This is a genomic window from Paenibacillus luteus (assembly GCF_006542765.1).
GTDB lineage: Bacteria > Bacillota > Bacilli > Paenibacillales > Paenibacillaceae > Pristimantibacillus > Pristimantibacillus luteus.
The window spans coordinates 57,672-115,342 of record NZ_SKCD01000001.1; the positions used below are offsets into that span (position 1 = coordinate 57,672).

Here is a 57,671-nt window from a genome sequence, read left to right on the forward strand (position 1 = left end):
CTTCGACATCGAGACCGTAACAAATACGTTTCTGGGCAGCTACCATACACGCAGCCAGTTCAGCGGTTTAAAACCCGATTCGATTCAAGCCTACAAGGCCAAAAATAAGCTGGCAACGGAGATGTATGTCGCGGATACTGATCAAACTTACGAAAGCATGTACGATGAGAGCTACTTAGCCAAAAAAGACAAATACTCGTACTTTCTCGGCGGCGTTCATGCCCTAATGACGCTTCACAGCGAGCTGCCCGCAGAGAAAACCGATCTGGATAAGCTGCTGGTCATCAAGGATTCCTACGCGCACAGCTTTTTGCCTTTCCTTACGCAGCACGTAAAGGATATCCACGTCATCGATATTCGCTACTACAACGGCAGCATCAGCGAATACATGGAGCAAAACGGGATCAAAGACGTACTACTGCTCTTTAACACCACAACCTTCATGACCGAGCGGAATCTATTGAAGCTGAAGTATTAATCTTGGTCTTTGGTCTTCACCTGTAATTTAGTTTTTTTATATCATCGGTTTTCTTAATTTGTTTTAAATGGAATTTCGGCTCATCACCAAAATCAGCGCTTGAAATGAAATGGAGTTTAAAAATGGAAGGAGGCTTTCACCTCATGTTATAACTGTTCGCCAAGCTATGCAGTTGCCTTATTGTGGTTTGACCGCTGGTGCGAGCAAGGAGACACCATTAGCCATCGCAACATTCAAATCACACTGCGAACCATGCGTAGTAGAAGAGAAATCATTACGAATGACTCAATACATTATTTCTTCATCTACCCGTTTACTATTCCTGTTAACTCCTGCCTGCTGTTTGCCAATTCTTACTGTCGCCTACTGTCGGCTTAGCGATTCTGTTTCTTTTTCGCCTCGTAACGCTCTATAGCCTCTTTGGCCAAATCGCGTCCCGGCAGCTTGGAGTTAATACGAAGCAGCAGCACAATAATGAACACTAATAAAATGATAATTAAAATCCCCAGCTTATTCACCCCTTAATGGATCATTTCCTGAAGCTTTTACATGATCAAGAAAACGAGCTATAACCGGTTTATCAGGCGGGCTGAGCTCGCTTGGCAGATCGTCAAAGTCAAAGAAACGCAATTCCTGAACCTCTACGCCATCCTCGGCTAGCGTCCCTTCAAATTCCACACAGCCCATTATTTGACCTCCGCTGCAAGAGCAAAGATCTTCCGTCGCACAGCAAAATACAGGCTCCTGCCATAATAAGCGGCCTTGAACCAACGAGTTTTCTAAGCTCTTGGATATATCCCATAGTTGAGCCATCCTCTCAATGATTTCTAACCATCCTGATGATAGGTAACACCCGCGTATCTACGCTGTACTTTTGGTTATTGATAGCCGCCCTCCGCTTCAGGAAGCTTGATATATTCCGGCTTTTCCTCTACGATATCTTGGATAAATTTCCGCAGCTCCAGTACCTGCTCAGCCTCATCCGTCAAATTGCAATATTTGTCCGTCCACGTAAAGGTATTCGTTTCTCCATTAACGTTAATTTCCCACATGTCTTCGCTAAAAGGTACACGTTCGCATCCGCTCACAGCTGGCGAAAACTCCTGTATGGCCATGATGTTGATGTCTCTCATTTTCATGTATATGCTGCTTAACTCTTCTTTCGTAAACTTAATTTTAGCTGATGCTGTCCCATTCTCAATCAAATCCTTTGTAACCGTTCCTTGAAACGTGTTAATCTCGTTTTTGTTGACCGTCCCGATGCCAAAGCGAACCATGAAATTAAATGTGCTGGGCATGTCCTTCGGCATTTTGTTTGGGGCCTTAGTTGTTTCTATATGTTGATCCGTAACGGATTGTATGTTTAAGTTTGAATTGGTTTCGCAGCCGGCAGTGACAAGCAGCATCGCGAATAAAATGGCGTATAATCGTTTCAAAAGAATGCCCTCCTCTTATTTCCGCCTAGCATTTAGACGGCGATAATAGGAAATAGTTGCGCGTTTCAGATCGAAATTGCCATTTTGGGGCAATATAGCAGTAATAAATACCATAATTTCAAAAAACGGATACCCTATGGGGGAAAATGACCCTCCTGCTATGTATTAAACACACTTAATCAATTGATGCCTTAGAATGACTGACAAAACGATATGGTTTACAATATGAGGAAGTCTAAATGCATAAATTCGCTCAAGAGATTAAGAAACGATTTACTTATCGTAAAAAAAACCGGACTTTGCATCTGGAATATTAGCATATTAACTGGATATTAAAAGGAGGAAAACCTAGAATGCTTTACGATTTGCAAGGTGAAGAAAATATGGAGCCTATTGTAGGAATATTGTATTCCACTGTTAAAGAAAATAGCCAACGACTACAATTTATTACTGAAGGCATGTCGCAAGAAGAAGTAGACTACAAGGGTCCAAATAACAGCTTTAATAGTACTGCTCAGTTAATAAAGCATATTATGTATGTTGATCTTAATTGGCTTTATAGAATGAAGGGAGAGCCGCTTCCTCATTATTTAGAAGAGCAATTCGGACCCATGATAGATCCAAATAATAGGCTTCCGATGGTCCAAGGGAAGTCTTGGTACACACTGATGTCTCCTTATATTGATGTAATAGAAATGTTGAAGGATACCTGTACACGGTTAACGGATGCTGGCCTAGATAAAATTGTCACTTTTGGACATGAAAATGAAAAGCAAGCAACCATACGCTGGGGACTATGGCATATGGCTGACCATAGCCGCTATCATCAGGCTCAAATTAATCAGCTTAGAAAGTGGTATAAGGAGAGCTAAAGAAACATAGAGAACGCGAAATGTGTACATACGAATCAGAATATTATGGTTCAATAAAACAGCGGCAGCTAGGATTTTTCGTCCATGGCTGCCGCTGTTTCTTTGTATTAGGGTTAGTCGATTCCTTTATTTCCTTTATTCAGCTACAACCTGCAATGCGGTCAGTTTGTATTCAGTCTCCCCAACGCGGATCAAGCTATCAGCCGGAATATCAACCTTCTTGCCCAGGCTGACCTCCACTCGGCTAGCATACGCTTGCTCATCAACAGATCCCTCAGGAGCTGAAGCCGTAGGGTCTGATTCTGAACCAGCAGCATCAGTTGGTCTTTCCGTCTCTCCAACGTTTGTATCATCGGTCTGCGAACCTATGACAGGCGTAACAGTTGGCTGATCCTCAGGCGGCGGTGATGCAGACGGCTTCCCTGCCTGCTCTTCTGAATCCATCGGTACGATGGTTCCCGCTGGCTCAACCGTCCCCGTTGCTGTGGTTGAAACGGTAGGCAATACGGTACCGTCGGCAGCCGTTCCATCTCCAGCGGGAGCAGTTGGGCTCGCCGTATCGGTGCTGCAATTAGCCACCAGACCAAACTCTTTGTATTCAACCGCCTCTGCCCCCGGGGCCGCGATGCTTAAAACAGTAGGCTTAAAGTCAGCGCATGCTGCCGCGTTCTTAAATAAGAATACCAGGGAGGTTGTTGCTTCCGCTCCTTCAACAGCCGGATTTTGTTCCGCGAATACAACCACATCCGCACCCGGAATTTCCGTTTCATCCGAAGGCTGGATCTCAGGCAGCCCCGCTCCTTCGTTTCCGCTGCCGCCTTTGTCCGAATTGGACCACAAGAGGCCGGCCACGACCATAATAATCCCCAGCAACGCAATGGAGCTGATTACCGCCGCTTTGCCATTCCGAAAGGGAAATCGGGCTTTCGAAGAAAGCTCCCGCCCCGCCTGCTTGTATACCGCTTGAAGCGCAGGGCCTCCCTTATCAAAATGCTGCTTCCAATTCGCGCGCTTCTTAAACGCATCACGGTCATATTTGGTGAAATAGGCGACGATTGCGGTAATATACGCTGGCACAAAGCCCCTCGGGCGCATGAATTCCGGCTGCTTCTCAGACCATTGGAAGAAGCGGTACACGGTTTCCTTATTCGCAGCATTTCGATGCAAATAATCGAGCAGCGCGGTATAGTCCACAACTTCCGTATCGGAGCTGCTCAAAAACGCCAACACTAGGCGCGGCCATGCTCCTTCCTCCAATTGTTCCTCGAGCAGCCGTCTCCCTGCCTGTTGAACATCATCGATTTCCGCCGGTGACAGCCGATTAAATAATCGTTCCGACGGCTCCGGCTGCGCAAACCATTCATATAAAGCCAATAGCTTCAGCGCGGCCGTCCTTTCACGAGGGTCCTGCAGCTTGCCGTTCCAGCGCTGCAGCTGCTCCTTATGGGTGAAGAAACGGGCTGACAAGAGATGCTCTTTAGTCAATTGATCGAGATTCATCTCAGCAAGCATCTTCCGATAAAGCGCTAGCTCCAGCTCCTGATAGAACTCCGCTGCTCCTTCCAATGAGTGCTGCTTCGCTGCTCCGGCTCGTGACTCTCCTTCAATTCTGCGCAGCTGTTCGAGTACCGTATTAACCGCTGGCAGCGAATACCGCTCACGCTCCAGTTTTGACGCAAGCTGTTGGCGAGCTAGTGCTTGAAACGATTCATAGTCAAACAGCTTCGGATACGCACTTCCCCAATGCTCAATCAATTGAAGTACGCTGCCTGCTCCTGACAAGATTTGAAGTTTTCTCTCCAAATAGGAGATAAACAAGCTCCCCATCAACCTCGAATCCGCAATCAACATCCGGAAGAACGCATAGCTGAAGTCAGCATTGCTTTCTACCCCGTCATATAATGCCTCTACTGCTGCTTGGTCACTGAGCCTGCTTGCGTTGTTAAGGGCTGAGAGAAAGAAAGAGACCAGCTTGCCCTCAAAATATTTACCGTCAATCCGGTAATATTCCTTAAACACATCGACGATGAACGCATCCGGCACCTGACCTTGCCGCACGCGGTCAAACTCATAATCGAAGCGGGAAAGAAGCACATCCGACAGACGAATCTTGGCATTCAGCGCGCCGGAAGGCTGCAAGTAGTCGAGCAAGCCGCGCAGCACCACGCTTTTATGCGCTTCATACAGTGACTCGTTGCCTTCCTCGATCTGATAGATGACGCAAAGCTCATGATAGCTTGCAGCAGCGACTTTCCTCTCCACTCCCATGTCTGCTAACATCAGCTCAGCGAATGGGTAAAAGCCGTCCGCTCGCGATGGACGCTCTAAATTGTCCCATGCAAAATCCAAATACGGCTGATCCGCCCCATCCAGATCCACATTCGTAATCCTGCCGCTCGCAAAATCAAACGTATAATCCTTCTCGATGCTCCGGTCGCTAGCGCGAAGGCTCCCTTGTTCAACAAAGGTGAGATGCACGCCTTTCCTGCTTTGCGGCTCCTTCGCATACGTAATGAAGCCAAGCTGTTTCCGGTAAGCGTAAGGCAGACTCGCATAAATCACATTCAGCAATTGCATCGCTTTCTCCGGCAGCTGTACAATTGGAACATCAAGCGAGACGTAGATCTTCTTCTTGCCTCCGCCAACGGCTGTCATCACCGCATACAGCAGCTGCTTAAATGGAATCTCTCCAATATTCAGGAGCGCTAATGTCGAGCGGTAGGTTGGTTTGATCGCAGACGCCCTATGAGTCGGCAAGCTCGCCAGTTCGGCAAGCTCCGTCCCGTTCTCAATATCATATTGATCGTCGAAGGAGGCTCGCAGCCAGCTTTCATACCGGTCGGCAGATTCGTCCTCATGCCCCGCAGGTATCAAGTAGTTATGCGTAAAGAACGCGCTGCGCAGTCCTGTGAAATCCACCGCCTTGTACACGCTGCGCCCAAGGAGAATATCGCCATTGTCGAGATGAAGCAAGTGCATCGTCTCTGGGTAGGCGCTGCCGTCTTTCTCGCCGCGCGTCGCAAGCTCCGTTGGAGCATCGTAAACGCAGAACGGATGAAGCACTTTTTTGATATATGCCGGCTCCAGCCCGCTCGACTTCGCAACTGTGTCATAACCTTCCGTGGATCTGAAAATACCGCGTCTCTCCCGTGCGTACATCTGCTGCTGAATCATACTACGGGGCATGGAATCGCGCACTATTCTCTTCTCCCCTCAATATAGTTCAGCTTGTAGAGCAGCCACACGAACGGCTCGTCCACACGAATCGGGCTCACGACGGTTTGCAGCTTCTGATCCACGGGGTTACTGCCAAGGGCTGATACCGCATAATAAGCCGTATCCTTGAAATAAACGTCCATCGTCCCCTTGAACGGGCGATCGACCTTTTCGATAAATCGGCGAATTTCGCCATCAATATTTTCAAACTCGGTCAGGTTGAAATAATTGCGGTGCACCATATTGTTAAAAATATTGCTATTCGATTTGATGTATTCTCCATCTTCGTCTTTAAGGGAATGAAGCATATCGCTCTTCGTCAGCACGACGGCCGTCGGGATATCCGTTTTGTTATTTTCCTGATAGGCGATGAAATCGCCGAACATCGTCAGCACGACATCGCGCGGCTCATCATATTGGGAAACCCACTCGCCAGGCTTATCGCCGAGGTTCATTCTGATCTTCTCGCGAATCGAGCGGATCTGCAGCGGATCAACCATTAGCAGAATGCCTGCCGAGTTTTTGATATGCTGTCCGTGCAGGCCAAGGTAATCCTGTTCTACCATGCCCTCGCCCGCCACATCGAAGAATACGAGCGTAAGCGGCGGCTTGGTCTCATCCTTAAAGACAAATTGGAAAATAAACGGCTCCTGCATTTTCTCCTTCTGAGTAGAAGCAAGCAGGTCGCCACGCTCGAATAAGGGCTCCTCATAATAGGTGCGGAACTTGCGGCTGATCTCCGCGTTCAGCGGCATGCAGGCCGCATCGAAATGATCCGCCGTCGTGTTCTGAAGCGTATGGATCAAGGCAGTCATGTACACTGATTTGCCAACCTGAGATGCGCCAATAATTGAAATGATATTGCTTGGCGCCTTGCCTGCCGTTACCGGAAGCTCATTGTGGCATTTCGGGCAAAGCCTTCTGCGCGTCAGCTCGCCATACCGGTCATGCAGCCCAATCAGCACGTGATCCGAGTACACGCGGTATTCCTCCGGCACGTCAACCGGATAGAGCACCGCTTCCATGTCATGCACAGAGTCTAGGCCAAAGCGCTCACGGTACTTGTTCAGCGCCTCGTCTTCCCCGAGCGCGTAGTCCTCATCGTCCTCGCGGGAATGGGTGGCGCGAAACACAGCCTCGTCTGGCGTAAATTTGCTGAAGCAATAGGGACAGACGATGTCATAAAACAACGGCCGCTGCTTGGCTTCCGGCTTTTTCTTAAAAAGATCGAAAATGCCCATGCGATCTTCCTCCTTTATTCTGAAATTAAATCATACATTTGCCCTTGTGACCGTCCGTCGATAAAGAATAAGCGGATATAATCCTGCTTGCCTACTTCGATGGCCGGCAGCACGTTTCTTCCTGCCGCAAAAGGGGCAACGAACGGATACAGCATCCCATCCTCTTTATTCGAAGGATACCCGCCCTGCTTCTTCACGTAGCACAGCACATCCTTCGCTACCGGAACCTCCGTCGTTACCTGAATTTGAACCGTTTTGAACTTTCTGAAGAAACCGCTCTTCTCCGTTACGGAATAATATATTTTAGCCTTTCCGGCACTGATTTCGATCCGATTATTGTCTTCCTGCTGAAGAACGAGCTGCGGGCCCCCGCTGCCCTCCAGACAGGCATAGACCGTAAATACATAACGGCCAATGCCTTCAATCCGGCTGTGGTAACCATTGTTTGCCTTATATTCCGCCCGCGTATACAGCTTCGCGTTTCCGATGTCCCCGGCAAAGGAGTCCGCCTGCTCAGCAGGCGCTTTCCCGATATAAACCGCCTCGATCTCCCGCGGCCAGGTCCAGCGCAGCGTGCAGCGGTCCTCCTCCATCATCCGGGTCAGCCCGCTGATCACCGGAGTATCCTTCCCCGCTTCGATAAAACGCATGTCTATCCGCCTCCTGAATCAGTTAAAAACCATGGCTGCGGCTATCCTTCGACCGTCCGCCCATGCCCGCGGAGGGAAGCGCCGAGCCGCTGCCTTTTCTTCCGCCTCCGCGTGATTTCGTGCCGCTGTTCTCCCTAATCGGAACAATCAGCGTAAACAGCCCTATAACGGCCGCCAGCACAAGGGCAGCGATAAAGCGCCAGAACCCGTCGGTAAAGTCATGCCCCGACAAGCCATAATCCAAAATATAACCGGCAGCTATGCCGCCTACAATTCCGCCTGCGCCAAAGCTAAGCGCCAGAAAACGGTTATCAAACACCAGCCCGAGCGATACCCCGATTGCTAAGCCAATGAGAGCAAAGGCCAGAATACGCAGCAGCATGTAGAGCGTACTGTCTTCCAGCGTGCCTTTACGCTCCGTTAAGAGTGTCCGGTTATCAAGCTTTTTGTAAATGTTTTGGAAAACGAGTGACACGCCGTTTGCTTCGGTCACGTCGTAATAGCTGCCTCCCGTAGCGTCCGCGATTTGCTGCAGCAAGGCTGAGCCTCTCGTATCGACCACGCTAAGCCCTACGGTGTTAATGACAATTTGCTGCTCTTTATAATCCTCGATTTGTTGGTTAATGCTCGATTCGCTAAAGCCGTCCGAGAGCAGAATAACCATTGTACCTCGTGCGAAGCCCGTTTCACCCTGTATCGTCTTCATCGCCTCCGACAGCGCAAGTCTGAAGTCTGTGCCTCCGTCCGTCGGCTCTATGGCATCGATAGCTGCATGGATCTCGTTCTTCTTCTCCTGCGAGCTTACATTGACAAAAGGCTGGAGCAATTCCGCCGTGTTGCTGAACATGACAATCGCTACACGCTTGTCGCCGTCCATATTGTCTATCAACTGCTTAGCGGCCGTGTAGCGCTCGTTATCAGGATCAGTCTCGAGCATGCTTCCCGAATTATCGATTACGAGTACAATGTCCTTCACTTGCTTGGCTCCGCCTAAATGCAGCCCGTACAGCAGCTGAAGCAATCCGCCTACAATAAACAGCAGCACAAGCGTCGACGGCACAAGCAGTTTCCACGATAAATCCGTGTAGCGCTGTCTCCATGAATTTCCGTTCAGACGAGGCGCTATTAGCTCAGCAATTAGGCAAAATACGCCTATGCACAAAGCAAGAACACCGAAGTAGAGGCCTACCACGGCAAAACGCGGCCAAGTCTCGAGCAGCGAGCCTAGAATAACCTCGCCGATCGCAAATCCGATTGCGCCGCCGATCAGGCTGAACAATAGGAGGAGCAGGTTTATTTTTCGTTGCATGATGTAAGCATCCTTTCCGCACTTGCTAGTAGACCGCACTGATGATTCACGTAAATCGGTCAGCGAAGCTCAGGCAGAAGGGACGAATCAAGCGCATGGAATTCATACCCGTTCTGCAAATAGGTTTCGTAATAGACCTTGCCGTTCCGGTAATACATGAGGTCTTCCAAATGAAAGCCGCCCATCAGGTTCAGCTTCTCGACCCCGCTTCTGCGCTTCTCGTGCACGCAGCCCAGCTTGTAGATGCGCGAGGTATCATCAACGCCAAGCGCATAACGGATAAACTCGCTGCCACGGTCACCGAACAAATATTTTTCCTCATAACGATGCTCATGAGTGTAATCAAGCAGCCGGATATGAATCGCCGCGTGGTCCTCCAGCATCCGGTAGAGCTTCTCAAACAGCTCATCCCGCGACAAAGCCTTCCGGTTGGTGTAAGCAACCGATACGTTTGCCCGCTGCAGCAGCTCCTCCTCGAAGGTCTGGGCGAAAGGCTCCGCCGTCAAAATATGCTTGCGGCATACGTCCGCCAAACGCTCAGCGAATGCCTGACCTCCTAGCGCCAGAAGCTCTTCTATGCTGCCTATCAACCGTTCCTCAAAGAATGCGCCTTTGCCTCGCTTCTCTTCGAAATCCTTCATGGCATTTTCCGTTATTCGATCGTAATAATCGAAAATGTTCTGCCCGATATAGTCATCCGCCATCCGAATGCTCTGCAGCGCCGTTTCTTTGAGCTCCGCTTCAAGCCCGGCCATTTGAGCGACGCGAACTTGATACTCGCCGTGCAGCTGCTCCAGCTCGCCGATGAATTTCCTGTACAAGGCAAGCTCGGTTTCAAGTCGCAGCAGCTGCCACTTCATCCGATATACCGTATCGAACAAAGCTCTTGTTAGCGCGCGTAAATTTTGTTTGTCCATAAATGGCAGCCGCTTGATCTTCAAGTCATCGACCCGCAGTTCGCGGGTCCGCTCCAACTCTTCCTGGGCCAGATCGATTTCTCTCACCAAGTCGCGCATACGGGCGCGTAAAGCTGCCGGTATGCTGCCGGTCTCGTTCTTCTCGTCGCTCCACTCCGCAACCTGATAGAAGCTGATACCTGCTTGCTCCCTTAAGTTCCGGCTTACGGTTCTCCGAAGCTCCAGCGCAGCTTTTACTTCATGCAGCCGCTCTTCGGCCGCGCCCGTAAAATGCTTATGAAAGAACGCCGCGCTGCTGTCGCCGTACAAAGCGTCTTCAGCCTCGCGCAGCGTAAGGCGTCGCAATTCCTCATACCGGATGCCGCTTGTCAGGAGCCCAGCCATATCAGCTAGCAGCTCCTCGCCAGGAACCATGTCCGTCGTACGAGTCTCTATGGCTCCCGCATCCAGCCCGAAAAAGGCAAGCTTTTCCTTGCTGCCTAGCTCGGGTTCATGCTTCAGCCGCTCTGACAATTGCTTGAAGAAGTGATACAACACGGTCAAGGCAATGGAATAGCTGGGACGCTTCACCTTGGCAAGCCCCGCTGAGACGAAGCCCTGCCGGCCGGACTCGGACATCAGGCTGTTCTTGAAGGAAGAATTGTTGTAGCTGGCTTCACTTGACTGAACCTGCGCTTCCTTCCTTCTTCTGTTTTTGAGCAGGAGTACATGGCAAATGATTTCATAGTTATCCAGCATCCCATTGAGCGTCGTCATGCCGCGCTCGTCGCGATCAGACAGCAGATAAACAAGATCGAATAACGAAGACGAATGGTGATTCACAGGAATCGACAAGCCGTCTCCCGTCACCTGAAGCCGCGCGGAATACGAATAATCGGGCCGCTGCATGCCTTCCAGCTCGCGGAGAAAGCTGATGCCCGCCGCACTCGCATAACCAAATGTCTCCGATTGCTCCCGTTCATGGATCAAGCCATACAAATCCATTTGTACCGACTTGAACAGCTGCTGGAAGATCGATTGCGCAAGCAGCGATATTTCCGGGACCAATACGGTTAGCGGATCATCCACCCTCGTAATGACCGCAAGGTGCAGCCGGTCAAAGGAGGCGTAAAGCCTCCCGTAATCCGCAATGGTATCACTGACCTGCCGCAGCGCGCGGTTAAGCTCAGCCAAATGCCGCCCTTCCTTGTGGAAGGCCTCCCCAATCGCTCTGCGCTTTGTACGGTTGTCTTCCGGCCCGTCCGCAACTCCGTTAAGCGCCACTCGAATGACTTTGGCCGCCGATTGGCCCATATGCCCATCACCGGAAGTGGCTGCCGACTGCCTGCCGCTCCCAGAAAACACATGAAAATAGATGACTCCGGCGTTGTTGTCCCATTTCTGTTGGTTTGACCGGATCATCGGCTCGATGGCGTCTCCCGTCTCATCGCCGATAAACAAGAACACCGTAGGATAATGAATGCTGCTCTGATCATCCTCTAGACCGCTTAGCTTCTGTTCAGCGGCCGAATAATCGCTGGCGAATCGATCCAACAAGGCTCTCATCGCTATTTCAGCTTTCTGCGAATGTCATTAAGCTTGGTTGTCATTTCCTTATAGAAGCGGTACATCTCCTCGCCATTGGCAAGCTCTACCTTCTCGTACTCCAGACGCTCGCGCGCATCCAGGAAGCTGCCGAACAACTCCTCCAGCTTGGCCAGCAGCAGAGAGGTATCCTCCGAGGCCGTTACCTCCGTTACCCGGCGCGCGGCTTTGCGCATCAGCAGGCTGCGGTTCTTCTCATCAAGCTGGCGGAAGCTTTCGAATACTTCGAATTCGACGTAGCTGCTGCTTTTCATCAGATTGGCGAAGGGTGCCCACGCCTCCTCTTCAGGGTCACGGTCATACACATAAAGAGCACCCTTCTTGCAAATCGTCTCTGTATAAAGAGCCTCGATAAATTGATCAAGCCATTTCTCCTCGCCCTGGTGCAGAAGCAGCAATTGCTCCAGCTCACTCGCCTTCGCCGCAATAGCCTCATACTTCGCCAATTCCTCGCGAACAAGCCTTAGCTGCTCCGGAGAGCGAATAAGATTCTCCTGTGCCAGCTCCTCCGTGAAGCTTCCGAAAATATCCTTCGTCGTATCCAGCTCAAGCCCCTCGGACAACAGCCGCTTAAGCTCCGTTACCGCCCGCTTAACCTCGCCCAAATTTGGCTTTGCCGCATCAAGCTGCATATTGAACGGCTTTAACGCCTCCGACAGCTGAAACGCCTTAGTAAAGCGTACCGAATAACGGCTGCTCGTATTGTTATCGATGCCCTTCTCTACGATAATTCGGAAGCTTTCCGCTTGGACAAATTCGGCGCGTACTCTGGCGTTGTAGCTTTTTACGCGCGGATTGACGTACGTATCGCCCCATGACTTTTCCGGAATCGGGGAAGGCAGGAACGTCCAGTTGACCCGGTCAGTCTGTACCAGATGGCGCCCGATACCTTCTTTGTCCATAATTGTCCGCTCGTAGCTTTCCTCATATACCTTCAGCGGCGTATAGACGAATAAAGGCACGCCGTTTCTCGTATTCAACCAGAAAATACGGTTTTTGACCTCGCTCTCCTTAATCGTGAAGTGCGATTTGCCAATGGAATTGTTTTGATAGTTTTTGATGCCTCGCAAGATGCTAGGTGCCTGCACCGGCACCGAGACGAAGCCCCATGACGGCACATGCAAATTGCCGGAGCTGTTGCTGAGATGGAACACCGGTATGGCTTCTTCATCCAGCTTGCTGGCAATATGGCGCTCGACGAACTTCTCGATCGACTCGTCGTTGCCGTATTTCATCACGAGGAATTCTTCCATCGATTTGGTGATCAGATCACCGAATTTATCGGTCAAAAACTCCGAGATCGAGCTGACGATATCGACCTCCTGCTCCTTCACCCACAGGTTGGAATGATCGAGCAGCTCCTGCGTAAAGTCGCGGATCAGATCATCCCCGTCCTTCTTATCCATCAGGCGGCTGATTACATCGGAAATGTCCGGCACGCCGACGATATTCCAATAGTACGTTTTGTTTCCTTTGTGGTCGGCCTGCTCTTCCCCGTTCGTCAGAAGCTCGCCGTTTTTGGCGAAAATCGCATTCAGCACATTTAAAATTTCCGTAAACACGTTATAAATCCGGTTATTCTCGTTATTGAGCAGTTGATGCAGATCCTCATAAAACTCAATAAGCTGCTCCATGCGCTCTACATCGGCATGCAGCCAATATTCATTAATTTTTGCTTCTATATAATTGTTTTTCTTCTTATCCTTGGATACGAACGCGCTTTTGGCATCGCCCATGCGCTCTTCCGCCTGCTCCCGCGCCGCTTCGATTTCCCGCGGAAGCCGCGTCAAGCCCTCGCGAAGCGTCTCAATATAGGAGAGCAGCATTTTCAGCAAGCAAAAGCCTTTCTCGGTGTATAAGAGGCGTGAAACATAAAATGGCCCTTGCTCCGGATGAAGGAACGTCCTGCGAATCTGATCGGTAAACTGGCCCACGATCTCGCCTGGGAGCTGCTTCTTCGCCTTGATATATTCCTCCCGGGCACGCGCCAAAAAGTTTTGCTCCAGCTCGGTGTCCATGTTCACCGCCTGCATCTTGATCACGTTGCTGTAGCTGAGCCGCTCGCTGTTCTCGAAACCCGGCAACGGCTCCGGCACGCGCGAATCAAACGTCTTCATCATCGTTTCCAGATCGATGCCCAGCTTGCGGGCGAACTTCTCCACATCGTCCTGGCTCGGCGCCTTCTCGAACATCTTGTCCATTTTGTTAAAAAGGCGGTAAGCCAAATAGGTGGTCATTTCCTCAATCGGGAGCACCGCCGAGGAGGCGCCGATAATGTTGTAGTCGTAATTTGCCGGATACATCTTGTTCATCTGCGCAATGTTTGTCCGAATGTTGCTGATATAGTCATGAATGGCGAATTCCTCGCCGGATTGCTTCTCTTCGCTGGATATAAAGTTCGTTATATTTTCGGCCGTTACGTTCATACAGTAATCATAGGCATTCTCAAGCAGCTTGCCCTCCGCATTCGTAGCTGAGATTAAATGACAAAGGTTAAAGGGAGGCAGCGGCGAGTTCACGGACAAAATATTGCCGTACTGCTGCTTGAAGCGCTCGCCCCTGCCGTCCACGTTCATCCAGTAATCCAGTTCCTTAAGCGCAGCGTACCCGTTCTTCTTAATATACTCGCGCGTATGGTCGCTCAGGCTTTTGTTCGCGAGGTTAATATCTGGCGTGAACAAATAACCAAGCGTATTCACGCGGTCAATGCCCGCCGAGCCGTGGTCGCGTTCGATAATGCCGCGGACGATATACGAAATATCAAGGAAACAGCCGCTGCCCGTACCGCCGGACAACCCTGTAAGCAGGAACACCATCAGCTTCTTGTTCGTGCCGACGGATAACGTTTTAATTTTTTTGTCGATGCTCTGCACGACCTGATTAATCTTCGTGAACAGCAGCAGGCGACCAGCCTGGCGCACCCCCGCCGCTCCGTTCATGCCATCGGTAATGCTGAGCTCCGGGGATAGCCAGTCGGTAATATACGGCTCCAAAATGCTGCGGTTTTGCAGCAGGCCGCCTACCTCGGCGTTCGACAGCAGCACGAATTCATTGATCGGATCAAGGCCGATGCCCTTATATTTTTTGTTGCGGTCCTGCTCATTCGTTTCAAAGGCAAGAAACTCCACATTGTCGGGCTTTTCGCGTTTTCTCTTGGAGACCGGGTCAGCCGGCAGCTTAAAACGGCGGTTAATTTGGTATTTCAAGCGCAGCAGCGCATCGATGCCGGTACCGCCAAGCCCGATAATGAGAATCGGATTGTCTATCGTGTCTACCCTGATTTTCTCGCTGACAATGCCTCCGCCAAGCGAAACGTCAAGCTGCTGAATATGTTCTCTTACGATTGGTTTCATGCGTTACAACCTCCTGGGCTCTATTTAAACGAGATATTCGATAAATATCGTTTTGTCTACTTGCTTCAGCGATACCGTAATACGGTCCCCGCTCTTTAATTCGAGTTCACGGGAGGCATCTACAGCCCGGCCGGATTTCTCGATCGTGCTAGGCGATCCATTTTGCAGCACGATGCGGTCATTGCTTCCCGGCTTGAACACAATCTTCTCCGTTTCCTTCAGCTCAGGAGCGAGCTGCAGCAGCTGATGGAGCAGGAGCTTGCCCTTGAAGGCGGATAGCTTCTTGTATTGCGGCGATGTTTTGTCTCCCGTATTCTCGTCGCGGATCTCAATGACAAGCTGGCCGACAAAGCCGCGGTTCGCCTGCTTCAGAAGCCGTAATACAAAGTAGGCTGCCGCAAGCAAGATGGCAAGGCCCACAACGCCCAATATAACAGGAACTAGCGGAAACGCCTTCTTAGGCTCAGCGGCCGGTTCTGACGGCGTCGTCGCCGGACCACTGCCCTTCGCCGTTATCGTAACCGCGTCCGTCTCCCGGAAGAAGCTGGCTTCCTCGGCCTTTACTTTGATCTCGTAGTCATGCTTCTCGGCAATTTTGTACGTCCCTGCAAAATGGTCGCCCGCATTGTCCATCGGAATTTCCTCGGTCTTGCCTGTATCCAAATCTTTAACGAGCAAAACGGCGCTCATGTTGCTGTATTGCGTCTGATCCTCCAGCTTTTTCCCGCCGCTCACAAGATAAGAGCTGAACTTCACCTCATCGCCCTTCGAATAAGACGTTGAGGCAAGCGGATCAAGCGCCAAGCTCAAATCGTAATTGAATACGAGATTGATATCGATTTTGTCACGGTTCACGCCCTTCACCTGCAGCGTCCAATCGCCTTCCGTCGGCGAGAGCAGCTTAAGCAGCGAGTAGCTCTTCGACTTCGACAGCAAAACCTCATCGGACGGGATCGGGACTTCTTTGCCCGAAGGGTCAAGCAATTTGGCCTCTACCGGCTTCGTTGACATGATGGAGATGTTGGCCTCCAGCACATTCGCGTTAGGCACCGATATTTTCACGTTCTGATAGCTGCCGTCCGCCGTGAAGGAATCGACCGGCACAACGTTTAGCTCCAGATGGCTCGCGAATATTTCACTGAGTATCTTAGGCAGGTCATCTGCCGAATCCGTTGCGAACGACTTGCCGCCGGTATCATCCGACAGCTTCGCTAGCGCCGCTTCATTCAGCTTGCCATCGGCATTGAGCCCGATGGTATAAATTGGGACGCCGCTGTCCTTCGCTTCCTTCAACGCCTTCTCCATGTCTGCATCGGATTCTGACTGCGTCCGGCCGGAGCGTTTGTCGAAATCGTTATTGCCATCCGCCAGCAAAATAATCATCGGCTCATGCGCCGGATCGGCACCATCGGCCAATATTTGCACGGCTTCCTTAACCCCAACCGATATATCCGTATAGGCGCCGCGGTTCAACTGATCAATAAATCCTTTTAGATTTTCCTTGTCCTTGGCTGACTGGATTTCAAGCAGAGCCTTCTCTCGCTGGATTTGGTCCGTATAAGCAACGATCCCGACCTGATCGCCCTGTTTGGGCAGCATATCGATAAACATCTTCATCGCTTCATTGCCGATTTTGCTTGGGTCGCTTGTGCTCATCGAATTGCTGACGTCAAGCACCAGCACCGCATCGATTTGTGAAGCACCCTGTGCCGCGTGAGCGGTGGTAAGGCTGGCAAGGGGCAGCAGCAGCACCGCTGCGGCCAATATGAGATGACGTGTCATACGTTTGAGTGAATTCATGGTTTCTTACTCCTTTACTTGGGGACAAGCTCGTCTACCGTGCTAGTCCAATAGTCACTGTTAGTCACTGCTCCCCCTATGGTGATATACTATGGAATGAGTATACCTGATAGATTCCCAGAAATCACTATTACTGTAAGAGAGGAACAGCCTATGGTTACATACGTCTGTCTTGGACTATTGTTTCTTTTTGTCTTGGTCAAAGCCCTTGGCTACCGTGCGCAGGGGAAGCGTGCCCTGTCTCACGAGCAGCTCGATAAGCTTGTCTTCTCCATTCTGAAAAGCAGCGGGCAGCGTGACCGCGAATGATGAAGAAGCTGCCGGTACTACTTAACCCTTATATTAAAACACGCCACCCTTATAATAAGCTTAAAATTTGCAGGCGCTGCAATTACTTCACGGTTCTTGGCGATACGGAGTGCCCGGCATGCGGCAAATCCGCCTTGCAAGACGTGGAGCAGCGAGCTTCTGCCTCCCTAACCAAATCGGCATGGATGACACGTCTTATTGTCGTTCTTATCGCAAGCGTAGGCATTGTTCTTAGCCCTTCCACGCTGCATACTATTCTCATCAGTGCAGGAGGCATGGTGCTACTCGCTCTATTATGGACGATGCAAAGACGCCTAACCCCTGCACTTTTACGGCGGAAACTCGAAAAATTATTTCTCAAGGAGGCTTACTCCCTCGCCGCAGGCCTCGCCAATGACCGGGAAACGGCTATCAAAGTGTTCCATGACGGCGATAAACCGCTTGCTTTCGAAATGCTGCGCGAGATCGGCGCGCTCGTCCATACCGACCAGCTGCGCGTGGAACAAATTTTGCTGCTGCAATCCTTTATTTTGCGCAAGGACATGGACCTGATGCTCGACCCGCTCCTGATGGACCATTTTAACCCTGACCTTGTCGAATACATCGGCGAGCTTGCCAAGATCAGGCGGGACCTGATCAAAGAAAATGCATTCCGGTACATACTGCTGCATGAAGCCCATATCCTGAAAATGGAGCATGGAGAGAGCATTCTTATCGGAGTGGCCGGCGCGGCTGTGCGAATGAAGCGGTACCTCTTGCTGTATCCGTACCTGATCATGCGCTATGCGGACAGGCTTCCGAAAGACCGGTTCCTGAGGCTTTACCGTATGGTTCAGGCGAGCCCTGGGGCGTTCACTATGCCGCTATATGAAGAAGTCATGAGCGTTTACAACGAAAAATACAAATGGGACGAAGACTTCCAAGCAACCGGTAAACCGCGTGGATAATTGTTCAAACGAGCACGAAACAAAAAAACGGCGAGCACGCATGAAAATCCATGTCTGCTCGTCGTTTTTTTCAAAATTTCATTTATAAAATGTCCCTTTTCTCTACGTTTCGAATGGCTAAATACGCGACATACGCTCCGATGAGAGCCAAAGTGATCGGTATAATTATGAACGAATATAAAGTAATGTCTCCAAAATATTGGCATACAATCACTACAATAAGGAATGAAGACAGGATGGTCGCAGGTCCTGAATAGCTTCGCATGCCGAAGTACAAAGGAATCAGGCTCATGATACTAGCTGCAACCGTGTTCATTACGATGCCTGCGGCATGCTGTTTAATGACGGGCCAAAAGGAAGCATCGGGAACTATAGGTGAAATGGAATGAGCGATTGCAAAACCGAGCGTTACGAAAACAAGCGAGACGATCATTGCGCTAAAGGTAAAAAGAACAATTACAAGCAGCTTGGCTATCATGATTTTTTTTCGATTGATCGGGTACAAGAACATAACCGTCATCGATTTGCTTTTAAATTCCCCTATAACCATCGTCCAGATCAGCACCGACGCAAACACAACAAACGTCGCCCGCACAAACGTTTCAATCAGGGACAGCACCCGCTCAAAATCAGTAAAGGAAAGCTCTTTTTCAATTTCGGAAGTATAGCCAATTAAAAGCAAAAGCCCCAGAATGATCACATTCGCAATGAGAGCGCCCCGGATATAGCCGCTTAATTTAAATTTGCGCAGCTCCAATTTCATCAGCTTAAGCACGGTATTCGCCTCCATGCAGCAAAGTCAGGAAATAATCCTCAAGCGAGCTGTTTTTCTTCGTGATGGATTCAATATTCATATTTCTTAAGATTAAAGCTTTCGTGATTTCGCTTTGTGGAATAGAAGCTCCATACACCCGAATCACGCGCTCGTCGATCACCCGCAGGTTAGAGATGCCAAGATCATTGGAGAGCACATAGGCAGCTTGTTTACAGTCATTCGTTGTGAGCTCAATATATTCCGTATTTTGCGCCCTCACCTGCTCCATAGAAACCTCTTGGATCAGCCTGCCATGATTAACAACGCCGATCGCATCCGCCACCTGCTCAATTTCGCTTAACAAATGGCTGGATATTAGAAGCGTGATGCCATACTGCTTGCTTAGCATTTGGAACAAATCTCGTAGCTCCTTAATGCCCATCGGATCAAGGCCATTAATCGGCTCGTCAAGAATCAACAGCTCCGGCTTCGTAATCATGGCTCTAGCTATGCCAAGCCGCTGCTTCATGCCAAGCGAGAAGTGCTTCACCGCTTTATTGTCAATATTGCTCAGCTTAACGAGCTCCAGCACCTCGTCAATCGCTTTTTTATTCGGATAACCCATATATTCGCAATGCAAATCCAGATTTTCTTTGGCTGAGAGCTTGCCGTAAAAGATCGGATATTCAATAATCGATCCCATTCTCCCCAACATGCTATAGGAAGCATCCGTTATTTTCTCTCCGAATAATACAACCTCGCCGCTCGTCGGCTTAACCAGATTCGTCAGCATTTTCATAATCGTCGTCTTGCCTGCGCCGTTTGGGCCAAGCAAACCGTAAATGTCGCCCTTCTGGATGTTCATGCTGACGCCCGATACAGCTTCCTGCCCGTTAAACGTTTTTGTTAATTGATGCGTTTGTACAATATAAGTCATATCTGTTATCCCTCCACCCTCTCAATACCTTCATATTAAAGGCTGAAGTCCACTTTTTTCTTACCCCATTCTTACTTGTTTCTTAAGCACTAATATTGAATTCGCTTTAACCGGATAGAAAACACGGTTTGCTCATGAGGCTTGCTAAAGAGCGTAACCGTTCCCCCTATCGCTCTTGCCAGCCGCTTCGTAATCGCAAGACCGAGGCCGCTGCTCGGAGAAGTCGGATTTCGCGAGTCCTCAAGCGTATATAATCGTTCGAATACACGGTCCTGATGCTGCTCCGAAATGCCCTTTCCATGATCCAAAATTTCGATTAGCGCGAATTCCTTTTCTGTTCTCAAGGTCAGCCCGATGACTTTCCCGTCTCCGCCGTGCTGGATCGCATTGGAGAGCAAATTGTTCAGCATCCGGTTCAGCGCGGCTTCATTTCCGAGCACAAATATAGCTTCATCCGGAATGGCGACACGAACGTCAAAGCCTTTGTTCGTCAGAATCTCATAAAACGCCAAAATATTTTGCCGGCATACCTCATTGATATGAACACGCTCGATCGGCATTTGCTCATCACCCGACTCCAGCTTGGACAGATCAAAAAACTTATGGATCAGCTCCAGCAGCTCGAGCGTCTTCTTGTATACCTTTGCCAGCAATTCTTCTCTTTCTTGAGAGGACATCAGCGGATCGAGATGAATGGTTTCGATATAACCGAGAATAACGGTTAGCGGCGTTCGCAGATCGTGCGAGACATTGGAAATCATTTTTTTCGTCGCCATTTCCGTTTTTTCATAAGCTGCTGCCCTTTTTCGGGCATAGTCCAGCAATTGGTTGATTTCTACCAGCAGCGATTGCAGCTCCCGATCATTGGTAAACAGCAGCAGGCTTTCTCCGGTTTGATCCTCCATCACTTGCTTTAGCTTTCCTTGCAGTTGCTGAATATTACCGCTTCTTGTTCGGCTCGCCAGGTACTGGAATACGATAATGGCCAATAAGATGCCAATCACAACAAGCAATAAAATAACCATATCAGGTTCCTTCCCATTTATAGCCGATTCCCCACAGCGTCTTGAGAAACTGAGGGCTCGAAGGCTGATCCTCAATCTTCTCCCGAAGTCTGCGGATATGCACATTGATGACATTCTCGTCTCCATAATAGCTGTCATGCCAGACGAACCCGTAAATTTGTGCTTTAGTAAAAACACGTCCGGGATTGGTCACGAACAGCTTTAGGATCTCAAACTCCTTGGCGGTCAGCCTCAGGTCCTCGCCATCTTTCATAACCGAGAAGTTGTTCAGGTCAATACGCAGCGATTGCCAAGAAATGATATTGGAAGCAGCTGCTTGCGGCATTGGCGCTTGGCTCGAATATTTGGTTGCTCGCCTAATGGCAGCCTTCACTCTTGCTGAAAATTCAATAAGCGAGAAAGGTTTGGCGATATAGTCATCCGCTCCAAAGCCAAGTCCCAGCGCTTTATCCACGTCGCTGTCCTTGGCCGACATCATAAGCACCGGCACGAGGCTTTTTTCCCGAATCAGCTTCACGACTTCCAAGCCATCCAGCTTCGGCATCATAATGTCCAGGATAATGAGAGCATAATGGCCATTTCTAAATTTGGACACGCCTTCTTCCCCATTAAAAGCTGTGATGACGTCATAGCCTTCTTTTATCAAATGGTTTTGGACCATTTCGACGATCGAGAGGTCATCTTCAACCAATAAAATTTTTTGATGCATGCTGCTCATACCCTTCATGTAAAAAAGTGGATATAATTAACTATTCTGAATTGCAATTTATCTTTTTAGACACTCTGCCGTCTCTCAAAATAAATCCAACTGCTCGACCACCGGAGGAGGAGGCTCGTTCGGGTCCCCGCCATCGGGGCGAGCAAGCCCGAGCAGTTCCATCAGGCGCTTTGCATTCTCTGCCGCGTCTCCGCCGGAGTTATTGTTGAAGATGACGTGGACATGCTCGCTCTGCTGCTCCAGCAGCCTGAGCTTGTTTGCCCAGTCCATCATTTCCTCGTCGCTGTAGCGATATAAATAACGAACCTCCCGCCAGTTCGGGGTGCTGGCCTGATTCCAGCCGGACACGTTCCGGCCATGGAACCGAACAATCGTCGCCTGCGCATCCGTTGCCCGCAGCACCGTTGGCACCGATCCGATCCCTGCCTGCGGCTCATCGCAGACGCTGTGCTGCCACTGCTCCCGCTCCATAAAGGCAAGTGTCTTCTCCCTGTACTCATCGGTGAACCAGCTTTGGTGCCGAAATTCGAGCGCGCACGGAATGCCGCTCATTCGCGCTTTGGTTTCCCTCAGCACCCTTACATTCTCTTGCGTACAATCAAACCAGGGCGGGTATTGAAACAATGCTGCCGTCAAACGGCCAGCCTCTATAACTGGCTCCAGCATCCGGCGAAAGGCCGTATACATCTCATTAATCTCCCGAGCGGGAATGGTAGGCCCTCGCTGATGGCCCGTCATTCCCTGATAAGCCTTCACTATAAAATGAAGCGTTGCGGGCGTATCCTCCAGCCATTTGACGAACCGCTCCTGTGATTGGATCGCATAGAAGGTGCTGTCCACCTCCACCACCGGAAAATGCTTTGCGTATTGCCGCAGCTTGCTTCCTGCCTTTGCGCCTGGGACATACAGCCGATCATGGTCGCCCCAGCCTGCCAGTCCGATATGTATCGGCATAGTCCCCCTCCATTTCTTCCGCTGCTTCTTCCTTATTATACCTAACCTTCGCATACCAAGCCAAAACGCCTTCGGCGTCCTTTAGACGCTGAAGTAGCTTGGACGGTGAAATATAAGCCCTTTATAAGCTAACAAACTTATACATTCTTATATTTGAAAAAAAAGCAGTCCTGCCGTAAGCCCCATGAGCCTACCGTAGAACTGCTTTCCTTGTCTTCTCTTGCCTCATTCAACTATAAATACCGATACTCCGAAAAAGAAGCAGCTTGGCCGCAATAAATGCCTAGCTCGTCCACCACATTCCAAACCGTCGCGTTTACAATATAAAACCGCCGCCCCGTGCTTGAAATGCGAATGCCCGTGTAGTTGTCGACGTAGCCGTTCGCGGTCACCGCCTCAAAGAAACGATCCCGCTCCTGCCTCTCCATGGGTTCGGCCGTAAGCCTTGAAGGTGTCTGAGTGAACGTATCCCATTCCATTTCCCATAATTCAAGCCCAGCTGCATTTCCGTAATTGAGAACGGGATCCGGCTCGGTTCCATGCGAGAGAATGACCGTCGGCACCTGGAAGAGCTGCTCCCGCAAATCGGCTTCCGCTCTCAGCACAAGCAGCTCTTTGCCGGTCCATTTGCGATAGCTGCCGAGCAGCAGGCTTGCATGTGCCTCCGTAGCGCCAGCACCTGTCAGCGGTAGTTGCACATTCTATTCCTCCCCTGTGTTTCGCTTCCTTTTATATATCACGGGGGGAGGCCCATTGTCTAGCGATCGCTTTCATGCCCGCCGCAGCCGCCTCTATGCGCGGTTAAGCTTACGCAAGCGCAGCAGCGCCGTCAAAATAATTAAAAACGCTACAAGAGCCAGCATTGGAATCGTAATAAAACCAAACCAATTCAAATAATCGCCCTGGCAAGAGACTGGGCCGCAGGCCGCCAAAGGCGAGTCATGCGGCAGCTTCTGCAGTATTGAATGATAGAGTGAGAAGCCTCCCCCTATAACAACTAGAGGCAGCGTGTAGGAGACGATGCCCGTATCTCCTTTGGCATAGGCAATGCCGAGCAGCAGCGCCAGCGGATACATGAAAATACGCTGAAACCAGCAAAGGCTGCACGGGGCAAAGTGCATGACCTCGCTTAAATACAAGCTTCCCGCAGTTGCTAGTACGGCAGTCGCCCAAGCCAAAAACAGCCAAAACGATTTTTTCTTGTCTACTTGTTCTTCCAGATCGTTCGCCTCGCCTTCCTAAATGAGCTCTATCTCTCATTTTCGCTCAAAGAAAGCAGGCTTGGCATGACTCGAAAGGGCTATCCCCTATGAAAATCCGGTAAACTTTCTTCTAAAATGACACTGCTGTGCTGCTCGCCCCATTAAGAGGATAACTTCCAGCTGCCCGCCTGCTGCTGAATCGTCCACAGCCGTATATCTCTATAATCATACTTTACCTTTCCACGTGCCTTCCCTCTTGTTACAATAACAGCAGCAAGTATCTCCTCCATGAAAGTTGGCCAGCATGATGAACATTGAACGAGCCGCAGCAGAGCATATCACTTCTATTTGTGAAATAGACAGCCTCGTTATCGGCTCAAGAAGCCGAGAACAGCTGCTTATGGAAGCTGTCGCCAAGCAACAATGCATCGTAGCTATAGAAAAGGAAACAGTCATCGGCTTTGCTGTCTTTGATGCCTCTTTTTTCGACTACGACTACATTTCGCTGTTGATTGTAAATCCCTCGTTTAGAAGAAGAGGCGCAGCGAAGGCGCTCATCCAATATATCGAGAGCCACTGCACAACCGCCAAGCTGTTCACCTCGACCAATGAGTCCAATGCAACGATGCAGCGCGTTTGCGAATCCGTTGGTTTCGAGCGAAGCGGCATCATCGAAAACCTCGATGACGGCGACCCGGAATGGATTTACTTCAAGCCCATTCCCACGCGATCCTACGACTAAACGTTGCTTAGCAATACTTAAGAATAGAACTGTTATTCCTGTTCTTTTGGCGTATGCAGCAGCTAGCTTTATATCCTGCGTTACGGAACGCAAAAAAAATCTGCTCCGCTGCGAATCCATCCACAGCGGAGCAGACCTTCTACTATTTCAGCATTCCTGCCACTCTCTTATTTGCCGCTAATCAGCGCCAAGTTTTCTTGCCATCTTGCCGTACGGAATTCATTGACTTTATCGAAGCCAAGGCCCGTCGTCGTTTTCTTCGCTTCCTCGATCAGGCTAAGCACTTCGGCGTCGCTCTTTGCGAACAGGATTTTGCCGAAATACTCATCAGCCGTTTCTTTCACTTGCTGGTTAATAATCCCTTCGTCCGTCTCGGGAGCCGGATCGATATTGTTGTACTGCGTCATGTTTTGCGAAGTTTTCCAAGCGATGTTGAGCTGTGCCAAGGCACCCCAGTTGCGCTGGTCCTCTGGCAGCGTTTGCTCGATCTTCTGCTTGCTCTTATCGACGAACGTAGCATTGCCAGACCAAACATATGCCTCCAGCTTGTCCTTGTCCTTCTCTTCTTGCGATGTGCTGAACCATTTGTCATTCGGGATTGGCGCGCCATCTGCGTCGAAATCATCCCAGTACAAGCCCTGCGGCCCAAAGAACATGACCCGTGTGCCTTCTTCTCCTGTCATCCAATCCAAATAAGCGAAGATCGCTTCCGGATTTTTGGCACTGGTCGTAATGACGTTCACGTTCCAGCCCAGCGCATTGTAGCCGTTCGGATACACCTTGTTTTTGTCCAAGCCCGACTTCGCGATTGGCCAAATAAATTCATAGCCCGCAGTTGGATCTTGGGCTTTTAGCGCATTATGGCCTTCACGCCCCATATTCGTAGCGTTGCCGCCTACAAACACAGCCACTCGGCCGGTCGCCAGCTTCTCCTTCACTTGGTCATCCTTTTGCGTCATCGCATCCTGTGTCATCAAGCCTTCTCTAAACAGCTTGCTGGCATACAGCATCGTTTCTTTCCAAGCCTCGTTATTGTAAATGGTATCGAATTGATCGCCGTTCGGATAAGCCTTCATCGAGTGGAATGCACCCGCTGCTCCTTCTTGGAAGCTAGGGAACATAACCTCGACACCTGAACCGTTGCCGCCGACCTCTAGCGGCACTACGTCAGGATATTTCGATTTTACCTGCTGCAAGTAGGCATACAGGTCATCCGTCGTTTCAAGCTTCGGCGAGCCTAGCTCCGCATACATCTTCTTGTTCACGAACCAGCCGCCGTTGCCTGTAGGCTCTGCCGTATACCAGTTCGGAAATTGATAGATTTTGCCGTCACTGGAGCGCAGCATGTTCAGCGTCTCTTCGCCCGCCCATTTTTTCAAATTGGGATACTTGTCGATATATTCATCCAGTGGAAGGAGCGCTCCGGCAGATCTGAGCCGTTCAACCTCAGGTCCGCGGTCCATCATAATCGCGTCAGGAAGCTCCTTGGATGCAATCATCGTGCTCAGCTTTTGGGCTGCTGCACCGCCGGATTGAATCGGATTGACCGTTACCTTCAGGTTATCCTGCACCCATTTGCTGTTCGGGCTCACGCCCCACGGCTCGGTAGTCCACCAGTCATAATGCACATAATACGAGAAGGATACCGGTGTTTCCCCCAACACAAAACCATTGCTCTCATTCGTTTTATTTGAGCCTGAATTCGCCGGATCGCTTGGATTTCCGGCTTTACCGCCGTTATCTCCCGAGCAGCCCGCAAGCAGAACGGAACCAGCAAGACCGACGGTCATCAGCGTGGTTAGCAACTTTCTTCCTTTCATAGTCGTACGCCTCCCATTTTTTAATCTTTATACTCAAACCTTTAGCCGCAGCCTTCCGGTCGAATACCGATGCTACTCCTTCAAGGAGCCAATCAATACGCCTTTCACGAAAAAGCGCTGCACGAACGGATACACCAGCACAATCGGAATGGTAGCCACCATCATAGTGGCCATCGTGAGCGATTTGCTCGTCACGCTTTGCATTCGGCTGAGCGCATCCGTAGCCGCTCCGCTGCCTTGCGATGCAATCGACAGCTGCTCGCTCATCGTGTTCGAGTTCATAATTTGCTGGAGCAGCGTTTGAATCGGGTACAGCTTCGCGTCGTTAATGAAAATTGTCGCCGTGAACCAATCATTCCAATGGTAAACCGCCGTAAATAAAGAGAGCGTGGCCAGCACCGGGCCTGACAAAGGAAACACGATTTTAAAGAAAATGCCAAACGTGCTAGCCCCGTCAATCTTGGCCGATTCCTCCAGCCCGTCCGGCAAGCCCATGAAGAAGGTACGGAAGATGATCATATTCCATACGCTCACGGCCGTCGGAATAACCATGACCCAGAACGTATCCATTAAGCCAAGCTCGCGGTTGAGCAGGTAGAACGGAATTAGCCCCCCGCTGAAATACATGGTGATGATGGCAAAAATCATATAAAATTTCTTCCCGATTACTCCCTTGACGGACAAGCCGTAAGCAAAGATTGCAGTAAAGAAAATCGATATCACGGTACCTGCTGCGGTACGAAGCAGCGAAATGGCAAACGCATCGATAATCCGGTCGTTTTGGAACACTATTTTGTAATTATCGAGCGTAAAAGCCCTTGGCCAAAAGGTGATCCCGCCCTTCGCCGTATCCAGCCCCAAATTAAAGGAGATGACGGCCGAATTCCAGAACGGATACAGCGTCGCCAGCCCTAATAGCACCAGAAAAAAATATATAAAGGTTTGCAATGTTTTATCGCCGCTGCTCAGCTTCACTCGGCATCACCACTTTTCAGAATATTGGCAGGCTCGGTCCGCATTACCATAGGCTTGTACCCGCTCTTCTGGCTAAAAAATTCGCCATGGTCAGCAGCCCTACGCTAATGACTGCCTTGAACAAACCGACAGCAGCCGCATACGAGAAGCGGTTATTGATAATCCCGATTCGGTAAGCATAGGTATCGATGACCTCTGCCACATCGCGAAGCATTGCGCTTCTGCCAAGCAGGAGCAAATCATCGAAGCCCGCATTCAACAAGCTGCCGATGTTCAGAATGAGGAAAATAATAATGACCGGCGTTATGGATGGAAGCGTTATCAGAAAAATCTGTTTGAATTTGCTTGCTCCGTCAATCGAAGCCGCTTCATATAAGCTTGGATTCACGCCGGCGATAGCCGCCAAATATACGATTGTAGCAAAGCCGATTTCCTTCCACAGGTTCGTCGTCACGATAATGCCCCAGAAATATTCGGGCAGCGACAGGAAGTTAATCGGTTTATCGATAAGTCCGAGCGCCTGAAGGGAAATGTTCAAGCTCCCGTTGTCCACGGACAAGATCGAGATCGTAAAGCCCGACACGATAACCCACGACAAGAAATGGGGCAGGTAGCTGATCGTTTGAATGATCTTTTTGAACGCCAGGTTTCTGACTTCATTCAACATCAGCGCAAGCAGGATCGGCGCAGGGAAGTTAATGACCAGCTTCAATAAGCTGATGACAATGGTGTTGCGGATGACGCGGAAGAAGTCGGGCGAGTTGAAAAACATTTCAAAATGCTTAAACCCCGCCCATGTGCTGCCGAAAAAACCTTTAAACAAGCTGTAATCCTGAAAGGCCATAAGCACGCCATACATAGGGATATAATTAAAAATAAAAATAAAGATTAAAGCAGGAAAAATCATCAGCTGCACCTGCCACTGCGCCAAAAACCGCCGCCAAAGCGGTTTTTGCCTGCGCGGGACGCTAACCGCCGTATTCGCCGTCACTGGTGTTTGCACGCTACCCTCGCCTCTCTCTCCATATTTGCCTGGCTTAACCCTTCACTGCACCTGCCGTAATGCCGCGCGACATTTGCTCTGTAAACAGCAGGTAAATAATAACGGTCGGCAACGCAATGATTGTCATAACCGCGAACTGAGCGCCATAGTTGGAGGAATATTGCCCTGTGAACTTCATAATAGAAAACGGCAATGTCTTGAAGGTCTCGGAGGTCAGGAACGTATTGGCCATAATAAATTCATTCCACCAGCTAATAAAGTTCATAATGCAGACCGTTGCAATCGCAGGCTTCGTAATTGGCATAATAATGCGGAAGATGACGCCAAAGACGGAGCAGCCATCCATGACTGCCGACTCCTCAATGCTTCTTGGAATCGTCTCGAGAAAGCCTGAAATGATAAGCAGGCTGATCGGCAGGGAAAAAGCAATATACGGTAAAATAAGCGACAACGGATTGTCGATCAGATTCAGCTTATCGAACAAAATAAAGTTCGGCAGCAGCGTCGCGTGGATCGGAACGATCATCCCCAGCATGATGAAGGCCATTGCCGGCCCGCGCAGCTTCCACTCCATTCGCGTGAACGCATAGCTCAGCATGAGCGCCAGGAAAGCGGCGACTAAAATCGTCACGGTCGTAATGAATAAGCTATTCAGCAGGAAGCGCGGAACGCTCCCGTATGTGAATGCATTCACATAGTTATTCCATTCAAACGATTTAGGCCATTTCAAAATGCCGCTGCCAAAAAAATCGCCGCTCTTCAGAAAGGAATAATTAATGAGCCAGATGAGCGGAAAAATTTGCAGCAGCGCCACTCCCCACAAAATAAGATGGAGAACGGTCTTTAACGCGGGCGATGCGGCATCCTTCTTTTTCTTGCTGCCCGCCGTTTGCTGGTTAGTCTGGGCTGTGATGGCTCCCACAAGCATGCCTCCTATCAAAATCGTATAGCCTATCGTGTCGGTGCTAGAATTCGCCTACTTCCTTTTTGAATGCCTTGTTCATCGCCAGCGTAATGATCAAGCAGATGATTACGAATACGACGGAGATTGCGTTGCCGTAGCCGTACAGCGAGGAAGAAAACGCTGTTTTGTACAAGTAGTTGCCAATGAATTGCGTCGTGTTGGCCGGTCCGCCGTTCGTCATGAGAAATACAGTCTCCATCTGCTTAAGGCAGGCGGTAACGGCAATGACTACCGCCACTCGTACCATGGGCGATAGCAGCGGAATAATGACCCGCGTATACAGGTTCACGCGTCCGGCACCGTCAAGCTCGGCCGCTTCGAACAGATCCTTAGGTATGCCTTGAAGCCCGGCATAATACAGAAGCAGCGCATATCCAAAGCCCTGCCACATCACAACGACAATGACACACCAGATGGCGATTTGCGGATCGCCGAGCCAATCCTGCTTCCATGTGCCGAGGCCTACGCCCTCCAGCAATTTATTCAACATCCCGAAATTCGGATGAAATACGCTTACCCACATTTTCGAAGTAACGACGATAGAAATAACAGCTGGTATAAAGAAGATGGCCCGGAACCATTTTTCAAACTTGCCTGCATGGGTGACGAATATCGCAAACAGCAGCGCGAGCGGATGCTGAATAAGCAGCGTCGCTGCGAGCAGCAGCAGAGCATTAAGCAATGAGCGCCAAAAAACGCCATCATGAAATAAAATCTTCGTATAATTATCGACTCCAACGAACTCGTATGCGCCAATTCCGGTCCAATTCGTCGTGCCGTAGTAACCACTCATGATAATCGGAAAGCAAACCATGAAGAGAAACAGCAGAAAGCCAGGTGCGACTAGCCAGAAAATGGTGATCCGATTGCTCATCAGTTTGTGCATGGTTCTCCCCGCTCTCTCTTTGCCAGCAAAGGCAGGCAGCCGAACCCAGGTTCGTCTGCCGCACATTTGACAGGTTCATCTTTGTTTATTTCAGTACAGCAACCGCTGCATCCATTTCCGTTAAAAATTGCTCTGGCGTAATTTGCTTGCCGAACAGCTTCTGGTGCGCTTCCATCACTTTGGTCTTGAATTCATCCGTGCCATTATCATGGACCGGCGTGCCGCTTGAAGAAGTCATGGCGCTAAAGATATCGACCAGCTGCTTTTGCAGCGCGGTCTCGTTGCCTGTCAGGAATTGATCAAATTTTTGGGCCGGCGTGCCGGAACCGGTCTCCCATACCTGCTTCGTCCAGTTCTCTGGCGCGAAGAAATATTTCAGGAATGCTACTGCTGCTTCCGTGTTCTTGGAAGTTTTGGATACCGAGTATCCGCCGCCATACCATGCCGCTACATCGGTCGCTTTTCCTTTATCCGATGCAGGGTAGGAGATCGCGCCTACATTGTTGCGGAACTCTTCAGGGAAGTTCTCGTCCGTTGCAAGCCCTGCTTCCCAGTTGCCCATCACGTACATCGCTGCTTGGCCTTGGCCGAACAGATTGCGGGATGTGCCGTAATCTGCTGTCAGGAAGCCGTCAGCCAAACCTTTATTTTCAGCTAGGGCAGCAATATCCTGCGCCGCTGCAAGGAAGTCGGCATCGCCGGAGAACTTGCCTTCTCCTTTCAGCACGGCATCCATTTTGTTGAAATCGCCTGTGTGGCGCTGCGATGCATATTCGAACCAGATCGGAAGCGACCAGCCTTCCATCGCGTTTGTCGCAATGGGGTTGATGCCTTTTGCTCTCAGCTGCTTCGACACCTCTAGCAATTCTGCCGTCGTTGTCGGCACGCTTAGGCCATTGTCGTCAAACAGCTTCTTGTTGTAGTAGATCACGAGGAAATCGGTACCGCGCGGCAATCCGTACAGCTTGCCGTCTTGGGAGAAGCCATCCTTCGCCCCTGGCACGAAGTTGCTGCTAGCGAATTCCGATTCGTTCAGCTCAAGCAGCATGTTGTTGTCAATAAGAGGTTTGATGAAGGAGGTCTGTCCCCAAGCCTGAATAATATCGGGCAATGCATCCGTTGAGGCGTATACTTTGATCTTCGCTTTGTAAGGCTCATCCTGAAGCGCTTCGACTTCAATTTTCACGTTCGGATTTTCAGCCATATAGCTGTCGATGATCGCTTGCTCGATTTTGCCTGCTCCGTTCGAGCGGTCAGCAAGCGCCGTGAAAAACTTAAGCGTAACCGGATCGGCTTTCTTGCCCTCGTCTGGCGCAGCCGTCTCCTTCGTCTCATTCGTCGGGCTTGGCGAAGCCCCCTTGTTTCCGTTTGTTCCGTTGTTGCCAGAGCTGCATGCTGCCACCGAAAATACCATCAGCATGGCTACGAGCGTGATCCATATTTTTCTCATCGCTACCCCACCTTTATTTATTTGACCAGGCGTTTCCTGTTCTGCCCCCATTATAACTTGGAATCCACGCGCCAAAATATGACCCATAATTTAGAATAGATGCCTCATTTTTTGGATCATAGGCAAAAAGCCCCTGCCCCGATTTAATTCTTGGTATACTGAAATCACAAATTCAACTGGCTAAAGGTGAATAGGATGAGAGCAATTTTTCCACCATTTCGACATATTACCTTGCAGCGCAAACTGCTTACCTTAGTCATCCCGCTTCTGATCGTAACGGTAGGCATTACCGGACTGTATTCCTATTACATCGCCTCGGGCGAGGTGGTCGATAAGCTTCGCCAATCCCAGATGAACATGGCGATCAAGACGAAGGACCAGCTGGACTATTTTGCCAAGAGCACGCTCAGCTTCGCCAATTATTTGTTCTTGAACCCGACCGTGCAAGGCATGCTGATGAACGGGGATACGCCGCAGCAGCGCGATCAAGTATACAAGAATCTGCTGCCGCTGATGGTGACGAACGAAACGATTCAATCGCTCATCCTTTACCCAACCTCCAGCGAGGAAAACTCGGGAGCGCCGTTTGCCATCACGCAGACAGGTATTGCAAGCGCTATCAGTTTGGATGGCTTTGCCAAGACCCGTTATTATGAGAGGCTGGCGAAATCGCCTTCCGGGCAAATATGGGATATGTTCTATCCATCGGATTACATTTTACCGGGCGACTACCACCACAAGATCGTCCTGATCAAGCCTTACAAAAACTTTTACAATTACGCGCGCACTGGACTGCTCATTATCGGAATGGATTCGGATAAGCTGAGCAAAACCTTATACCACGACAACGAGGATGCCGCCCAATTCATCATGAACGATCAAGGCATTGTGCTTGCAGCTACGGACATCAAGTGGATCGGCAAGCCGGTAACCGTGCTTCCGATGTTCAATGAGACGGATACGGAAACGATTCATCCCGAACGTGGCCTGGCGATGCTGAAGAGCAACGAGCAATACATCGTGTCCGATTCCGTATCTGACATTACCGGCTGGCATACGGTCGTCATCCAGGACCGCAGCAAGCTGGTGCTTGAGCTCAAGCATATCGGATCGGTCACCTTCTCGATCATGGCCGTCGTTACTCTAGTGACGATTGCCCTCTCCTGGGTCATCGCCCGCATCGTCACCAATCCGATGAAGAAGCTCATGCTGTCCATGAAGGCGCTCCAGACCGGCGATTTCTCGCAGCGGGTACATTTTAACGGTAATGATGAGATCGGCCGGCTCGGACACCTTTACAATACGATGGTCGGGCGGATTAAGACATTGATCGACGATGTGTATGCCTCGCGGCTGAAGGAAAAGGAAGCCGAGCTTAAAGCGCTGCAATCGCAAATCAATCCGCATTTTCTATATAACACCTTGAATATGATCAACTGGACGGCCATGCAGAAAGGCGACAACGAAATATCCGAAATGGTCGTGTCCCTCTCCCAGGTGTTCCGGCTGAGCCTCAACAGCGGCAACGACTTTGTCGAATTGGAGCATGAGATGGAGCTGGTACGGAACTATTTATTTTTGCAGAAAAAAAGGTTTACTACCCGGTTTAATTTCGAGATAGATATGGAGCCGTCCATTCAGCATTTCCGCATGCCGAAGCTGCTGCTGCAGCCGCTGGTCGAGAATGCTATCGTTCATGCCATCGAGCCCTCCGGCGGCAACGGCCACATCCATGTCCGGGCTTACACCGAGGACACACACATTGTGCTTGAGGTTGCAGATAATGGGCCCGGCATGCCCGCAGCGCAAGTTCAACGCTTGAATAGGGCTCCCGAGCAGGAGCCGATGAAAGCCTTGCAGATGAATGCCCCCCACTCGGGGATGGCGTTATCCAATATTAAGGAAAGGCTTGCCTTATTTTACGAGCAGGCGGAATTTGAGATCGTAAGCCGGGAAGGCTTAGGTACAAGAGTGCAACTGCGAATCAAACAAAGGGGCGATGGGCATGGCGCTAAAAATGATCGTAGCGGAGGATGAGCAATCCTTCCGTGAAGGCATACTTACGTTAGTGGATTGGAAGCTATACGGCATTGAAATTGCGGGGGAAGCGGAAAATGGCAGGCAGGCACTGGAAATGATTATAAATGATCCGCCGGATCTGCTTCTCACCGACATCCGCATGCCTCATCTGAACGGTCTGGACCTGATCCGCGAGGCCAAAGCCGCCGGGCTTGAATTTCGCTCGGTGCTGCTCACAGGCTATAACGAGTTCGAATACGCCAAGGAAGCAATCAAGCTCGGCGTATCGGATTATCTCTTAAAGCCATGCATGCCGCATGACATCGTGCGGGTAATTTTGGAGCTCAAGCAAAAAATCGAGGACTCGGAAAACGAGGATAAGGCGTTGTCCGATCTTAACCGCAGCTGGAACCGCAACATTCACTTGCTCAAAAACCAAATTTTATCCCAGTGGATTCAGCAGCCGTTAATGCCGCTCGAGAACCGTCAAAGCGTCCTGCGGGAAGTAGGTATGGGGCTTCTGCCAGGACCGGTCCAGGTTGGCATTATCCGAATCGATTCCAGCAACGGCCCTAATGCCGCTGCTTCGAAAAGGGATCTCGAGCTCATTCGTTACGCCCTGCTGAACATTACCGACGAGACGCTCCAGCCGCTGTACGGCGGAAATCTGGAGGTGTTCCGGCATGGGGGCGAGATGCTTTGGATCGGCAATTATCCGGACCATATGACGCATGAAGCGGTAGAAGGCGCTATGAAGAAGCTGCAGCTTAACCTCGAGGCTTATCTCAAGCTTTCGATCAGCATCTCCATCAGCTCCGCCCAGCGCTCAGTTGATACGGCCCATATCGGCTATCAGGAAGCAATTGAAGCGATGGAAGCCCGCTTCTATCAGGGCCGGGGCGGCATTTTCTTCTACGCCGGCCAAGGCAAGCCGCAGGCTGCGAAGAGCTCCATCCTCGAGGACCCCTTCCTGCAGCGCATTGAGAAAGAACTGCTCATCGCTCTGCAAAACGAGCAGTATGAACTAGCTGTCGATGCGATCGAAGCCAGCATGTCGCATATCCGCAACAACTCCGGCTATTCCAAAGCGGAGGTGCACCTGCGCTCCACAAGCCTGATTCTGGAGCTGCAAAAGTTCGCTCGGGAACGGAAGGTTGCCTCCATTGAATGGCAGGACAGCTTCGTGAACTGGATCGAACAAATTCCGAATATGGAGACGCTTGATGATTGCTCTGTCGTCCTCCAAAAAATTGTCCAGAGCATCGTGGAGGCGGTATCCAACCAAAAATCACTGCATCGCACCGTTTCCGCTACGATTGAGCTTATTAAGCAGCGGTACAATACGAATCTTACGCTTGAGCTTGCCGCCAAGGAAACCTTTGTCAGCAATTCCTATCTCAGCTCGCTGTTCAAACAGGAGCTCGGCGTCAATTTCCTCGATTACCTGCATCAGTACCGAGTGGAGCGCTCGAAGGAGCTGCTCCGGCAAAGCTACAAGATCTATGCCGTCTCCAAGCTGGTAGGCTACCAGGAAGAGCGCCATTTCAGCTCTACCTTCAAGAAATGGACGGGGCTGACGCCACGGCAATACCAGAAAAACTATAATGCAGAATAAATGCTTATGCGCAAGTCATAGAGCTGCCTTCAAGGTTAACCGCCTTGAAGGCAGCTTTTTTAATGCTGCTCCTGCCTATTCGCAAACGCTATTCGGCTAGCCATTTTATTGAAATTTTTTCCACCATTCCGTTCACGAAATGAATTCGCCAACCGATATATAGTTTAGGTAAATAGACCTAGCAGTTCTTTTCCTCCAAACCCTTGTAGGAAGCTCTTTCTGCTGCTCTCATGGGCTGCGTCCATGAACATCCAAGAGGAGGTAGTATTGTGCAGCTTAGCTTTAAAGCTAAACTAATGACCATCATGGGCATCTTCAGCATTTTACTGACGCTCAGCGTGTCCCTGGTGAATCAAAACCGCTTAAAAACCAATCTAATCGCAAGTTACGAGAGAGAGTCCGCTTTAGTGGAGGATACCGTTGTCGCCGCCGTCTCCGCTGCTGACAAAGCCTTTCAGCTCTCGGATCAAGACATCGAAAATAAAATGAAGGGCCATTCCGATAAATTGCTGCAAAAATATAGAGAACAGGCTGATGTATCTTCCTGGGACTACCAAGCGCTCAAAGAACAATTGAACGGTATGGATATCTACGTTATTGATCGCTCTCTAACCGTTCGATTCAGCAGCTTCCCACTAGACGTCGGACTGAACTTCAATGAAGATAGCGGCACACTCCCCTCTTTCTCGCGCCTGCTGGAAGAGCGATTAAACGGCAACCGTTTCACCGCTGATGGAATCGATCAGGAATCAAATACGGGCAGACTTCGCAAATATAGCTACATACCAACGCCCGATCACAAATACTTAATTGAACTGGGACTCTATTTGGACAGTAATCCCGTATTTCAAAGCTTTAATTTCCTTGAAATCAGTGACAGCCTCATCCAAAAATACAGCTATATTAACGATATCACCATATTTACGACAACGGGAAAATCAATTGGAAAAACCGGAGAGGACACGAGATCGCTCCTTGTATCGCATAGCAATCTCGCTACGTTTAACAAAGCGCTGATAGAGTCATCGGTTCAGGAAATTCAGGGCGAGCGAGATGGATTTCCTGTCACCTACCGGTATGTCCCGTACACGGTTCAGTTCGACAATGAGGTGACTCGCTTTACAGATCAGCGGATGATTGAGATTGTTTTTAACCATTCAGAATTACAAAGCAAACTGAAGCAAAATAACCAAGTTTTCCTGCTTCAACTATTAGCTACCATTGCCATTGCTCTCATTATTTCTTATATCATTTCCAAGCTGGTAGCCAGACCACTCTATTTGGCTTCTCATGATTTACTTACCGGCCTCTCCAACCGCGCCGCTTTTGAAAGCGCCCTTAGCACAACCATTGAAAAAAATAAGAAGAAAAAGAAAATAACAGCGCTGCTGCATATCGACCTGGACAATTTTAAAAGGGTAAACGATACGCTGGGGCACGATGCGGGGGATTCCTTTCTTATTGAAATTGGCAAACGGATTCGTTCTGCCGTGACGAACCCCGAGCATGTGACCGCCCGCCTCGGCGGCGATGAATTCGTCGTTATTCTTAATCATATCGACAATGAACAAGGTGCAATGGATGCGGCCAAGCATATCATTCATGAGCTCAAGCGTCCCATTGTAATCAAAGGCGTGAACGTCATCCATGATTTGAGCACAACCGTCTCCATCGGAATCGGGATTGCACCTCTACACGCCCAAGATTCCGAGGAACTGTATACATGCGCCGATAAGGCTCTTTATCATGCCAAGCGCAGCGGCAAAAACACCTTCAGCGTATATGAAGCAAGCATGCAGGAGGCAGCTTCCCTCTAAAACCATACAGTTGCAGTTTGCTCCCCAATTGTGCTAGAAAGCGAGCCGTTGCTATCCATGGACGTGACCTACTTTCTGTTCTCGGAAAGCACTGATTCGTGGAGGCCATTCCGTTCCTATGCATAAAAAAGGGATGGAATCGCTTTAATGGTGTCATAACCAAATATTTGCAACATTACTTGGCATGGTCTCGTTTAATAGACAGCAAGGAATATGAGAATACCTCATCGAATCAGAAAATTAATATAAAAGGGGACTAGATATGATTGCTTGGCTTAATCTTGGTAGCCTCGTGCTTGGAGCAACCGCATGGATTCTTCCAGCTATTAATATAGCTAGATATGATAAGCGTTCTAAAAAATGGGTTACTCTTTCTATTGTGAGCATTAGCGCTTGTTCTATTTCGTTGTTTTTCCAAATTTGTAGTTTCTATGAACGTATAAAGGCTGAGGATTGGACTGCTCTTATGGATACAGTAAGTGTTATCGCATCAGTCCCAGCAATTCTGCTCATCGGCACAATTATATTAAATGTAATTACAATGTATATTTATCGTGGCAGGACTGCATAATAGGAAGTCAATTTTAGTCATTAATTAAAAAGGATTGTAATGCGGTGTACGCTTCGCGATTAGTTTATTATCCCGTATTGCAGAAATAAAAAACGCAGCCCTGCGAATGCACCAGGGCTGCGTTTTGTTTAACTGTGTTTAAGAGCCGTTTACTCTCCATGAAGATATGCCTGTAGACGTTGTTGCCTTCGCGGTAACGTTCAATCGCAGCTTATTCGTTGATACCGGCGTGAAGGTCGTGGTGTTATACTGGTTGCCGAGCAGGCCTAGTCCTGACGGACTGGCGACATTGACCCATGCGGTGCCATTCCAATATTGAATCGTATACGATGCCGGCAAATCAATGCCCCCGTCATCATCGAACCAATAGACTTCTATGCTGGAAATCGTATAGTTTTGGGAAAAATCGTATTGTACCCATTGCGTTGTGTTCGGGTTGTTCCAGTTGCCATAGATCGGATGCCCGCGATCCGCCGAGCTGGTCGGCGCATAACCATCGTTCAAGCCTGCAAGGCTTTCCCATGATGACACAAAGGATGTGGTCGCAACGCCCTGCGGAGCGATATTGGAAGCCGCAGTCGAACCGCTGAATAAAGCGCCTACCTCGGTTACACTTAAAGCTCTACTGTAAATTTTGAATTCATCTACGGCTCCGTCCAAATAAGGATCGGACCACTGGGATTTGCCGATATAGTTCAGGCTTGTGCTGCCAAGGCTTGACGGTTTCAGTGTCATGCTCGTATTGCTTGCCACTTGTACGCCGTCCACGTACAACCTTCCGGTTGTGCCCGAGAGCGTGACGGCTACATGCTTCCATACCCCCGTAGGCAGTGCTGGCGCATTCAATTGCTGCTCCGCACCGTTCCCGCTGGTCGTAATGCCAAACCGAAGTCCCGCTCCGCCAACCTGTGGAGCAAGGAACATATACTGGCTTGTTCCTGTACCGAAATCGAATATGCGTGCCCAATTGCTCAAGCTGTCAATCTTCACCCATGCGGCAATTGTAAAGTCGTTCAGACCACTGACAATACCTGCAGGTAGGCTAGCATAAGCATTCGTGCCGTTCAAATCAAGCGCATTGCCCGACTTGCCCGCTACCCATGAAGTGCTTCCGCTCAGCGTTGCATGCTTGCCGTTGCCCGAAGCATCATTTGCTGTCGTTCCGCTTGTTTCATTGAATAAATAATTGGCTACGATCTCTGGTATAGCCGCTGCCGGATTAACGGTATGCGTGACCGTATTATTTGCCGACAGGCTTCCATCGCTTGCCGTCAATCGGAAGACGTAGGTGCCCGCCGCCGATACGGTTGCCGTTGTGTTAATCGCACCGCTGTTTGCGAAGACTGCTGTTCCCGGTCCACTCACCAGCGACCAAGTTGTCGTGACCGTTCCGCTTGGCAAACCGTCATCGGTGACTGTTCCTGCAAGCGCAACGGCTGCAGGCAGCGTGAAGCTTCCGCTTGTTCCCGCATTAACGACTGGCGCCGTGTTAGGCAGCGGCGTCCCTTGCTGCAAGCTGATGGAATAAGTGGCTGCCGTGCCTATACTCAAATTAATGGTCGTACTCGCGCCACTAGCCACATTAACCGAACCAGCTGCCATATTATTAATCAAAATATTGTACGAGCCTGCCGCTAGGCCTTTAAGCGCCACTTTCGTTGTGTGCGCCGTACCTGGCGTGCTGTTTTTCAGCGTAAAGCTTAGCGCGTTTTTCGCCTTTGCGACCGTAGCAGTCGTATATTTATCCCGCTCCAGCTCCATGCCGAATTTCTCAGTAATAAGATTCAGTCTTTGGAATACGCCGTCCTTCGGTACGACCGTATAGCTTGCCGTACTGTCTGTTACGTCGCAGCCGTAACAATAAACGCCGAAGATCGGATCTACAGCAACATCGGCACTCAAAATTTTAATCGCTCCGAACAGTCCCAGATCGGATTCGCCCGACATGCCCCTCCAGCCGTTTTGCAGAGGACCTCCGCCATGGCCAAGCGCCGTATAATTGCCCTTCTCCGCTTGGTAAGTCCATGCGACAGCCCCGATATCGGCAGGATCAGAGCTGATCTGACCGGAGTTAATGGCTCCTACGTTGGCGATTTTCGCTGCATAGGATAAGCGCTGCTCCACTTCAGGATTCGTGGAATTGTTGCGAATCCAATCGTCCATGGCATAACCTGCCAATGAAACGGTGTATTGGAAGTTCCACCAGTTTTCTCCCGTAATCGTTACCGGATCGGTATAGTAGTACCATACTGGCATATGTCCGCGCGCCGCACGCGTTTTGGTATTGATCTTGCTTTTCATCGTATTGTTATTGTTCATCTTAGCAAGCGTATAGACCGCTTCCTCGCCTGTATTGTCGTAGTTGTATTCCGATCCGTAAGGGTAAGTCGTATTCGCAAAGTTATTGTATTTGGTTGCCATTTTGGAGATGAGATTGTTAGCTTCCGCCGTGTATCCCTCATCCTGCAGAGCTTTAATAATTTCCGGTGTCGTCAGCTCGCCCATTAAGCCCGTATTCCAGTTGTAAGCTACGCTTGGGCCGTATAATGCGTTGAAAATATTGTAAGCCCGGAGCAGGTAAGTATTTCTCGGATTGTCATACGTGATGAGACTCGGATAGAGCTTTGCGATCTTGTACATGCTGAAATAGGTATTGTAAATATGAGGATAAGCGTAACCACGATACGTTGGCGTATCATTCGGGTCCGGCATGAGGAAATCATGAATCAGATAATCGGTCTGATGCTCACGCATTAATTTGCCCCAGATGGCAACAGTCAAATAGTCGTCAACGGCTTCAACCTCGGAAGCGACAGGCGTCTGGACGTTTTTCTCGGCGAGGAATTGACCATGGGTCAAGCCCCAATCGTCCCCCCAGCCCCAATAGCCATTAAATACATTCCGCTTCGAGTTTGAATCCATCATCCAGTCGTCGAATACCTTGTCTCTCAGATCGCCCGGCACGTTCCATTGCGTGCTGTTGACCATAAAGGTAGAATGTCGCTGCAGCGCAGCATCCACCGGCTCTATTGCATAAAATTGCAAAACCGTTTTCTCGCCGTTGCCATAGCTGACGGTAACGTTGTTCGGCCCCAGCTTGTTCATTTGGATAGAATAAATTTTGTGATTCGTGCCGGTTGTGCCAAGGGACACAATTGTCGTATCGGAAGGGAATTGCGCCGTAACGGAGTTAATCGTTTTAGTTGTATGAAGGTCGAACTTCGCCGTTTGATTCGTTGGCACAATCATGCCTGGAACGACCGTAACGTCAATATGACCTTCATTATACAGCCGATCCTTTACCTCGTTTTCATTTGCTACCTTGAAAAATTTAAACCCATACGTCTTACTTGCGCCTGGCGCCAGAGTCAAGCTCGTGTTCGGAAGATATCCGCGGTTCGTGCTCTTAATCACGTTGGAATGGATATAGAACACATTCAAGCCTTCGACCCATCCGCCTTGATCCATAGCCCATTTACTGCCCGGGTGCTCCTCCACTCTCCAACGGTCCTGGTATTCGAACCCTGCACCTGTGCTTGCATCCGGTACCATCAATAACGATGGACCAATTCCGCTTGGCCGTGCTGCCGTGATGTAAGAGCTGTTATTGCCGACGAAGGAGTGAGTCAGCACTCTTGTCTCATAGATTTGCTCATTGTTTCCGCCTGACCAAAACTCGTTGAAGGGCAGCGGCAGTCCCACATCGCCGAATTCAATCGTTTGTGTGCCCGTATTCGTCACCTCAAACTGCCAAAGGAAATAATCATTGACGAGGGAATAGGTATTGACCAGCTTGAAGTTTTTTACACCGTTGGCATTGGTAGAATTCTGATACGTTACCGTTACTGTATTTCCGCTTTGCGTTTGGGTTCTCGCATCGGTGGAGCTTTGAGTCATCGCCGTTTGCCAAGCGCCAGTCCCGAAACGGTATTTGAACATCAGCTCGCCCAGCCACTGATGATCGGAGGTGTTTTGGTTGGGCGTAACGGTCGGATTCATCACATATTGGGTGTTGAACGTATCGCCGGTTAGCCGGAGCGAATTAATTTCACCGTTGGTACCGGTCGTAATATTAAAATTACTGTCAGAGAGAGTGTAGGCAAACGCTGATTGCGGAGTAAAAAGCAGAAATAAAGCGGTTACAAAAAAGCTCGCGCCAAGCATAAGCATTTTCTTGTTAAAAGGTAGCAATTGGACCCTCATTCATAATGCCTCCTAAAATAGATTATTAGCAGCCTTATGTCATTATCCTGTTGCCCTAGCTTCCTTGCGTCTTAAGCAACGCTGCCTGCATTGCCGCCTCTATCCCTCCTTTCGTCATAGTACGCGCATCACCTCCTCTCCTTTTATAGCAAGGACGACTAAAAAAAACCCTATGCTCAGAGCGGCGCTTGCGTAAAAGCCTGCTGCTGAACCTAGGGGAATATAGCGTTCGTTCATGTATAGCTAATGGGAGCTGTTTATCCAAACCGCCATTTCTCCAGGCTCCCTGTTCGCCCAAGCAAAATAAGGAATAAATTTCAAATTAGTTTTTTCCGTGGCATCACTCGTATCCTGTCGGTACAATTCACCTTCCCAATCCGCGGAATCGTAACGCGTGCCTTCGACCAAAATCACCTGCATGCCTCCGAGCAAATCAGCATCGAACATGGTTTGGGGCTCGCTGGCTGATGGAAGGCTCAAATGATACAGCTGTGCTCCATTATCGGCCTCCTCCAGACAATAAACGAATGGCCCCCGCTGCAGCGCGACTTTGCCGGCCGTTTGACGAATAAGCGGATGTCCTTTCATCCGAAGAACAGGCATAGCGAATCGAATATCAAGCGTATCTCCCGTCTGCCACTCCCGCTTGATCCGCAAATATCCATTCACGAAATCACTTTCGTCAGGGGAGTAGTCAACACCATTGATGACAAGTTTAGCGTCTGTACTCCAATCAGGAATCCGCACGGCCAGCGTAAACTCCGCTTTTTGCGAGACGGAGACAGTGAACCGTACTTGCCCTTCCCAAGCATAATTGGACTGCTGCTCAAGCTTTATGGCCGTTTCGTTGATAAGAAAATCCGCTTGTCCACCGATATATAAGTGGGCATAAATGGTGTCATCCTGAACGGTATACACATATTGGCCAAGAGAAGCAAGCAGACGAGCAATATTAGGCGGACAGCATGCACAGCCGAACCAGCCCTGCCTGCGGGGCTGCACATGGTCATAATTTTTGTTTTTGCCAAGAATCGGCGGGTATACCTCCAGCGGGTTCACATAGAAAAAGTGCTTGCCATCCCGAGACATGCCGCTGACAACGGTGTTATAGAGCGCTCGCTCGAGCACATTCGCGTATTCGCTGTTAGGTTCCATCTCCAGCATCCGCCGTGCAAAGAAAATCAGGCCGATAGAAGCACACGTCTCCGCATAAATCGTATCGTTTGGAAGGTCATAATCTTGCGTAAAGGACTCTCCCTGCGCCATCGAGCCGATTCCGCCTGTCAAGTACATGCGCCTGGAAACGATGCTTCCCCACAGCCTTTTGCATGCCGCCAGCATTCCCTCGTCTCCCGTCTCTGCGGCAACATCCGCCATTGCGGCACACATATAAACGACGCGGACCGCATGTCCTACCGCCTGCTCCTGATCCCGCACAAGCTGATGGGCTTGGCTGTATTCCAAATCATGGACCATAGACAGATGAGGAAAATGAACCGTCTTCCCTCGTTTTTCCCATTCCTGCTCATAAAAATCAGGCTTCGCGCCGCGCTGGTCCAGAAAGAAACGGCTCAGCTCCAAATAGCTTGTTCTGCCTGTCGCCCGGTACAGCTTCATCAGAGCCAGCTCAATTTCTTGATGTCCGTCATAGCCTTGAAGCTTGCCGGGCTCCGAACCAAATACGTGGTCAATATGATCTGCAAATCGGCAGGCAACATCAAGAATGGCACTTTTCCCCGTCGCTTTCGAATACGCAACCGCCGCCTCTATGAGATGGCCTGCGCAGTAAAGCTCATGGCACTCCGCCAAGTTCGTCCACCGCTGTCCCTGCTCTTTAATCGTAAAATAAGTGTTCACGTAGCCGTCGGGCTGCTGCGCTTTGGCAATTAGCGCGACCACTTCGTCTGCCGCCTTCTCCAGCTCAGGGTCAGGCGCCATTTCCAATAAATAAGCGACCGCCTCCAGCCATTTCGCCACATCGCTGTCCTGAAACACCATGCCGTAAAAAGAGCCCTGCTCGAGTCCGGCAGCAATCTTAAAGTTTCGGATCGCGTGGCTTGGCTCCGCGTCTGCTACGCGGTCATTCAGCACTTCCCATTGATAAGGAACCACGACATCCCGAACCAACTGAATATAGTTCGACCAAAAATGATCCTGTATGCTCACCTTTTGAACTGCCGATGGCTCGGAGAACGTATGGTTCTGTTTATTAATCATGCCTCTTTCTCCTTTTCGCTCTATCGTTATCCCTTCACGCCGCCTACTGTCAGGCCTTCGATAAAGAAGCGCTGAAAGAATAGGAACAGCAGCAGTATAGGTAAAATGGTTAAAATGGAGCCTGCGAGCAGCACCTCATAATTATTGCTGGTTGGCGACAGCAAGCCTGCAAGGCCAATTGGAAGCGTAAACTTTTCCGTCGACCGCAGCACGATGACTGGCCACAAGAAGTTATTCCAGCTGAACAACGCCTGCAAAATCGTCATGGCCCCGTAAGCGGGAAGCATAAGCGGAACCATGATCCGCAGGAAGATGCCCATTTCCGTACAGCCATCGATTCTTCCTGCATCCATAAAATCCTTGGGCAAACCCATGGCAAACTGGCGGAAGAAAAAAATCGGCAGCGGCGCAACAACAAATGGCAAAATGACCCCCCAAATCGAATCGATGATAAACAGATCAATCGATAGCTTGTAGAGCGGCAAAATAATGATTTCGACCGGAATCATCATTACGGCCAGCACCAGCGTAAATACGAGCGTTCTTCCCTTGAATCGGTACATGGCGAGTCCGTATCCTACCATCGACGATAAAAACAAACATAACAAAGTAAATACGGCCGTAATGACTAAGCTATTGCGGTACCAGAAAAAAAAGTTTTGCGAGCCGCCTTTGCCCGAAAATATAGCCTTGTAATTCGCCCAAGTCATCACATCGAAATCAAGCCGCACATTCAGCCCGTAACGAAAAAGCTCCGAAGCCGGCTTCACCGAGGCCAGAAATAAAGCAAACAGCGGAAACAACGATATGACGGCAAGCACCGAAAAGAAAACAATCAATACGAAGGAGGGTATTTTCCCTGATCGTTTTTCTACCATCCCACTAGTCCTCCTTCTTAAAGAAACCAAGCACATTTAACTGCAGCATGCTGACCAGCAGCGTTATGGCTAGCAATGTGATACCGATGGTCGAGCCAAAGCCCAAATCAAAATATTGAAAGCCCTGCTGGTAAATGTAGCCTACCATCGTCAGGCCGATATTTTGCGGTGATCCTCTGCTCCCCCACAGCATAAAGCTTTCGGTAAACATCGCGTAGCCGCCATAGATCGTAATCGTAAACACATATATCGTGATTGGCCGCAGCAGCGGTACCGTTATTTTCCAAAACTTATTTAGCGTTCCCGCTCCATCAATGTCTGCCGACTCGTAAAGCTCGTTTGGAATGCTTTGAAGCGCAGACAGGAAATAGAGAATATTAATACCGGCCCAGCGCCATGTTGCAAGCACGACTAAGGCAACCATGCTGAGCGATGAGCTAAGCAGCCATTTCTGGCTGTCGAAGCCAAACCAGCTGATAAATGAGTTCATAATCGCACCGTCAAGCTCACTGAAGATTAAGCGAAAGATGATGCCCGCGACGACAATGGAGGTAAGCGCCGGAATAAAGAGACTTGCTCTAAAGAAATTTCGAGCACGCATCAGCTTCGCGTTCAGGAACACCGCGAGCAGCAGCGGCAGCGGTATTAACACAAGCAATGTCCAGAAGGTATAGCGAGTGCTGTTAAGCAGCGCTTTGTAGAAATCAGGGTTAAGCAGCTTCTTATAATTATCCAAGCCGATAAATGCGACGTCACCAGGCAGCACCCGTTGGAAGCTCATCAAAATGGCATTCAATAACGGGTACGAGAAGAAAATGAGAAACGATAAAATAAAAGGCAGAATAAAAAGATAGGGTGCCAGCTTTTGCCCATTGATCTTTCTTGTCCTAACAGCTCTGCTCTGGCCATATTGGACTTGTTTACCGGCGTTCATATTTGTCTCACCCCTACGCAATCTGTTGCAAAATGACCACCAGCGCTGCTGCCTCATTTCCGGCTGCTGGCAGCGCCGGCTGCCATCCTACTCTCTATTTAATGGATTTAATTATTTCCCTGTATCTTTGCGAAGCGCTTCAGCGGCTTTCTTAATCACCGTCTCCGGATCTTCACCGAATTGAAAAATTTTAGGCACAATCTCGTTGCGAACGGCGTCGAATACTTTCGGCGAGGTCTCACGAATATTAACTGGATATATCTCGTCTTTAATTTCAGTCAGCGTTGCGAAAATATCCGTGCCGAAGTAGTCCGTAAACTTATTTGGCTCTGACATCGCCGGATCGCTCCAAACCTCAGTACGGATCGGGTCCATGCCGAGCTGCTTCCATACCTGAATATTGCCTTCTTTGGAGAGCTTCGCATAAGCTAGAAACTTCTTGGAGAGTTCCAGCGCTTTGGTTTGGTTTGTAATGGAGAGACCCGTTCCTCCCATACCAGCCGAGCGGTTGCCGCCTACTTCCCAAGCCGGCATTGGCCGGATAATCATTTTCCCTTTCAGATCAGGCATTTCATCCGTAAAGCGGTTCATGAACCAGAAAGGCATAAATACGGCTGCTGCTCCCCCGCCATTCATAAAGGCTTTGTACTCCGGAGTATCATGGCCTGTTCCTGGAGAAACTGCGGCAATTTTCTCGTCTACCAGCTTCTTAAAGAATGTCATCGCTTGAATATTGCGCGGATCATCTACGGTGATTTCGCCGTCCGGACCTACTTGATCCGACTTCATTTGGTTAATGGCCGGCCACCAAGACCAGTTGCCGCTACCTTCAAATGTAATAAAGGGAACGCCCGTTTTTTCAGCGACTGTTTTTCCGTAAGTTTCAACATCGCTCCAAAGCTTAATATCGTCTGGATTTACGCCCGCTTTATCCATCAGCTCTTTATTGTAGTACATGACTGTCGCGCCTACATGAAGATCAACGCCGTAATATTTCCCATCCTTGCTGTAAATTTCGACGCGCGACTTGACGATATTCGGAATTTCCGGCTCAACGATATCGTTAAGCTCGACAAGCTGCACATCGCCCTTCATAAAGTTAGGAAACTTGCTTTGCTCAATGTCAACCAGATCAGGTGCCCCTTTGCCGGACTGAAGCGCAAGCAGCAACCGGGTGTGCATATCGTCGTAAGGTATATTTTGCGCATCAAGCACAATTTGCTGGTCAGGATTGCCCTTATTCCATTCGGCAGCCATAAAGTTGTAGAAATCGGCATGCTGCTGAACGAAGGTCCAGAGGGTCAGCTTTGTCGGTTCCGCTGCTGGCGGCGCCTCGCCACCTTCGGCTTCCGTCCCTGCCGGCGAAGCCGAAGGCTTAACGTTCGTACCGTTATTTGTACTGCTGCATGCTGTCAACGCCATCGTCAAAACTAAGAATAGTGCTGTCAAACCTAGACCCATCTTGCGCATTTCTTCATCCCCCGCAACGTTTTTTTTATGCTCAATCCTATCGGATCATAGCCAACCTAAAAGTAAGCGTTTCCAACCATTATCTAAACGTTTAACTTACCCTCTAAAAAAAAAGGTGTTCACCTTTTTGGAGGAGCTACGGAATCTCTTTCAACTAATCTGCATAAGGGCTTCTCGGAAATCTGAGCGTCTTCCCCTTGCAAAATACGGGAGATGGCTTCCATCGCTTGATAGCCAATCTCATGCAGCGGTAAATCCATCGTCGTAATGCGTGGAATCAAATATTGGGTGAACTCACGATTATCAAAGCCCATAACCGATAGCTGCTCAGGAATCGCAAAACCCATCTCAAACGCCGCCCGCATAACGCCAACTGCCATCACATCATTCATTGCCAGTATAGCCGTTGGCGGAACAGAGAGCTCCAGCAGCTCTTTCGTCAGCTGGTAACCGGATTCCGCTTCCCAATCGCCCATTTTAATCAGCAAAGGATCAAAGGGCAGCTCAAATTCTGTAACGGCTTTGTAAAAACCGTTAAAACGCAGTCGGGAAGGAATGGAATTCATAATTCCACTAATAATCGCAATTCGCGAATGGCCCTTGTCGATCAAATGTTTCATCGCATCATAAGCTGCTTGTTCATCATCGTATTGAATAGAAGGGTTGCTCTGTGTGTAGCTGTACGTATAAACAATCGGCTTTCCGGAAGTATCGCACAGCCCTGTTAAGTCACGCGGATGCACACCGATATAAATAATGCCTTCTACCTGCTTGCTAAGCAGCTCGGAAACGGCACTTTCCGCATATTGCCGATAAGTGTCCATATCGTCCAAGCTATGTCTAATTCGTTTGTCCAGCCTCATGTTCGTTAGCAAAATATGCATATCGAGCCGCTCTGCGCAATCATGAATGCCGTCAATGATTTCCGGTACGTTAAATACCGTTACATCCTCCGCAATAACGCCGATCGTGTTGGTTCGCCTGCGCTTTAAGCTCTGGGCAGCATTATTGGGCTTGTAATTCATTTCCTCAATGACTTGAAGCACCCGTTCCCGAGTATTTTGCTTGACATTGCGTGTGCCGTTTAATACATAGGATACTGTCGCTGTGGATACCTGCGCCTTTGCGGCGATGTCTTTAATGCTTATGTTAGTCACGCGAGCACCCCTTTTTTAAACGTTTAGATTTTGTATAATTCGGTTATATCACATTAACTGCTTTTTCTGCAAGCGCTTTTTTGTAAATAAATACAAACCCGTGGAACAACCTTCACAATGAAGGCCATCCCACGGGCAATTGGTTCTTAAACCATTACTTTACAAATATCGTTCGTGAACGCAACAGGGTCTTGAATTGGCAAGCCCTCAATCAGCAGCGCCTGATTGTACAACAAGGTTGTATAAAGGCCCAGCTTCTCTTTATCCTGCTCGTTAGCTGCTTTTAGCGATTGGAAAATGTCGTGATTGACGTTGATTTCGAGCACCTTGTCCGCTTTTACGTCTTGGCTGTTTGGCATCGCCTTCAAGATTTTCTCCATCTCGATCGTAACCTCGCCCTCAGTAGACAAGCATACCGGGTGGGTTTTCAAACGTTTCGACGCTTTAACGTCCTTCACTTTGCCTGCAAGGATCGTTTTCATTTGCTCGAATAGCTCTTTGTTGGCATCCTGCTCTTCAGCTGTTTCCTTATCCTTCTCGTCCGCTTCGATGCCAAGATCGCCGCTTGAGACCGATTTGAATTCTTTATCTTTGTATTTCGCTACGATTTTAATCGCAAACTCATCGATATCGTCCGTGAAGTACAAAATCTCGTAGCCCTTGTCAGAAACCATTTCCGTTTGCGGCAAGCGCTCGATCCGCTCAATCGATTCACCTGATGCGTAGTAGATATATTTCTGATCCTCTGCCATACGCGATACGTACTCATCCAGCGTAACCAGCTTGTTTTCCTTGGAGGAGTGGAATAGCAGCAGATCCTGCAGCACGTCCTTGTTAGCGCCGTAATCATTGTATACGCCAAATTTCAGCTGTCTGCCGAACGCTTTGTAGAAGGTCTCATACTTCTCGCGCTCATCCTTCAGAATGCCAAGCAGCGCGCTTTTGATTTTACTGTTGATATTTTTCGCGATCAGCTTCAACTGGCGGTCATGCTGAAGCATCTCTCTGGAAATATTCAGCGACAGATCCTCGGAATCTACCATCCCTTTCACGAAGCTGAAATAGTCGGGCAGCAAGTCCGAGCATTTCTCCATGATGAGAACGCCGTTCGAATAAAGCTCCAGCCCTTTCTCGTATTCCTTCGTGTAATAGTCGAATGGCGTATTTTCCGGAATATACAAAATCGCGTTATATACTACAGCGCCGTCCGCGCTTATGTGCAAATGCTTGATTGGCTTATCGAAGCCGTAACGCTTCTCGAAATAAAACTGCTCATAATCATCAGCAGTCAGCTCGTTTTTGTTTTTGCGCCAGATCGGCACCATGCTGTTGACCGTTTGCTCTTCCTGGTATTCCTCAAACTCATTCTCGCTGTCCGCTTTCGGACGCTGTCCCTTGACGTCCATCTTGATCGGATAACGAATGAAATCGGAATATTTTTTGATAATTGATTTTAAGCGATATTCCTCCAAATACTCATCATACTGGTCATCCTCGGTGTTTTCCTTGATGTTCAGCACGATTTCCGTACCTACGGTGTCCTTCTCGCAAGGCTCAATGGTATAACCGTCCGCACCTGTTGACTCCCATTTGAACGCCTCATCGCTGCCAAGCGTCTTCGATACGACCGTCACCACGTCCGCAACCATGAACGCCGAGTAGAAGCCTACGCCGAATTGGCCGATAATATTATGGCCGTCCTTAAGCTCGTTCTCCTTCTTAAAGGCAAAGGAGCCGCTCTTGGCAATGACGCCAAGATTGTTCTCAAGGTCCTCCTTCGTCATGCCGATGCCTGTATCCGTAATGGTCAGCGTACGGTTTGCTTTATCTGCAACTACCTTGATGTAATAATCCTCTTTGTTGAAAACGAGCTGATCATCCGTCAGAGCTTTGTAATATAATTTGTCGATCGCATCGCTCGCGTTCGATACAAGCTCTCTCAGAAAAATCTCTCTTTGCGTATAAATGGAGTTAATCATCATTTCCAGCAGTCGTTTCGATTCTGCTTTAAACTGTTTTTTGGACATGAGTAGGTCGTTCCCCTTTCCATTCATCAATCATAAAATCATTAAGGATTTGTGACAGGAGGCTTGTACAAATGCACAACTGCATCAGCCTCTATCTTAGCACTCAATTCCTTAGAGTGCTAATCCTTATTTTTATATAACATAAACCATTTTTTAATGTCAACCGGCAGCTCGGAAAATAACAAAAAAAAGAAGCCGTTCAGAAGGTCGAGGACCTTTTGGAATGGCTCTTTTTCACAAGTGAATCGTTATCGGATTAAAACAGGCCTTCTTGGAAAGGCGTTTCTAATAGGCTCCGGTAATGGCGCTGCTGCGTGTAGAAGGTTTCGCGTATTTTATCTGCCCCTTTCTCAATCTTGCCTACTCTGTCCAATATGCTGACGCTGAGCTGTTCGTCTCCTGTTGAGAGCACAAATTCAGGCAGCTTAAGCGAAAGCCCAAAATCAATCGCTTTGAAACGATAACCGAGACAAACGAAAGGGACCCCCGCCGATGCGGAAAGATAGCTGGCATGCAGCTTAAAGTTAATAGTCAGCGCGTAGGATTTCAGCTTCTCAAGCAGATCTTCATGATGGTAAAGCTCCAGATCCAGTTCGACATTCTCCTCATCCCCAAGCTTCGCGTATAATCGCTTGCACGCCTCGCGGTCAGGTCCCCATACCGAATAAATGTTAATCTTATAACCTTGAGCAATCAAGGCGCTAAGCGACTGAACCAAATGCTTCTCCACCGTCTCTTCGCTCCCGCCAAATATGCGGTTATAAGCAGTACCCCAGTTAACGCCGATCGTCCGTGACTTCTTGGATGGGTGGACCGGCGACGGGGCGGGCAGCAAGAAGGCAGGATCGCCGCCTATGATCGTCTGTGCTTTGGGAACGCCGGAGTGCTCCAGAAACTGATGAGACAACGGTCCGCGAACTCCGAAAAAAACCGATTTCTGCGCCAGTTCCATTAGCTTGCCATTTGTCGCTTGGTTTTCTCCTGTATACGCCAGATTCGTCGTTATTTTCCCCGCTGCATCAAAAACAGGGTAATCCTGGCGGTCGTGACCACTTCCCCAAATGATCACATTTTTCTTCTTTGCCGCCGCTTGATAGGCAATGTCGATATAGCCTGGGATAAGCAGTGAGCCACCTCCAAGTACCACCGTATCATAAGGGCCCGGATTACGGATATCGACACCGGGAATCGAAGGAATAACGTCATAATGCTTGTCAGGCAAATACGACCGGCATAGATCACGGAACAACAGCCACATTAATTCATCACCTATATTGTTAAATCCAAGCCAGCCTACATATAAAATTCTTTTCATCTCGTACCGCCCTTCATCGTGAATGCCCTATTGCCGAATGGTACACCAGCATCACCAGCTCTGCGGCCTGCTCGGCATGAAACTCCTGTTCGATCCAGCGCCTCCCTTCCTTCCCGATGGCTTGCAGCCGGTCTAAATCGCGGCAGCCCTCGGCAATTTCATTGGCAAATAAATATCTCGAATAAGCGGAATAGGAACCATGGTCTCCAAAATAATGCGACCAGGCTTCTCCGTAATTCGACGGCTCTACCCAGCCAAAGAAACCGTGGTTGCCAATCGCCAGTACCGGTTTCTCGCAAGCCATCGCTTCGAGCGCGACACGGCCTGTGCCGACCACGATATCTGACGCATTGTAGCATTCTCGCATTTGTGCTTGCTGGCCAATCACATGGATAAACGTCTCGCCGCTTTCTTCCTCAATGAACGCAGCAAGCTCCTTAATCGCTTGATATTTGGGACCGTCGCCGACGACAATGAGTTGCAGGCGATGCCAGCCGTAGCGGTGCAGATCCTTCATAGCTCTAAGCAAGGTATCGCACGCGGTTGCTTTTCCCCACGCCAAACGGCTTGCGTAGACGAGTACAGTAGCATCCTCTGCTATGCCGAGTTCTCCCCGCAGCTTGGAGCCTGCCGCTGGATAAAATTCTTGTAAATCAATGCCGTTCGGTATGACTGTAGAAGCATAACCAAACCTCTCCATATACTGCTGGACAGGAGCGCTGACACTAATGACTTCCTTGGATAAACCAAGAATAGTCTTCAGGTTGCCTGACGGATAATACGTGCCATGAGCGGTAAATATCGTAGGGATGCCTAGCAGCGCTGCCGCATTCGCGGCAAGCAGCCCTGAGGGAGTCTGATGCACATGTACGCAGTCAATGTGCTGATCTCGCATCAGCTGCAGCAGGGTATCGATCTGCAACGCTTGCTCTGCTCGATTGGACCTTGCAAAATCCAGAAGAAAGACCGAGCAGCCGGCTGCCTCGAACCGAGAACGCATGAGGCCATCCGCAGAAACGATGCTCACGCTTTGTCCTCTGTGGATGAGTGCTGTTGCTAGACTTAATACATGCGTTTCCGTACCGCCGGCATCCATACTGTCCAGAGCCATTAACACGGATAACGACGGGCTTGTCATGTTTGCTTCACTCCTTCTTCGTGTAATAAGCCAAAGACCGTTGATGGGTATGCAGACGATAGTAGTACAGAATGTCTGGAATGTTCGCAATCTGCAGTTGATTGTTCAAAAACTTAACGACAAACTCGTAGTCCTCTGCGCCAACAATTCGCCTGCTCAGCCCCCCGATGCGATCGAACGCTTCGCCGCGGAACATAATCGTCCCATGACAGATGCAGTGGCCGCCATTTTGGTAAGCCTTGCGGATCTGATCGCCATAGTGAAGCCATTGGGCAGGCTCGTAATGCCTCTGCTCCCCCTCTTCAAAGGCTGCATAATTGGTTCCAACTAGTGCCGTCTCCGGATGGCCAGCCAAATAAGCCACCTGCTTCTCCAGTCGCTGCGGATGAGAGAAGTCGTCTGCGTCCTGCACGGCAATATACTCTCCGCGGGCAAGAAAAAATCCGGTCGTCATCGCTCCTGAAAACCCCGCGTTTCGAGGCAGCCGTACTAAAACAACAGAATCCGTGCCCGCAATGCCATTTGCCTCGCACCATGCTTGCACCACATCGACGGACCGATCGGTTGAAGCATCGTCGACGATAATAATTTCCTTGTTTATATAAGTCTGCCGCTGCAAGCTGTCCAGACACTCGATAAGATAAGGCCCGCGATTGTAGTTCGTAATCACGATACTCACTTTCCCTGGTTCCCGCTGCATCATTCCTTTTCCTCCATTCTCTCTCTACCGTTCATTGCATACATCGCTTCAAAATGATCACCGATGATTTGCATGGCAGCCAAGGATTGATCAAGTCCTGCTCTGGCATGTTTTTGTGGCCGGTAGCGATTCATCCGATCTACCTCAACCTTGTGCACTGGCTTTATCCGCAAACCTCCAAGCAGGCCAAGAGCATAAGCCTTTGGCGGGCATATCAGCGAGTGCCATGGCATGACCTCAAGCGCACGCTTATTCATGGCAAAGGGCACTTGAACGAGCGACGCATTATCAAGATCGCCGCGGCCGAGTGTTATATTCAGCGCTACTTTTAATGAAGTAACCGAGTTCCATGGAGCGCGCATGCCAAGATGATGATCCAGCTTGTTAACCGCCACATCACAATCATTCAGCACCGCTTCAGCGAAGGGGACGAGCTCCTTCCATGGCATATGAAAATCACCATCCACAAACAATAAACAATCACCAGTAGCCGCATATGCGCCAATGGCTCTTCCCACATCCGTTCCCAGCTGCTCTTCGAAAACAATCGTCGCCGCTCCAAGCTTACAAGCGATAGCTTCCGTGCGATCGTTGCTCCCATTGACGATGACGATAATTTCCAATGGATGAAGCTGCGCTGCCTCTTGAATGACGCGACCAATCGTGGTTTCTTCATTTTGAGCGGGTATAATGACAGACAGTCGATGCCGTCCCGAATCGTCAGTGTTCAGAGAGTAATCGATTCCTTTCCGGATAGGGGGCAGCAACCTCGTCCCCTGCCGCAACTGCTCGATTAAGTCCCGTCTTCTTCCTCCGTCGGTACAACCCTGCCTATAAGATTCGGACATAATGAATAACCCTTGAGCGAATAAGCACATCCTCCGTGCCGCCATATCCAGGTACCGTCAGTGCCTGAACAACCGCATACGAGAAGCCTACTGCGATTAATTCACCCGCAATCACTTCACCATTCGAGAGAACGACCTCAACGCTTCTCCCCACATACGTGCGGAGCTTGAAATAGAAAGACACATGATCAACTCCTACCATTTGATACCCTCATCCTATTCGAGAGATTAATAGAGTGAACGGCATATGGCTATTTTGAAAAACTTTTCATAGAAAATCTAATGATTGCCGAACAATCTAAATAGGCAAAAGAAAACAGACGATGGCTTATGCCACCGTCTGTTTCCTTCCATCCTCAATGTAGCTTACTTGTTATAAATCGCGTACATGATCACTGCTGCTTCCGCCCGCGTCGTATGTCCAAGCGGGTTCAGCTTAGAGCCGTCACCTTTCACGATTCCGTTCGCTACCAGCAGAGCCGCGCTGTCAGCCGCATAAGCTGCCAGTTTCCCTAAATCGGAAAATGCTGCGAGTTGCTGGGCGTTCCCTGCACCCAGCTTCTTCCCTGAAGCTTCTATCGCTCTAGCGGTCATCGCAAACATTTCCTGCCTGGTTATCGCAGCATTCGGATCAAATGAGCCATCCGAGCGTCCGTTCACAATGCCAAGCTTCTTGGCTATCGCTACCGCATCATAATAATAGGCATCACTCGCAATATCGCTGAAATTTCCGCTCGCATTCGCGCTCAGACCTAACGTTTTCACAAGCAAAGTAATAAAGTCTGCCCGCTTCACGTTTTGAGCTGGCGCGTAAGCTTTGTCCGACACGCCATTAATGATGCCCTTGGACGCCATCACCTCGACAGCTTGCTTCGCCCAAGCATGCTTGCCCAAATCGTCAAATGATTTATGAACGAGCACAACGCCATAGGCACTGAAGTGATTGACCGTAAAGACAACTGCGCCCTTGGATTGGTCGTATTTGCCGCTCGGTACGGCAGTGACTTTGCCGGTACCATCGATATGCCATACGGTCACATGCTCCGCGCTCGGCGCTTCATTGGCGCTTAACGCATAGTTAAGCGATACATGCACGGCTGCATCTGCATTGCTCCACTCTACCTTAACACCATCCACGTAAAGGTTTAGCTCGACGGCCGGGCGGCTGCCGATTGCGGTGCGCGCTTCTTCGCTAAGCTTAGCCTTGTCGGCATTGGCAATAACGATAGATACGTTCTTCGCACCCGCAGGAAGCGAATTCAGCATATGGCTAGGCACGATAACGGTGCCTGTATCCGTTTGAATCTCATACTGCACAGACAGCTTAGCTTCACTTATGGCTTCCTTAGGCAGTTGCACCTCGTAGCCTTTCGCGCCGCTCACTGCTGAAACCTCAATTTTGACTTGTTGTACATTTCCGCTTTGTGCTTGTTTCACTACAGCATCAATCTGAGCCTGACTAACCGTTGTTTTTCCTAAGCCGCTGGCCGCATCCAATACCGGTGCAGGCGCAGCAATGACCTTCAAGCCACCGGCAGTCGCCGTAGGCGTTGCGGCTGGCGGCGTGGCTACCGGACCACCCGATGTAGGCGTCGGTGTCGGTGCCGTTGATGGGGAAGGCGACGGTGCCGTCGTCGGAGTAGGCGTTGGCACCGTCGGCTCCTCGCCAGCCGAAATGATGTACGTGAATGGCGCTACGTAGCTGTCCTTCATGCCTGCTTTCACCGCGATGGTGCGAAGCACCGCCAAGTCCTTAAGCGTCAGCTCTCCCGTATACAGCTGGCCGTTCCCGCTGCTTGGAAGCGTGCCGTCCGTCGTGTAATAAATAGCTGCTCCCTCAGTGACAGAGGTTAGCACGACCCGCTGAGAGCCTTTGTAGGTGCCCGCTTTAAGCGATGCCCGCGGAATAGCCACACTGCCTTCCGCGACAGGAGCAGTCTCTTCCGTCTCCTCTAGCGTGATCCAGTCCAGGTTAGCTCCGTCATTGTTGCTTGTAAACTGAATTTCCTGAGCGCCCTCAGCCAATTTCACAATACCGGAAGTCTCGGTATACGTGTCCCATCCGCCGCTTGCGCCAAGTGGCGTCGTCGACAGCTTCTCGCCGTTGACCGAAAGGGTTCCACTCACGCCACCCTGCGGCGTTGCATAACGGTAAGTCACTTTATAAAAGGCTGTTTTTGCAATATCCACATCATAATATAGCGATCCAGCAGCAGCGATAAAGCCTACGTTTTTGAACAGCAGCGTTTCGCCGCTCATCTGGCTTTGAACAGCTGCCGCATCAGCACGGCTGTAGCTTTCCGCTTCGATCTTCATAGCTGCGCTCTCATCCATGACTTGAATCGCATACGGCTCGAACTTAATGCCTCTGAGCTCGTAACCGGAGGCTCCGGCGGCAAGGCGAAGCTTTTGGCTGCCCTCACCTAGAGCGATGACCGTACGCATCTCCACAACCTGATTGTAAAGATTCGGCACAGTTAGCGTTCTGCGTACGGCACCGTCCTGCGCCTCCAAGATAATGCCATTCATAGCTTGGCCGTTCGAAGTCGCCTTAAAGGTGACGACATACTCGCCAGCAGTAGGCACATTGACCAAATAGTCAGCGTAATCACCAGCATCAATTTGTGTCAGTCGGCTTGCGCTTCCTGTCCCTGTCACGTTAAATCCGTTAATTCGATTGAACTTGTCTAACGAGTCAAAAGCAAGCAGGTCCATCGGCGTTTTAACGTTTTCGGTTCCCAGCAGCGCTGCTGCTGCGGTTAACGCCGAACCGCCTGTTGAATCATCGTAAGCCTGTACAGGAACGTTCACCTGCAGCGCCAATTCGTTGTAATAAACCTTTTCGTTCCAATTCAAGGTTAGCTTCACCCTTGTAGGGCTAAGAAGCTCAGCTCCCCGAAGCGATACGCCGCCTAATGAAACAGCTGTTCCGGTTAGCGTAATGGCACTCAGCTTATCCGGCACGAACGTGCCGCCATTCAGCGTAACGGTAAGCTCTTTGCCATTAACGCCGTAAGGCAGGCTGCTCTCGGACAAGGTCAGTGTCTCAGGGTCATTGATAGCTTTGAAAACGACCTTTGTTTTCATCGACTGGCCCATGCTTCCGGATGCTGCCTCGTACACGCTGGCAGTTACCGTGACTGTCTGGTCCGTATCATAATCTCGGGCTGCTGATCCGCCAATCACGAGCTTCGCGGTATGGTCATCCGCACGGTAGACG

46 protein-coding genes (2 of these 46 cut by a window edge) are annotated in these 57,671 nt (G+C 49.7%); 9 read left to right on the top strand and 37 right to left on the bottom strand.

Features of this window, described 5'->3' with window-relative positions; all coding sequences use genetic code 11:
* Positions 1-478: the 3' end of a DHHW family protein gene (locus E0496_RS00235; RefSeq protein ID WP_141499635.1), read on the top strand. Its footprint begins 671 nt before the window's first position; 478 of the gene's 1,149 nt are visible here — the last part of the coding sequence; its start codon lies off the left edge, out of view; the stop codon is at positions 476-478.
* Positions 479-852: 374 nt separating this feature from the next.
* On the opposite strand, the gene E0496_RS35460 is transcribed toward E0496_RS00235, so the two are convergent.
* The 3 genes from E0496_RS35460 to E0496_RS00245 form a co-directional block, all read right to left on the bottom strand.
* Positions 853-996, bottom strand: a complete 144-nt coding sequence (locus tag E0496_RS35460) for a hypothetical protein (RefSeq protein ID WP_161601264.1) — start codon at positions 994-996, stop codon at positions 853-855.
* Positions 989-1,165, bottom strand: a complete 177-nt coding sequence (locus E0496_RS37050; RefSeq protein ID WP_338325806.1) for an NUDIX hydrolase — start codon at positions 1,163-1,165, stop codon at positions 989-991. Before E0496_RS37050 ends, E0496_RS35460 begins: the two co-directional genes overlap by 8 nt.
* 191 nt (positions 1,166-1,356) lie before the next feature.
* Positions 1,357-1,914, bottom strand: a complete 558-nt coding sequence (locus E0496_RS00245; protein ID WP_141499636.1) for a hypothetical protein — start codon at positions 1,912-1,914, stop codon at positions 1,357-1,359.
* 353 nt (positions 1,915-2,267) lie between these two features.
* Between E0496_RS00245 and E0496_RS00250 the strand changes: the two genes are divergently transcribed.
* Complete coding sequence (locus E0496_RS00250; protein WP_141499637.1) at positions 2,268-2,786, top strand: DinB family protein; 519 nt, start codon at positions 2,268-2,270, stop codon at positions 2,784-2,786.
* 135 nt (positions 2,787-2,921) lie between these two features.
* On the opposite strand, the gene E0496_RS00255 is transcribed toward E0496_RS00250, so the two are convergent.
* The 7 genes from E0496_RS00255 to E0496_RS00285 are packed head-to-tail and all read right to left on the bottom strand — an operon-like array spanning position 2,922 to position 16,838.
* Complete coding sequence (locus tag E0496_RS00255) at positions 2,922-5,972, bottom strand: GAP1-N2 domain-containing protein (RefSeq protein ID WP_206669681.1); 3,051 nt, start codon at positions 5,970-5,972, stop codon at positions 2,922-2,924.
* 11 nt (positions 5,973-5,983) lie between these two features.
* Positions 5,984-7,243 carry a TRAFAC clade GTPase domain-containing protein gene (locus tag E0496_RS00260; RefSeq protein ID WP_141499639.1) on the bottom strand — a complete coding sequence of 420 codons (1,260 nt, stop codon included), beginning with the start codon at positions 7,241-7,243 and terminating at the stop codon, positions 5,984-5,986.
* Positions 7,244-7,257: 14 nt separating this feature from the next.
* On the bottom strand, positions 7,258-7,893 hold the full coding sequence (locus E0496_RS00265; RefSeq protein ID WP_141499640.1) for a beta-mannanase: 636 nt from the start codon (positions 7,891-7,893) through the stop codon (positions 7,258-7,260).
* 22 nt (positions 7,894-7,915) lie between these two features.
* Positions 7,916-9,202, bottom strand: coding sequence for a vWA domain-containing protein (locus E0496_RS00270; RefSeq protein ID WP_175597989.1), 1,287 nt, complete (start codon positions 9,200-9,202; stop codon positions 7,916-7,918).
* Positions 9,203-9,261: 59 nt separating this feature from the next.
* Entirely contained in the window at positions 9,262-11,664 is a 2,403-nt protein-coding gene (locus E0496_RS00275) for a transcription initiation factor TFIID (RefSeq protein WP_141499641.1), read from the bottom strand.
* Between the two features lie 2 nt (positions 11,665-11,666).
* Positions 11,667-15,056: a tubulin-like doman-containing protein gene (locus E0496_RS00280; protein ID WP_141499642.1), complete on the bottom strand. Its 3,390-nt coding sequence runs from the start codon at positions 15,054-15,056 to the stop codon at positions 11,667-11,669.
* 24 nt (positions 15,057-15,080) lie between these two features.
* Positions 15,081-16,838 carry a vWA domain-containing protein gene (locus E0496_RS00285; protein WP_241674481.1) on the bottom strand — a complete coding sequence of 586 codons (1,758 nt, stop codon included), beginning with the start codon at positions 16,836-16,838 and terminating at the stop codon, positions 15,081-15,083.
* Between the two features lie 171 nt (positions 16,839-17,009).
* Here E0496_RS00285 and E0496_RS35465 point away from each other — a divergent pair, with 171 nt between their 5' ends.
* Positions 17,010-17,165, top strand: a complete 156-nt coding sequence (locus tag E0496_RS35465) for a hypothetical protein (protein ID WP_161601265.1) — start codon at positions 17,010-17,012, stop codon at positions 17,163-17,165.
* The gene (locus E0496_RS00290) at positions 17,165-18,112 is read left to right on the top strand and encodes a hypothetical protein (RefSeq protein ID WP_206669682.1); all 948 of its coding nucleotides are present in this window, start codon (positions 17,165-17,167) and stop codon (positions 18,110-18,112) included. Before E0496_RS35465 ends, E0496_RS00290 begins: the two co-directional genes overlap by 1 nt.
* 82 nt (positions 18,113-18,194) lie before the next feature.
* On the opposite strand, the gene E0496_RS00295 is transcribed toward E0496_RS00290, so the two are convergent.
* From E0496_RS00295 to E0496_RS36795, 8 genes are all read right to left on the bottom strand, one after another.
* Positions 18,195-18,887 (bottom strand): ABC transporter permease, encoded by a 693-nt coding sequence (locus tag E0496_RS00295; protein ID WP_141499645.1) that lies wholly within the window; start codon positions 18,885-18,887, stop codon positions 18,195-18,197.
* A complete protein-coding gene (locus E0496_RS00300) occupies positions 18,880-19,803 on the bottom strand; it encodes an ABC transporter ATP-binding protein (RefSeq protein WP_139993020.1) in 924 nt (307 codons plus the stop codon). The genes E0496_RS00295 and E0496_RS00300 overlap by 8 nt, the downstream gene beginning before the upstream one ends.
* 89 nt (positions 19,804-19,892) lie before the next feature.
* Complete coding sequence (locus E0496_RS00305) at positions 19,893-20,828, bottom strand: sensor histidine kinase (protein WP_141499646.1); 936 nt, start codon at positions 20,826-20,828, stop codon at positions 19,893-19,895.
* A 1-nt stretch (position 20,829) separates the two neighbouring features.
* On the bottom strand, positions 20,830-21,537 hold the full coding sequence (locus E0496_RS00310; RefSeq protein WP_141499647.1) for a response regulator transcription factor: 708 nt from the start codon (positions 21,535-21,537) through the stop codon (positions 20,830-20,832).
* A gap of 84 nt (positions 21,538-21,621) precedes the next feature.
* Positions 21,622-22,500 (bottom strand): DUF72 domain-containing protein, encoded by an 879-nt coding sequence (locus E0496_RS00315; RefSeq protein ID WP_141499648.1) that lies wholly within the window; start codon positions 22,498-22,500, stop codon positions 21,622-21,624.
* A gap of 233 nt (positions 22,501-22,733) precedes the next feature.
* Positions 22,734-23,198, bottom strand: a complete 465-nt coding sequence (locus E0496_RS00320; RefSeq protein WP_141499649.1) for an MEKHLA domain-containing protein — start codon at positions 23,196-23,198, stop codon at positions 22,734-22,736.
* 93 nt (positions 23,199-23,291) lie between these two features.
* A complete protein-coding gene (locus E0496_RS00325; RefSeq protein ID WP_141499650.1) occupies positions 23,292-23,720 on the bottom strand; it encodes a disulfide oxidoreductase in 429 nt (142 codons plus the stop codon).
* Between the two features lie 143 nt (positions 23,721-23,863).
* Positions 23,864-23,992 (bottom strand): hypothetical protein, encoded by a 129-nt coding sequence (locus tag E0496_RS36795; RefSeq protein ID WP_277755818.1) that lies wholly within the window; start codon positions 23,990-23,992, stop codon positions 23,864-23,866.
* Positions 23,993-24,009: 17 nt separating this feature from the next.
* On the opposite strand from E0496_RS36795, the gene E0496_RS00330 reads away from it, so the two are divergent.
* Positions 24,010-24,444: a GNAT family N-acetyltransferase gene (locus E0496_RS00330; protein ID WP_141499749.1), complete on the top strand. Its 435-nt coding sequence runs from the start codon at positions 24,010-24,012 to the stop codon at positions 24,442-24,444.
* Between the two features lie 167 nt (positions 24,445-24,611).
* Here E0496_RS00330 and E0496_RS00335 read toward each other — a convergent pair whose 3' ends face one another.
* The 6 genes from E0496_RS00335 to E0496_RS00360 all read right to left on the bottom strand — a co-directional run bounded on the left by E0496_RS00335 (position 24,612) and on the right by E0496_RS00360 (position 31,542).
* Positions 24,612-26,264: an extracellular solute-binding protein gene (locus tag E0496_RS00335; protein WP_141499651.1), complete on the bottom strand. Its 1,653-nt coding sequence runs from the start codon at positions 26,262-26,264 to the stop codon at positions 24,612-24,614.
* Between the two features lie 72 nt (positions 26,265-26,336).
* Complete coding sequence (locus E0496_RS00340) at positions 26,337-27,239, bottom strand: carbohydrate ABC transporter permease (protein ID WP_141499652.1); 903 nt, start codon at positions 27,237-27,239, stop codon at positions 26,337-26,339.
* A gap of 43 nt (positions 27,240-27,282) precedes the next feature.
* The gene (locus tag E0496_RS00345; RefSeq protein WP_141499750.1) at positions 27,283-28,146 is read right to left on the bottom strand and encodes an ABC transporter permease; all 864 of its coding nucleotides are present in this window, start codon (positions 28,144-28,146) and stop codon (positions 27,283-27,285) included.
* A gap of 130 nt (positions 28,147-28,276) precedes the next feature.
* Positions 28,277-29,164 (bottom strand): carbohydrate ABC transporter permease, encoded by an 888-nt coding sequence (locus E0496_RS00350; RefSeq protein ID WP_241674466.1) that lies wholly within the window; start codon positions 29,162-29,164, stop codon positions 28,277-28,279.
* 43 nt (positions 29,165-29,207) lie between these two features.
* Positions 29,208-30,092 (bottom strand): carbohydrate ABC transporter permease, encoded by an 885-nt coding sequence (locus E0496_RS00355; protein WP_141499751.1) that lies wholly within the window; start codon positions 30,090-30,092, stop codon positions 29,208-29,210.
* An 85-nt stretch (positions 30,093-30,177) separates the two neighbouring features.
* Complete coding sequence (locus tag E0496_RS00360; protein ID WP_161601266.1) at positions 30,178-31,542, bottom strand: ABC transporter substrate-binding protein; 1,365 nt, start codon at positions 31,540-31,542, stop codon at positions 30,178-30,180.
* Between the two features lie 195 nt (positions 31,543-31,737).
* Between E0496_RS00360 and E0496_RS00365 the strand changes: the two genes are divergently transcribed.
* The 4 genes from E0496_RS00365 (at position 31,738) to E0496_RS00385 (ending at position 37,564) form a co-directional block, all read left to right on the top strand.
* A complete protein-coding gene (locus E0496_RS00365) occupies positions 31,738-33,579 on the top strand; it encodes a sensor histidine kinase (RefSeq protein ID WP_141499655.1) in 1,842 nt (613 codons plus the stop codon).
* Positions 33,548-35,176, top strand: coding sequence for a response regulator transcription factor (locus tag E0496_RS00370; RefSeq protein WP_161601267.1), 1,629 nt, complete (start codon positions 33,548-33,550; stop codon positions 35,174-35,176). Before E0496_RS00365 ends, E0496_RS00370 begins: the two co-directional genes overlap by 32 nt.
* A 269-nt stretch (positions 35,177-35,445) precedes the next feature.
* Positions 35,446-36,993: a GGDEF domain-containing protein gene (locus E0496_RS00375; RefSeq protein WP_141499657.1), complete on the top strand. Its 1,548-nt coding sequence runs from the start codon at positions 35,446-35,448 to the stop codon at positions 36,991-36,993.
* A 262-nt stretch (positions 36,994-37,255) separates the two neighbouring features.
* Entirely contained in the window at positions 37,256-37,564 is a 309-nt protein-coding gene (locus E0496_RS00385) for a hypothetical protein (protein ID WP_141499658.1), read from the top strand.
* Between the two features lie 138 nt (positions 37,565-37,702).
* On the opposite strand, the gene E0496_RS00390 is transcribed toward E0496_RS00385, so the two are convergent.
* The 13 genes from E0496_RS00390 to E0496_RS00450 all read right to left on the bottom strand — a co-directional run.
* Positions 37,703-41,767 (bottom strand): DUF5695 domain-containing protein, encoded by a 4,065-nt coding sequence (locus tag E0496_RS00390; RefSeq protein WP_241674467.1) that lies wholly within the window; start codon positions 41,765-41,767, stop codon positions 37,703-37,705.
* 243 nt (positions 41,768-42,010) lie between these two features.
* On the bottom strand, positions 42,011-43,984 hold the full coding sequence (locus tag E0496_RS00395) for a glycoside hydrolase family 127 protein (protein WP_141499659.1): 1,974 nt from the start codon (positions 43,982-43,984) through the stop codon (positions 42,011-42,013).
* Between the two features lie 26 nt (positions 43,985-44,010).
* A complete protein-coding gene (locus tag E0496_RS00400) occupies positions 44,011-44,862 on the bottom strand; it encodes a carbohydrate ABC transporter permease (protein WP_139992977.1) in 852 nt (283 codons plus the stop codon).
* A gap of 4 nt (positions 44,863-44,866) precedes the next feature.
* Complete coding sequence (locus E0496_RS00405; RefSeq protein WP_139992975.1) at positions 44,867-45,796, bottom strand: carbohydrate ABC transporter permease; 930 nt, start codon at positions 45,794-45,796, stop codon at positions 44,867-44,869.
* 111 nt (positions 45,797-45,907) lie between these two features.
* Positions 45,908-47,266 (bottom strand): ABC transporter substrate-binding protein, encoded by a 1,359-nt coding sequence (locus tag E0496_RS00410; protein WP_141499660.1) that lies wholly within the window; start codon positions 47,264-47,266, stop codon positions 45,908-45,910.
* A gap of 119 nt (positions 47,267-47,385) precedes the next feature.
* Positions 47,386-48,423 carry a LacI family DNA-binding transcriptional regulator gene (locus tag E0496_RS00415; RefSeq protein WP_141499661.1) on the bottom strand — a complete coding sequence of 346 codons (1,038 nt, stop codon included), beginning with the start codon at positions 48,421-48,423 and terminating at the stop codon, positions 47,386-47,388.
* A 146-nt stretch (positions 48,424-48,569) separates the two neighbouring features.
* Positions 48,570-50,450, bottom strand: a complete 1,881-nt coding sequence (gene htpG / locus E0496_RS00420) for a molecular chaperone HtpG (protein WP_139992969.1) — start codon at positions 50,448-50,450, stop codon at positions 48,570-48,572.
* Between the two features lie 256 nt (positions 50,451-50,706).
* On the bottom strand, positions 50,707-51,765 hold the full coding sequence (locus E0496_RS00425; protein ID WP_141499662.1) for a polysaccharide pyruvyl transferase family protein: 1,059 nt from the start codon (positions 51,763-51,765) through the stop codon (positions 50,707-50,709).
* Positions 51,766-51,778: 13 nt separating this feature from the next.
* Complete coding sequence (locus E0496_RS00430) at positions 51,779-52,903, bottom strand: glycosyltransferase family 4 protein (protein WP_141499663.1); 1,125 nt, start codon at positions 52,901-52,903, stop codon at positions 51,779-51,781.
* A gap of 7 nt (positions 52,904-52,910) precedes the next feature.
* Entirely contained in the window at positions 52,911-53,606 is a 696-nt protein-coding gene (locus tag E0496_RS00435) for a glycosyltransferase family 2 protein (RefSeq protein WP_141499664.1), read from the bottom strand.
* Positions 53,603-54,451, bottom strand: coding sequence for a glycosyltransferase (locus E0496_RS00440; protein WP_161601268.1), 849 nt, complete (start codon positions 54,449-54,451; stop codon positions 53,603-53,605). Before E0496_RS00440 ends, E0496_RS00435 begins: the two co-directional genes overlap by 4 nt.
* On the bottom strand, positions 54,435-54,653 hold the full coding sequence (locus E0496_RS00445) for a hypothetical protein (protein ID WP_141499666.1): 219 nt from the start codon (positions 54,651-54,653) through the stop codon (positions 54,435-54,437). Before E0496_RS00445 ends, E0496_RS00440 begins: the two co-directional genes overlap by 17 nt.
* Before the next feature lie 164 nt (positions 54,654-54,817).
* On the bottom strand, positions 54,818-57,671 hold the 3' portion of the coding sequence (locus E0496_RS00450; protein ID WP_241674468.1) for a glycoside hydrolase family 3 N-terminal domain-containing protein. It continues 4,694 nt past the right edge of the window; the window shows 2,854 of its 7,548 coding nt (coding positions 4,695-7,548); its start codon lies beyond the right edge, outside the window; it ends in the stop codon at positions 54,818-54,820.

Excerpts from the sequence above, each read along its gene's own strand:
- E0496_RS37050 (WP_338325806.1), bottom strand. The coding sequence starts at position 1,165 with ATGGGCTGTGTGGAATTTGAAGGGACGCTAGCCGAGGATGGCGTAGAG.
- E0496_RS00250 (WP_141499637.1), top strand. The coding sequence starts at position 2,268 with ATGCTTTACGATTTGCAAGGTGAAGAAAATATGGAGCCTATTGTAGGA.
- E0496_RS00255 (WP_206669681.1), bottom strand. The coding sequence starts at position 5,972 with ATGCCCCGTAGTATGATTCAGCAGCAGATGTACGCACGGGAGAGACGC.
- E0496_RS00260 (WP_141499639.1), bottom strand. The coding sequence starts at position 7,243 with ATGGGCATTTTCGATCTTTTTAAGAAAAAGCCGGAAGCCAAGCAGCGG.
- E0496_RS00265 (WP_141499640.1), bottom strand. The coding sequence starts at position 7,893 with ATGCGTTTTATCGAAGCGGGGAAGGATACTCCGGTGATCAGCGGGCTG.
- E0496_RS00270 (WP_175597989.1), bottom strand. The coding sequence starts at position 9,202 with ATGCAACGAAAAATAAACCTGCTCCTCCTATTGTTCAGCCTGATCGGC.
- E0496_RS00275 (WP_141499641.1), bottom strand. The coding sequence starts at position 11,664 with ATGAGAGCCTTGTTGGATCGATTCGCCAGCGATTATTCGGCCGCTGAA.
- E0496_RS00280 (WP_141499642.1), bottom strand. The coding sequence starts at position 15,056 with ATGAAACCAATCGTAAGAGAACATATTCAGCAGCTTGACGTTTCGCTT.
- E0496_RS00285 (WP_241674481.1), bottom strand. The coding sequence starts at position 16,838 with ATGACACGTCATCTCATATTGGCCGCAGCGGTGCTGCTGCTGCCCCTT.
- E0496_RS35465 (WP_161601265.1), top strand. The coding sequence starts at position 17,010 with ATGGTTACATACGTCTGTCTTGGACTATTGTTTCTTTTTGTCTTGGTC.
- E0496_RS00290 (WP_206669682.1), top strand. The coding sequence starts at position 17,165 with ATGAAGAAGCTGCCGGTACTACTTAACCCTTATATTAAAACACGCCAC.
- E0496_RS00300 (WP_139993020.1), bottom strand. The coding sequence starts at position 19,803 with ATGACTTATATTGTACAAACGCATCAATTAACAAAAACGTTTAACGGG.
- E0496_RS00305 (WP_141499646.1), bottom strand. The coding sequence starts at position 20,828 with ATGGTTATTTTATTGCTTGTTGTGATTGGCATCTTATTGGCCATTATC.
- E0496_RS00310 (WP_141499647.1), bottom strand. The coding sequence starts at position 21,537 with ATGCATCAAAAAATTTTATTGGTTGAAGATGACCTCTCGATCGTCGAA.
- E0496_RS00315 (WP_141499648.1), bottom strand. The coding sequence starts at position 22,500 with ATGCCGATACATATCGGACTGGCAGGCTGGGGCGACCATGATCGGCTG.
- E0496_RS36795 (WP_277755818.1), bottom strand. The coding sequence starts at position 23,992 with ATGGAGGAGATACTTGCTGCTGTTATTGTAACAAGAGGGAAGGCACGT.
- E0496_RS00330 (WP_141499749.1), top strand. The coding sequence starts at position 24,010 with ATGAACATTGAACGAGCCGCAGCAGAGCATATCACTTCTATTTGTGAA.
- E0496_RS00335 (WP_141499651.1), bottom strand. The coding sequence starts at position 26,264 with ATGAAAGGAAGAAAGTTGCTAACCACGCTGATGACCGTCGGTCTTGCT.
- E0496_RS00345 (WP_141499750.1), bottom strand. The coding sequence starts at position 28,146 with ATGATTTTTCCTGCTTTAATCTTTATTTTTATTTTTAATTATATCCCT.
- E0496_RS00355 (WP_141499751.1), bottom strand. The coding sequence starts at position 30,092 with ATGCACAAACTGATGAGCAATCGGATCACCATTTTCTGGCTAGTCGCA.
- E0496_RS00360 (WP_161601266.1), bottom strand. The coding sequence starts at position 31,542 with ATGAGAAAAATATGGATCACGCTCGTAGCCATGCTGATGGTATTTTCG.
- E0496_RS00365 (WP_141499655.1), top strand. The coding sequence starts at position 31,738 with ATGAGAGCAATTTTTCCACCATTTCGACATATTACCTTGCAGCGCAAA.
- E0496_RS00370 (WP_161601267.1), top strand. The coding sequence starts at position 33,548 with ATGGCGCTAAAAATGATCGTAGCGGAGGATGAGCAATCCTTCCGTGAA.
- E0496_RS00385 (WP_141499658.1), top strand. The coding sequence starts at position 37,256 with ATGATTGCTTGGCTTAATCTTGGTAGCCTCGTGCTTGGAGCAACCGCA.
- E0496_RS00390 (WP_241674467.1), bottom strand. The coding sequence starts at position 41,767 with ATGAGGGTCCAATTGCTACCTTTTAACAAGAAAATGCTTATGCTTGGC.
- E0496_RS00395 (WP_141499659.1), bottom strand. The coding sequence starts at position 43,984 with ATGATTAATAAACAGAACCATACGTTCTCCGAGCCATCGGCAGTTCAA.
- E0496_RS00400 (WP_139992977.1), bottom strand. The coding sequence starts at position 44,862 with ATGGTAGAAAAACGATCAGGGAAAATACCCTCCTTCGTATTGATTGTT.
- E0496_RS00405 (WP_139992975.1), bottom strand. The coding sequence starts at position 45,796 with ATGAACGCCGGTAAACAAGTCCAATATGGCCAGAGCAGAGCTGTTAGG.
- E0496_RS00410 (WP_141499660.1), bottom strand. The coding sequence starts at position 47,266 with ATGCGCAAGATGGGTCTAGGTTTGACAGCACTATTCTTAGTTTTGACG.
- htpG (WP_139992969.1), bottom strand. The coding sequence starts at position 50,450 with ATGTCCAAAAAACAGTTTAAAGCAGAATCGAAACGACTGCTGGAAATG.
- E0496_RS00425 (WP_141499662.1), bottom strand. The coding sequence starts at position 51,765 with ATGAAAAGAATTTTATATGTAGGCTGGCTTGGATTTAACAATATAGGT.
- E0496_RS00430 (WP_141499663.1), bottom strand. The coding sequence starts at position 52,903 with ATGACAAGCCCGTCGTTATCCGTGTTAATGGCTCTGGACAGTATGGAT.
- E0496_RS00435 (WP_141499664.1), bottom strand. The coding sequence starts at position 53,606 with ATGATGCAGCGGGAACCAGGGAAAGTGAGTATCGTGATTACGAACTAC.
- E0496_RS00440 (WP_161601268.1), bottom strand. The coding sequence starts at position 54,451 with ATGTCCGAATCTTATAGGCAGGGTTGTACCGACGGAGGAAGAAGACGG.
- E0496_RS00445 (WP_141499666.1), bottom strand. The coding sequence starts at position 54,653 with ATGGTAGGAGTTGATCATGTGTCTTTCTATTTCAAGCTCCGCACGTAT.